Origin of the sequence: Corynebacterium heidelbergense (assembly GCF_028609845.1) — a bacterium.
Lineage (GTDB): Bacteria > Actinomycetota > Actinomycetes > Mycobacteriales > Mycobacteriaceae > Corynebacterium > Corynebacterium heidelbergense.
In genome coordinates, this window is sequence record NZ_CP063191.1 from 1 (window position 1) to 57,671 (window position 57,671).

Sequence of the window (57,671 nt, forward strand, 5' to 3'; positions counted from 1 at the left end):
ATGAACGAGAACGCTTCGTCCGACCCTGCCGCGGAGTTTCCCTCCCTCTGGTACGACATTGTCACTCGGTGGACCACCGGTAACGACCCGGCTTTCCCAGCGATATCCGCTGGTCGTAGGGGAGTAGTGCGGCAGCTTCGGCCGGTTACGCTGGTGGGATCTATCGCGGTGTTCACTGTCCCTACCCCTTGGGCTAAGAGCGAAGTGGAGGACCACCTCGCCATGCCAATCCAGAACGTCCTTCACCAGGAGCTGGGCCAGCCCATCAGCATCTCGGTGTCCGTCCAGGCCAACCCATCCGAGCCACAGCGATCGGCGCAGGATTTCACCAACCCCTCCGGTAGCTCCAATCCCTCCGAGTACGCGAACTCCAGCAACCCCCGTGACCCCCGCGACTCTCGTGATCTCCGTGGTTCCGGCCCCGGTACCCACACGGGCCCAGAGCAGTTCTCGCAGCCAACCCCAGATGCGGATGCTGCCGCCCAACACGCCAGCTACTACGAGGCGCGCCGTGGGGATGACGTCGAACCCTCCCCAACCCCGCCAGCCTGGCAACACCTGGCGAACCCCACCACGGCCAGCAGCAGGCCCGGTACTGATTCGACACATTCCCCGGCTCGCCGTGTCATCCGTACCCCCGGTACCCAGGAACCGGTCCGCGACGACGAGACCATGCTGAACCGGAAGTACACCTTCGATTCTTTTGTCATCGGCAGTTCCAACCAGTTCGCCCATGCCGCCTGCTGCGCAGTCGCCGAGGCCCCGGCACGTGCGTACAACCCCCTGTTCATCTGGGGCGAGTCAGGTTTGGGGAAGACGCACCTGCTCCACGCGATCGGCCACTACGCCCGGGAGCTGCAGCCCAACATGCGGGTCCAGTACGTCTCTAGCGAGGAGCTGACGAACAACTTCATCAACTCCATCGCCTCCAACACCCGCGAAGCCTTCAAGCGCCGCTACCGCAATCTGGACATGCTCATTGTGGATGACATCCAGTTTCTCCAGGGCAAAGAATCCACGCAGGAAGAGTTCTTCCACACCTTCAACGCCCTGCACCAGGCCAACAAGCAGATCGTGCTGAGCTCGGATCGGCCCCCGCGCCAGTTAACCACCTTGGAGGATCGGCTGCGCACCCGTTTCGAGGGGGGCCTCATCACGGATGTGCAAACCCCGGACTTGGATACCCGAATCGCCATCCTGACGAAGAAAGCTCATCTGGAGAACAAGGTCCTGCCAGAGGATGTAGCCACCTTTATCGCCACCCGCTACGAGACCTCCATCCGGGAACTGGAAGGTGCTCTCATCCGCGTGACCGCCTACTGCTCGCTGAGCCGCGTACCGGTCAGCGTGGAGGCTGCCGAGGTGGCGCTGCGCAACAACATGCCCACGGGCGGGGATGTTGTCATCTCCGCGCAGAACATCATCGAGACGGTGGCGGATTACTACACGCTCACCACCGAGGAGCTGCTGGGGAAGGGGCGAAGCCGAAAAGTGGCCCATGCCCGACAGGTCGCGATTTACCTTTGCCGGGAGCTAACCGATCTTTCGCTGCCGAAGCTGGGGGTAGAGTTCGGCGGGCGCGACCACTCGACCGTCCTCTACGCGGAACGGCGCATCCGCGAGTCCCTCAACGAAGATCGCAAGACTTTCGATGACGTCCAGCACCTCACGCAGAAGGTCAAGTCCCACTCGTAACTGCCGCCGGCCCATCCACTCGGAACTTGTGCGCGCAAATCCGGCGGGCGTGCGCTACCCCCGGGTTCGCCAGCTTTCCACCGTTGTCCACAGGAGATCCGGGGATAACTCACCTCATCTGTGGACAACTAGCCGGTCCATGAGCACCGACGAGCACAGTTATCCACATTTCCACAGGCTTTTCCACAGATGTAATTACAAAAGTGTTCTTCCGGGGGACCCACCCGCCGGGCCCACCTAAACTACACCTCAACCTCACCTTTAAGCCCAGGTTTGGGGAAAACCCACCCAAATCAGCGGACAAACCGGTGGATACGATGTGGACAACGCAATCCACGGCAACCTTCTCCCCAACCCCGCCCACTTATGCACAAGCGCCTCCACTGCCCGCCCACATCCCCCGCGGCACCCGGCACCTGCCAGAACGCCGGGTTTTCCACAGCTTGCACAACCCCTACTACCACTACTGTTCTTCCCCTAGGAGAAAAATAAACAGCACTAGGGCCTTTGGGATAAGGTGGATCATCGTCTACGAGGCACATCGCTCACCCCATCCCACGGCCGCGGACAAGGAGAACAACGCTCGCATGGACCAGACAGTCAGTTTCACGGTGCCGAAGGATGACCTCGCCTCGGCCCTTGCCTGGGTTGCTCGGTCCCTGCCGTCCAAGCCCACCCAGCCGATCCTGCGGGGTGTTCTTATTGACGCCACCGACAGCGGCCTGGTCTTAAGTGGCTTCGATCGGGAAGTATCCACGCGCGTGAAGATCAACGCGGAGGTCATGGAGACGGGCAGCCTCCTCGTCGCCGGCAAGTTGGCCTCCGACATTGTGGGATCCCTGCCCAACAAGCCGATCACCATGGAATACCAGGGATCCAAGGTCCTACTGACCTGCGGCTCCTCCCGGTTCGAACTTCCCCCGATGACCATCGAGGATTACCCGCCGCTGCCGGACCTGCCGGAGGTCACCGGCACCATCGACCCCCACCTGTTCCAGGAGGCCATCGGCCAAGTGGCCATCGCGGCGGGTAAGGATGACACGCTGCCCATGCTTACGGGCATCCGCATGGAAATCGACGGGGACAATGTGGTCCTCGCCGCCACCGATCGTTTCCGTCTGGCCGTGCGCACCTTCACATGGAACCCCTCCACCGCCGATGCCCAAGCTGAGCTGCTCATCCCGGCCCGCACGCTGGCAGATACAGCCCGCTCCATGGGCGTTCACGGTTCCGAACCGGTCTCCATCGCCGTGGGGGCCAGCGGCAACATCGGTCGGGAGGGCCTGCTTGGCATTTCCACCGAATCCCGGCACACCACCACCCGCCTGCTGGACGCGGACTTCCCGAAGTTCCGTCCGCTACTGCCTAAGACCCATACCTCTATGGCCTCCGTTGCCATCGAACCGCTGCAGGATGCCATCCGCCGCGTCTCCCTCGTGGCAGATCGCAATTCCCAGATCCGGATGAACTTCGAGCCCGGCGTTCTCACCCTGTCAGCGGGCGGCAGCGATGTCGGATCCGCCGAAGAACAGCTCGACTGCGGTTTCGCCGGGGAACCCCTAACCATCGCGTTTAACCCGACCTACCTCAAGGAAGGCCTCGCGGCGGTCCACTCCCAGCGAGTGGTGTTCGGGTTCACCCAGCCTTCCCGGCCCGCCATCCTTATCCCGGAACAGCCGGACCTTCCGGAAAGCGACGAGGAGGGAAACTTCCCCACTCCCGCTACGGAGTTCACGTACCTACTCATGCCCGTCCGTCTCCCGGGTTAACCGGGTTTCGACTCGACACAGCTTGCGACGTCTCCCGTGTACGTTCGTCACCTGCAGCTCACGGACTTTCGCTCCTGGCCAAACCTGGAGCTGGACCTCACGCCGGGGGTCACCGTGTTCTCCGGGCCCAACGGACATGGGAAGACGAACGTGGTGGAGGCGCTCGGGTACCTGGCGTCCCTAAGCTCCCACCGCGTCAACAGGGACGCCGCACTCGTGCGCGAAGGCCAGGACGTCGCCTCCGTCAGCGCGACCGCCGTGAACAACGGCCGGGAACTCACCGCTCACATCGCCATCAAGGCCCGCGGCGCCAATCGGGCTCACATCAACCGCACCGCGTTGAAGAGCGCCAGGGATGTTTTAGGCATTGTGCGTACCACCCTGTTCTCGCCGGAGGACCTCGCCCTCGTGCGAGGCGAGCCGGAACAACGGCGGCTCTTTCTGGACCAGATCATGGTGGCGCGCTATCCCCGCCTGGCCGGGATCCGCGCGGATTACGATAAGGCCCTGAAACAGCGCAACGCCCTGCTGCGAAACAATGCCGCTGAACTGCGGTTTCACGCGGAGTCCGGCATCGACCCGGAGGGTGCCAGCGCCATCGCGACCCTCGACGTGTGGGATGGGCAGCTCGCCTATCTCGGCGCGCAGCTCATGAGCGCCCGGGTGCAGATCGTGCACGACCTCAGCTCGCATGTCCTGGCCACGTATCAGCGCCTCGCGCCGGAATCCCGCCCGGCGCACCTGGCCTACACGTCCACGGTGGACGAGGAACTCGCACAGCTCGGGATCGAACTGGGCCGCAGCCACCCGGGGGAACCGACCGCCGTGCTCAGCCCGGATATCGCGGAAGCCGTCCTGCTGGAGGCCTTCTCCGCCCGCCGAGACCAGGAGATCGTGCGCGGAACCACGCTGCTCGGGCCCCACCGGGATGACGTGATCCTGCGGTTGGGCTCCCAGCCGGCGAAGGGTTATGCCAGCCACGGGGAATCTTGGTCCTACGCCTTGTCCCTGCGCCTGGCAGCGTTTTTCATGCAGCGCGGGGACGGCACGGAGCCTGTCGTTATCCTGGATGATGTCTTCGCGGAGCTAGACCGCTCCCGGCGGCAACGGCTAGTAGAGCTAGTCCAGGAGGCCGAACAGGTGCTCATCACCGCTGCGGTCGACGAGGACATCCCCGCCGAACTGCGCCACGTCGCCACCCTTCACACCGTCGAGGCCCGCGAGACCCCGGATGGCCGCATATCGTTGGTGGATTCCGCCGATGACAAACCAGGGGGAAGAGGTGAGGTCCAGTGACCGATGCGGTCGAACCTGCGGGTAGCGGGATTGGGGACGCCACCTATATCAGCGATCCAATACTGCGCGCCGCCAGCGCCCTACGTTTTGCCGGCGGGAAGGGACCAGCACTCCCGCCACAGCCAACGCCCGCGGCCCAGACGGGAGGAGGGGCGCTACCGGCATCCGAAGTTTCCCGCGGTGCTCGCGCCGCTGGTGGAAGTCCTGGGCGCCTACGGGCTCGGGCGGGCGTACGCCGGTATCGGCGTACCCGACTGGATGGCCGGGAGGACCGCAGTTACCGTGACCCGGCCCCCGCCGGGTCGGTATTAAGTCGGGAAATTCGCCGCCACGGCTGGCAGCACAACATCGCCGCCGGTCGGCTGGTCCAGGACTGGTCCAGCATCGTCGGCCCGGAGGTCGCGGCACATACTCATGTCCTCGCCTATCACGAGGAGCAACGGGAGCTCATCGTGCAGTGCGATTCGACCCCGTGGGCCACCCAGTTGCGCTACATGGCGCCGATGGTGCTGGCAAGTATTGCGGAGACCGTGGGTTCCGGTGTGGTGGAACACCTGCAGATCAACAACCCCAACTACGGGCCGAAGAGCACCGGCCGGTTGCGGTGGCAGGGCCGCGGTAAGCGGGATGACTGGGGCTGATTCGGTACCCCGGATGGGGCCCAGGGCAGGGTAGACTAGTGGGGTTCATCGGCCGACCTATGCGGGCGGCCAACCTGGGACGCGAAGGAGTATGACCCACAGTGGGTGCACAAGAGCTCAAGAACAACTACGGCGCAGAGTCCATCACCATCCTCGAGGGACTGGAGGCCGTACGTAAGCGCCCCGGTATGTACATCGGCTCCACGGGGGAACGGGGCCTGCACCACCTCATCTGGGAGGTTGTGGACAACTCGGTGGACGAGGCCATGGCCGGTTATGCCACGGAGGTCAACGTCACCTTGCTGGAGGACGGCGGGGTGGAAGTGGTCGACAACGGCCGCGGCATTCCGGTGGAGAAGCACCCCTCTGGCCCGCCGACCGTGCAGGTCGTTATGACCCAGCTCCACGCCGGTGGCAAGTTCGATTCGGACTCGTACGCGGTTTCCGGCGGCCTGCACGGGGTGGGTATCTCCGTGGTGAACGCCCTGTCCACCCGGGTGGAGACGGAGATTAAGCGCGATGGGTACTTGTGGCGCCAGGTGTTCGTGGCGTCCATCCCCGAAGAGCTCGAGCGCGTCAAGAAGGCACGCGGCACCGGGACGAAACAGCGCTTCTGGGCAGACCCCGAAATCTTCGAAACAACCACCTACGACTTCGATACGGTGGCCCGCCGCCTGCAGGAGATGGCCTTCCTCAACAAGGGGCTGACCATCACGCTAACGGATCTGCGCCCGAACGCCTTCGAAAAGGACGAGCTGGAGGAAGTCGGCGCCAACGAGGAGGCCGCCACCCCCAAGTCTGCGGAGGAAAAGGCCGCCGAGCAGGAGCGGAAGAAGGGCCCGAAGGAGGTCACGTACCACTACCCCAACGGGTTGAAGGACTACGTGAACCACATCAACCGGCGTAAGACCCCAATCCACCCCACGATCGTGGACCTGGAGGCCAAGGGCACCGACCACGAGGTGGAGATCGCCCTCCAGTGGAACAACTCCTACAACCAGTCGGTGCACACCTTCGCCAACACCATCAACACCATTGAGGGTGGAACCCACGAAGAAGGATTCCGTGCGGCCCTAACCTCCCTGATGAACCGCTACGCACGGGATCACAAGCTGCTCAAGGAAAAGGATGCGAAGCTCAGCGGCGAGGACGTCCGAGAGGGCCTGGCCGCCGTGATCTCCGTGCGCGTGGGGGACCCCCAGTTCGAGGGCCAGACGAAGACCAAGCTGGGCAACACCGAGATCAAGGGGTTCGTGCAGCGGGCGGTCAACGAGCACCTTTCCGATTGGCTGGATGCCAACCCCGCCGAGGCGAAGGCCATCGTGAACAAGGCCGTGTCCAGTGCCCAGGCACGGGCGGCGGCGCGGCGGGCCCGGGACCTCGTGCGCCGGAAGTCCGCATCCGATCTGGGTGGCCTGCCCGGAAAGCTGGCTGACTGCCGCTCGAAGGATCCGAAGAAGTCCGAGCTGTACATCGTGGAGGGCGATTCCGCCGGTGGCTCCGCGAAGTCCGGGCGGGACTCCATGTTCCAGGCGATCCTGCCCCTGCGCGGCAAGATCCTCAACGTGGAGAAGGCCCGCATGGACAAGGTGTTGAAGAACGCTGAGGTGCAGGCCATCATCACGGCACTTGGCACCGGTATCCACGATGAGTTCGATATCTCCAAGCTGCGCTACCACAAGATCGTGCTCATGGCGGACGCGGACGTAGACGGTCAGCACATCGCGACGCTGCTGCTCACGCTGCTATTCCGGTTCATGCGGCCCCTCGTGGAGGAGGGCCACGTCTACCTGGCCCAACCGCCGCTGTACAAGTTGAAGTGGGCCAAGGGGGAGCCGGGCTTCGCCTTCACGGACCGCGAGCGGGATGCCCAGCTCAAGGAGGGGCTGGAGCAGAACCGGAAGATCAACAAGGACGACGGGATCCAGCGCTACAAGGGGTTGGGTGAGATGAATGCCAAGGAGCTGTGGGAGACCACGATGGATCCGGCGACCCGAACCCTGCGCCTGGTGACCCTGGAGGACGCGGCCGCCGCCGACGAGCTGTTCAGCATCCTCATGGGCGATGACGTGGTCGCCCGCCGGAGCTTTATCACCCGCAACGCCAGGGACGTGCGCTTCCTCGACGTCTAGGGCTGCACGCCTAGACTTCCTCCGCCCGCCGCGCCACGCTTAGGGGATCCTGCCACAGTCGATGCAGGGCAACCGCGGTCGCGGCCCGGTGCACCGGGCCCCGAGGGGCGATCTCCAGGGTCACTTCCGGGTGATCGGCTTCGAGGATCCCGCGAATGCGGGTGGCGGCCAGGGGATCGGCGGTGAAGGCTTCCCCGGCGAGCACGACCCGATGGGGGTCCAGGGTGTCCAAGGCACTGGAGAGCCCTTCGGCCAGCAACCGGGCGCGGGCGTCCAACAGTTCGCGCGCTGCGGGCTTGGTAGAGCGGGCCAGGTCAGCGACACTTTGTGCGGACAGCCCGCGATGGCGGGCCGCGGAGAGAATGCTGCTCGCGCTAAGCGGGTGGGCCCCCACTGGGCAGGTTCCGGCGAACAGGCTGCCCCGCCCCAGGGTGTCATACACGATGGGGCTGGATCCGGTCTTCGGCCGGTGGACAGTGCCCCCCATCATCCAGGCGTGGCTGATGAGCTCCCGGGCGTAGCAATACAGGGTCGAGGCACAGGGTGGCGCTGCCGCCGTGATCGGATCCGTGCAGGTCAGCAGATCGCATCCGGCCAAGGCCTGCACGCCGCCGCTGATGCCCACATCCTTGTGCAGGTAGGACCGCAACAGCGGCAGGGCGGGTTGTTCCTCCCAGCCATAAGCGCTGGAGGTGACGGTGCCATCGGGGCGCACGGCGGCGGAGAAGGCGACGCCCGCGCCAGCGATGCGCGTGCCGGGTGGCGCCAGGGATCGCAGGGAGTGGCCGATAGCTTCCAGGGTGTCCGCGGCCGGGGTACTGGAGACATCGAAGTTCACCTGCCGCTGGGCCAGGACCGTTCCGGTGGGATCCACGGCCAACAGCAGGGTGGAGCGAGCCCCGATATGCGCACCGAGCGCGACGAGGCCGGGGTTGTGCGGGATGAGGGTGGCGGTGCGTCTGCCGCCCCGAGATCCGGGCGTGGTTGCGGACGGTAAGGATGGGGGTAGGTGCTTGTCCTGGACGACCAGGCCGGCCTCGATGAGCGCGGTGACGAGTCGCGTGACGCTCGGCTGAGATAGACCGAGCTGTCTTTGTAGGAGCGCTCGGGTGACCGTCGGCGGTGCTATCGCGGCATCGGCGGGGTCCGGTCGCGCCGCCCGAATCAGTTGGAAGCAGCGGGCTGTGGGATCGGTCGGCAGGGCAAACGCTATGGTCACGACGCGAAACGGCCCCCTGGTAAAAACTCGGTGGGGTGCATCGGGTTTAGGCTGCAAAGATTCACCATGAATCGAACACTAGCACCTACCTAGACAGAATGGTCTACTGAACGCCATGACCACTGCACTCTCCACGACCTCCTCCCCGTCCACTGCGGGGGCTTCAGCTTCGGACCAGCGGGACCTCGTCTTGCACTGGTACCTCCCGACGTATGGAGATTCCCGCGGTGTGATGAGCGGCGGGCACGGATCTGGCCTATCCCACGGCGAGCGTCCGGCGACGCTCGACTACATGGCCCAGTTGTGCCAGGCTGCGGAGGCCAACGGGTTCGAGTCCGTTCTCATCCCCACGGGGCAGTGGTGCCAGGAGGGGTGGGTCGTCGCGTCGGCGATGGCGGCGCGGACCAGCAGAGTGAAGTTCCTCGTCGCCGTGCGCCCCGGGCTCGTCGCCGCACCCCTGCTGGCCCAGCAGGTACAGACCCTCCAGGACCTGTCCGGCGGGCGGGTCGCGGTGAACGTCGTGATCGGCGGGGAGGACTTGGAGCAGCGCACCTTTGGGGACTTCACCACGAAGCAACAGCGGTACGAGCGGGCCGACGAGGTTCTCGCCGCGGCACAGCACCTGTGGAGCAGCGATGAGCCGCTAACGGTCTCCGGCGACTATGTGCAGGTGGAAGGGGCCCAGTTGGCCCAGCGCCCCGCAGTACAGCCCCCGATCTTCTTCGGCGGTTCCTCCCCGATAGGCATCGAGGTCGCCGGACGCCGGGCCGATGTGTACCTGACCTGGGGGGAAACCCCGGATAAGGTGGCGGCGAAGCTGGACCGCGTGCGCCACGCGGCGGCGGAGGCTGGGCGGGAAGACATTGACTTCGGCATTCGTCTGCACGTCATTGCTCGGCCCACGGAGGAGGAAGCGTGGGGGGAGGCCCAGCGCCTGCTGGATGGCATTGACCCGGCAAAGGTGGCCAGGGTCCAGGCCCGCTTGGCCACATCGCAATCTGAAGGCCAGCGCCTGCAATCGGAACTCCACGGACGGGGGGCCGGCTTCCACACCGGAACCCCGGCCCGGGACTTGGAGGTCGCCCCCAACCTCTGGGCGGGTATCGGCCTGGTCCGCGGAGGAGCAGGCACATCCCTCATCGGTAGCTACGAGCAGGTCGCTCAGCGCCTGGCCGAGTACCGGGCCATCGGCATCCGCCACGTCATCCTCTCCGGTTATCCCCACCTGGAGGAGACCTGGCACGTCGGGGAGGGCCTGGTGCCCCAGTTGCAGCGGGCCGGCATCGACGTTCGCCACCACACCACGCGCTGAGGGGCCGCGCCACTACCCGAAACACCCTTACCCACAACACTTTGGATGGTGATTTCTCTATGACAACCGCACTCGGAACCGATTTACGCAAAGCCTTGGCGGCCGTACCCACGCCCATCGCCGCCGTCGCCGCCGAGGTGGATGGTGCCCCGGTGGGCATGATCGTGGGTTCCTTTGTGGGGCTTAGCCTGGATCCGGGCCTGGTGAGCTTCAGCCTGCAGAAAACCTCCACGACGTGGCCGCAGCTCCGGGCCGCAGAGCGGCTGGGTATCTCCATTCTGACCTCCGACCACAGCCATCAGGTACGCCAACTCGCTGGCCCCGCCGAGCACCGCTTCGCCGGGGTGAATTACCGCACTGAGGGGGACGCCATCGTGCTGGACGGCGCCACCACCGGGCTCGTCGGCCGCCTGGTCAGCGAGTTTTCCGCCGGCGATCATAACGTCGCCATCGTGGAAGTGGAGCAGGCCCACCACAAGCCCCACCCCCAACCGCTGGTCTATCACGGCCGATCCATCGCCCCCCTGAGCCGCTAGCCCAGTGAAACCCCGAGCCGCTAGCTCAGTGCGAGAAGCCCGCGAGTTTTGCAGCGGAAAGCGGCGAACCGGCCGCGATGGGGTGCGCGGCGGGGTTATCCTACTGTCCTGCACACCTGTCTCAGCGCGCGATATCCGCCCTGCTGGTTCCCATGAAATCCGAGGACCGTAATGCCCCAGCTCGTGCCCGTGCCCATGCCGGATAGTTCCCGCTCACCCATTCGGCTTTGGGACGCCACCACCACAGCGCCCGCTGAACCTGCGCCCGGGGAGCCAGCCGCGCCCCCGTCGCGGCCGCTGATCATGATCTGGCCGGGCTGGGGCATGGGCGCGCGCTACTACGATCCCATCGCCACCGAGCTGGCGGGCCGGGGATCTCCGGTCGCCATCGGGGAGCTGCGGGGCCAGGGCGGTAGCACGGCTGTACCGAGCCGCACGCATCGTTGGGGCTATCACCACATGGCCAGCGAGGACTACCCTCTGAGCATCCGGGCAGCGAAGCGGGAACTGGGTTTGCCCGTGGATTACCCCACGATCCTGCTGTGCCACTCCATGGGCGGGCAAATCGGCTTTCTCTTTCTCTCCCGGCCGGAGGCGGCAGAGCTGGGCGTCATCGGGTTGATGGGTGTCGGCTCTGGCACCCCGTGCTACCGGGGTTTTACGGGCTGGGCCCGGTGGAGGTTATTCATCGGGTCCTACCTCATGCGCGCTGTGGCTGTTGGCGTCGGATATCAACCGAACGGCCCTCTGGACGTGGCCGGATACGGGAGACAATCGGGTGACCACGTGATTGAGTGGACCCATTATGTGCACAACAATGATCTCTCGGTTTTGCGCCACAGCGATCGGGACTACGTGGCGGCCCAGCGAGAGGTGCGCATACCCGTGCTGCTCACCCGTTGCAGCAACGACGATGATTGCCCCTTGGAGTCCGCGCGGAACCTCGCCCAGGCGCTGCCCAATGCGGCAGTGGAGGTAGAGGAGATTGCCGAGCCCCTGGGGCACAACCGCTGGGCGCGGGAACCAGATGTCGTCGCCACTCGCTGTGCCCAGTTCGAGGGGGAGTGCCTGCGGGACGCGACGTAGTCCCTGGCAAGTCTTTGAGGAGCTCGTTAGTCCTGCAGGAGAACGTCGGAGTCCACGTTAATGTCCTCGTACGTCTTCTCCTGGCCATCCTCCTCCAGGATGATGGAGCAGGTGGAGGGCTCCTTGTTGGCATAACCACGGAACACGCCGGTGACGGGCTCGCCCTGCAGGATCAGCTTGATGGTGCGGCCCTCGAGGCCGTCGAGGTTATCGATGCGCTTGTTGTCCATACCGGCGACTTTACCCAAATGCACCACGGGGGTAACTGCACTCGGCGTGCAGGGCGGGGGGAATGGTGAGACCTCGCCGCTTTTTGGCCCAGGAGCTGGGAATTTCGGATCCCGGGCAAAGCCCGCAGCGGTGCTAAAATAGCTCAGTCAACCTGAACAGAAAGGCCAACGGACTGCTGTGAGCGACGATACCAACGGCGGAGATACCTCCTACGACCGGGTAAAGCCCATCGATCTGCAAGAAGAGATGCAGTCGAGCTACATCGACTACGCGATGAGCGTGATCGTCGGGCGAGCGCTCCCCGAAGTCCGGGACGGGCTCAAGCCCGTGCACCGGCGCATCCTCTACGCCATGTTCGACAATGGCTTCCGCCCGGAGCGGTCCTACGTAAAGTCCTCCCGCCCCGTGGCGGAGACCATGGGTAACTACCACCCGCACGGGGACTCGGCGATCTACGACACCCTCGTGCGCATGGCCCAGCCCTGGTCCATGCGCTACCCGCTGGTGGACGGGCAGGGCAACTTCGGCTCCCGCGGCAACGACGGCGCAGCGGCCATGCGCTACACGGAGTGCCGGTTGACCCCCCTGGCCATGGAGATGGTCCGGGACATCCGGGAAAACACCGTGGAGTTCCAGCCGAACTACGACGGGAAAACCCGCGAGCCCGTTGTTTTGCCCTCGCGTGTGCCGAACCTGCTGATGAACGGGTCCGGCGGTATCGCCGTGGGCATGGCGACGAACATCCCGCCGCACAACTTGAACGAGCTGGCAGAGGCGATCTACTGGCTGCTGGATCACCCCGAGGCTGAGGAGGATGAGGCCCTCGAAGCCTGCATGGCTCGGGTAAAGGGGCCGGATTTCCCCACCGCCGGGCTTATCGTCGGGGACAAGGGGATTCAGGACACGTACCGCACGGGCCGTGGCTCCATCCGCATGCGGGGGGTCACCACCATTGAGGAAACGGCTGGGCGACAGACCATCGTCATCACCGAGGTTCCCTACCAGGTCAACCCGGACAACCTGGTGGCGAGCATCGCCGAGCAGGTGCGTGACGGGAAGATAAGCGGCATCTCCAAGATCGAAGATGAATCCTCCGACCGCGTGGGCATGCGCATTGTTGTCACGCTGAAGCGCGATGCCGTGCCGCGCGTGGTGCTCAACAATCTCTACAAGCACTCGCAGCTTCAGACGAGCTTCGGTGCGAACATGCTCTCCATTGTGGAGGGCGTGCCCCGCACCCTGCGGCTAGACCAGATTCTTAGCTACTACGTCACGCACCAGATGGATGTCATCGTCCGGCGTACCCAGTTCCGGCTGGACGAGGCGGAAAAGCGCGCCCACATCCTCCGTGGCCTGGTGAAGGCACTGGACGCGTTGGACGAGGTCATCGCGCTCATTCGCCGTTCTGCGACGGTGGACGTGGCCCGGGAGGGGTTGATCGAGCTGCTGGACATCGACGAGATCCAGGCGGATGCGATCCTGGCGATGCAACTTCGTCGCCTCGCTGCGCTTGAGCGCCAGAAGATCGTCGATGAGCTGGCCGAGCTGGAGGAGATCATCGCCGACCTTAAGGAGATCCTCGACAGCCCGCAGCGGCAGCGCGAGATCATCAAGGAAGAGCTCGCGGAGATCGTTAAGAAGTACGGCGATGAGCGCCGCACTCAGATCGTCGCGGCCAGCGGGGACGTCAACGAGGAAGACCTCATTGCCCGGGAGAACGTGGTCATCACCATCACCTCCACGGGTTACGCCAAGCGCACCAAAGTGGATGCCTACCGTTCACAACGCCGCGGCGGCAAGGGCGTGCGGGGCGCCGAGCTGAAGCAGGACGATGTTGTCCGGCACTTCTTCGTCTGCTCGACGCACGACATCATCATGTTCTTCACAAATTTCGGTCGGGTGTATCGCCTGCGGGCCTTCGAGCTGCCGGAGGCCACCCGTACCGCCCGGGGCCAGCATGTTGCCAACCTGCTGGAGTTCCAGCCAGGGGAACAGATTGCGCAGGTCATCCAGATCCAGTCCTTTGAGGACGCCCCCTACCTGGTGCTGGCCACAGCGCACGGCAGGGTGAAGAAGTCCTACCTGACGGACTACGACACGGCCCGTTCCGGCGGGCTTATCGCCATCAATCTCAACGAGGGGGACCGGCTGATCGGCGCGCAGCTGTGTAAGGGCGATGACGATCTGCTGCTCGTCTCTGAAGAGGGCCAGGCGATGCGCTTCACCGCCAACGACGAGACCCTGCGCCCCATGGGCCGGGCAACGGCCGGGGTGAAGGGCATGCGCTTCCGCCAGGAGGACCAGTTGCTGGCGCTCACCGTGGTGAAGGAGGGTTCCTGCCTGTTCGTGGCAACCAGCGGCGGTTATGGCAAGCGCACTCCAATGGAGGAGTACCCGGCTAAGGGCCGCGGCGGCCTGGGCGTGGTCACCTTCAAGTACGACAAGAAGCGCGGCAAGCTCATCGGCGCGTTGACCGTCAGCGAGGACGACGAGATCCTGGCCATCACTTCCGCTGGCGGCGTGATCCGCACGCAGGTCCGGCAGGTGCGCCAGACCTCTCGCGCGACGATGGGGGTGCGCCTGGTGGACCTCGCCAAGGGCGTGGAGCTGCTTGCCGTGGACAAGAATTTGGAGGAGGAAGCCGAAGAAACCGCCGCGGCCTTGGAGGAGAGTTAGGCCCGCGCGCCGGGGTATGCTCCTCTCACAAGCGAGCCGCGAACCAGATCCCGCGACACGAGTTAGGTGAAAGACCATGGCTAATTCCCCCGGAGGGTTTAGCGAGCAGGGCATGAGCGAGGCCCGTATCCCGGACGCGCAGGGCAATCTGCGGGGTCCAGGTGAGCAGCCGGCGCAGTACGCCGCCGGAGCTGCAGGGTTTGACGCGTTTGCTCAACAGTCCGCCACGCCTGCGTCGGAGGTAGGCAGCGCGGAACATGTCAGCTCGGAGCATTGTGCTGTGGGGAACAGCGGTTCGGAGCACAGCGGTTCGGAATATAGCGCTGCGCAGCCGACGGGGGAACCGGTAGAGACCTCGGCGGGGAACGCTGCTGGGTCGGTGGACTACGAGGAGGGCTACGGAGAGGAATCGGCGGTGTACGAGGCGCAGGCCGAGGATTCCCGCAGCATGCGGGCGATGTCCCGCATCATCCCCGGGTGGAACATCATTGGCGAGGTCGGGGAAAACGGGACCACTCGCACCCTGACGAGGATCGATCCGAAGAGCGCTTTCAAGCTGGCGGCGATGTTCAGTGTGGCTCTGTTCCTGGTGTGGCTAGTGGCCATGCTCATCGTGTGGTTCTTGCTGGTGATCACCGGGATCTGGGGCAAGGCCAATGGAATGCTGGGGGACATCTCTGGGGGCAGCGTGATCGGGACGGGGATGTACTTCGGCGTTGTCGTGGGATGGGGGCTACTGGAAATTGTGGTGGTTACCCTATTGGCTCCGGTGATGGCTGCCGTTTACAACGCCTGTGCCTCCCTGGTCGGTGGGTTGCGGGTCACCTTCGACCGGTGAGCCGGCCCTAGTCGCCGGTGGGCCCAAAACACGGCCTTCACCTGGCGGTTTACGGGTGCTGGGGGACGATTTGGTGAATGGCAGGGCCACTGGGTAAGCTTCATTCCTGTTCCACGGGCCTATAGCTCAGGCGGTTAGAGCGCTTCGCTGATAACGAAGAGGTCGGAGGTTCAAGTCCTCCTAGGCCCACCATTCGAAGACCTCGAATGATCTTCTTGGGGCATTAGCTCAATTGGTAGAGCATCTGCTTTGCAAGCAGAAGGTCAGGAGTTCGATTCTCCTATGCTCCACAGCACAAACCCCCCGGCCCAGTGGTCGGGGGTTTTGCGTTGGCTTATCACGATAAGCTCACTGCAACACCGTGCTTCTGATCGCGATGCCTCCGGGGGCCTATCCGCGGGCGACGTTGAAGCCTGGGACGTCGCCTATAGCGACTCCATAGGTCGTGGAATTGTCGCCGGACGGTCCGCCTTGGACGATTCCCACAACCCGTCCGTCAGGGGTGATCATGGCTCCGCCGGAATCTCCGCGGGCCGTGCTCATGTTGGTCACGAACACGGGGATCTTGGCGCTAGTTTGATGGTGGACCTTGGTGATCTTCCCGCAGGATCGGCCGCTGCGGTTTTGGGCGCAAACCTCCAACGCTTCCTTCGGGGCTGCGGTCCCGCGCACCGGTAGGTTCTCGATGCGGTATTCGCGATTGTTCCATACGGAGTAGAGGCCAATTCCCGGTTGTGCCCCCTTATCGTTGCGCGGTGGGACGGTGACAATTGCCCAGTCCTGCCCGGAGCCATCGGAGGGCCATTTCCCGGTGAGGAAAGTGCCGTAGAGGTTCGAGTCCGAATCGCCCAGCAGGATGGGTTTCTTGAGGTCGAGGGCCTGTGGTTCCTTGGGGTCGAAGCAGTGGCCGGAGGTCACGAAGGCGGTTTTACGCTGGTAGGTCCCACCGGGGCCCAGCATGCAGACGTTGGCCAGTTGTGCCCCTGCCGAGACCACGCTGGTTCCAGCCGCTGCGGTCGGGGTGGTGCTGATTACTGCCAGCGCGGCGAGGCCAACTGCCGCTGCGGCAGTGCGTTTTCTCATCGACGGATTTCCTTTCTGATAGGCGTGAAGGTCGACAACGAGTGCTACCCGGCAATGGGGCTGCAACTGTGCAGACCTTGCTGGTTGGCGCTGAAAATAGCGGGTATGGGCTGCCCCCGTCGATAAAAGGTGATGAAAGCCATAGTTCGACCGGTAAACGTACGCAGAGCCCGGTTGCCCTGCAGGGCCGGCCCCCGGAGAATAGGCTGGCTGTGTGTTCCCACGGGGACGAAGCGACCCCCCGTTCCCTTTCACGTGCAGAAAGGCGTCGTTGTCATGGTGGCCGTCGGTGCGCTTATTGGAGGAATCGATCTGATTCTGGTCGGCGGTCTGCTCTATGGGATAGCGGGTCAGTTGGAGAACGGGAAGTTTTCCCGCAACAACGCGATCGGCATCCGCACCAAGCAGACCAAGCTCAGCGATTCGGGGTGGGCAGCCGGGCACAAAAAGGCCGCACCGATTCAGCGACGGGTTGGTTTCGTCGGTGTGGTCCTGGGAATTCTTATGGTGGTCCTAGCATTTGTGGCGCGGAACCTCACGGCCCTCAACGTGGTGGTGGGCGTGGCCTCCTATGTGTGGCTGATCCTGGGCATCATCTGGGTTGCAGTCGCTGCGGATCGTGCGGCCGGGGAGGCCAACCGCGCGGCGGCCGGGGCAGAGCAACTCGGTTGACCATATTTGACCAAACGGTCTAGTATTCAAGTCATGGGCAGGAACCGCACTTTCGACACCGCCGAGGTCCTTGCATCCGCTCGGGTCGCCTTCGAGCGCTCGGGGTACCACGGAACCTCTATTGGCGACCTTCTTTCGGCCACGGGAATTCAACGCGCCAGCCTTTATCAGGCCTTTGGTAGCAAACGGGGCGTATTTCTCGCCGCGCTGAAAGCGGAACCAACGATGGACCTTCTCCTGGTGGCTCTCATGGATCTCGCGGCGGAGGATCCCGAAGTGCGCTCCGTCTGCCGGGATGCCCTCGCGGATGCTGAAGATCTTGTCCAGGTATTGGGCCGTCAGTTGTTGCTGCGGTCCGGGCTGCGTTGACCACCGTCGGCCCCGCTGACCACCGTCAACGTCGCTAACCACCGTCAACCTCGCCGCACCCCCCTTCCGGGTGCGAGAAAGGCTGCACCGCCATGCCTCATCCGACCACCACCATTTGCCAAGGAAAAGCCAACACTCTACACATCGACGGGGACAACCTCGTCATCACTCCCCGCGGCATGAACAAACTGTGGGGTTTCCGCACCGCGCTGAGCATTCCTCTTCGCCACATCCGCGGCGCCACAGCCGACGATTCCATCGCCGCCGACAAACGTGGCCTGCGGGCCCCGGGATTGTCGATCCCCGGGAAATACGTCGGGACTTTCCACCGCGATGGCGAGAAAATGTACTGGAATGTTCACCGCGGCGAGCAGACCCTTGTCCTGCAGCTCAGGGAAGAGCGATTCGACCGTATCGTTCTGTCTATTCCGGACGCCAAAAGCACCGAGCGCCGTCTCAACGCCGCGCTAAATCCTGCAGTTGAAGCGTAACCAGTGGTGCGATTCTCGCTAGACTCTAGGGAAAGTTCCCCTCGCGGGGGACCGTCCCAGTTGAAAGCGAGAATTCATGCGCGTCGTCGTCACAGGCGCATCCGGCAACGCGGGCACGGGAGTGCTCCGAGCACTGGCCGAGACCCCGGGAGTTACCTCGGTCCTGGGTATCGCCCGCCGCCTGCCGGATCCCACCGTCCATCCCTACTCCACCTGTGAATGGGCCAGCGTCGATATCGGCGCCCAGAACAGCCCGACAGCCGCACGTACCGCACTGGAACAGGCCTTTTCCGGTGCTGACGCGGTCATTCACCTGGCCTGGTTGATTCAACCCAACCGGGACCGGGATCTACTGCGGCGCGTCAACGTGGAGGGCGCGAAAACCGTCGCCCAGGCCGCTGCAGCGGCGGGCGTGAAACAGCTCGTCGTCGCCAGTTCGGTGGGGGCTTACTCCCCGGATGCGGAATCCCCCAGCACGAAACTGCCGAACACAAACGCCTCGCACACAAACCCCCCGTCGGACACCGATCATGGCATCGGGCCCAACGCTCAACCCTTCCCCCTGCGCGACGAAACATGGCCCACCCGGGGCATCCGCTCCTCCCACTACAGCACCGACAAGGCCGACGTGGAGAGCTTCCTGGACGCCTTCGAGGCCGCGCATCCGGGCATCATTGTCACCCGCATCCGCCCCGCTCTCATCTTCCAATCGGACGCGGGGGCGGAAATTCAACGCTACTTCCTGGGCAGCCTTTTCCCCGTGCAGGCCCTGCGGGCGGTACGCCTGCCCATCTTGCCGCTGCCCGCGAACCTCCATGTCCAGACCGTGCACAGCAACGATGTGGGCCGCGCCTACGCCGCCGCCGTCGCGCATCGGGCCGGGGGTGCTTTCAATATTTGTGCGGACGCCATCCTCACCCCGCGCGATTTGGCGAAAACGCTGAGTTACGGGCGCTTTTTCCGGGTACCGGCCAAGGCCGTGAGGGCCCTGGTGGCTCTGGCCTACCGGGGCCATCTCAACCCCACAGATCCCGGTTGGTTGGACATGGCACTGGGGGCCCCGATGATGAGCAACGCCAAAGCCAAAATGGAGCTGGGCTGGTCCCCTCAACACGAAGCTCTGGGCACACTGCGGGAACTCGTGGATGGCATGATCGCCGGGCGCGGGGCCCAGTCCCCGGTGCTCCGTCGGCGCTAGGCCCTGCGGAGCTATGCCCGTCTGAACCCTCAAGATCTCCGAAGCACCGCTTCCCCACCAACGTAGAAACGAGAAAACCGCCCCATGAAGGCTCTCACATGGCAAGGCAAGCGCAAGGTCAGCGTGGAAACCGTGCCGGACCCCACACTCCAGCAGGACACGGACGCGATCATCGAGGTCACTTCCACCGCTGTCTGCGGCTCTGACCTGCACCTCTACGAACTCCTGGGGCCCTTCATGAGCCCGGGGGACATCATTGGCCATGAGCCGATGGGCCGCGTCGTGGAAGCGGGAAGCGCCACCAACCTCAAGGAGGGGGATCGCGTTGTCATCCCCTTCACCATCTGCTGCGGGTCCTGCTGGATGTGCCGGCGCCAGCTTTACAGCCAGTGCGAGGCCACGCAGGTGACGGAGCAGGGCTCCGGCGCCAAGCTATTCGGCTACTCCAAACTGTACGGCTCCGTCCCGGGCGGACAGGCTGAGTACCTGCGCGTTCCCTATGCCAACTTCGGACCGATCCGCATCGGGGAGGAGCTGCCCGATCACCGCTACCTCTTTCTCAGCGACATCCTGCCCACAGCCTGGCAGGGCGTGCAGTTCACCCAACTGGGGAAGGGCGATAGCCTCGCCGTCTTCGGACTGGGCCCGGTCGGGCAATTCGCGGCCCGTATCGGGGTGCACTTGGGCATGCGAGTGTTCGGCATCGACCCGGTTCCCGAACGCCGCGCCATGGCCGCCCGACACGGCGTGGAGGTGTTCACCGACGGGGACGACACGATCCAGGAGATCAAGGATGCCACCCAGGGCCGCGGCCCGGATGGGGCCGTGGACGCAGTTGGGATGGAGGCCCACGGCTCCCCGCTGGGCCATGCTGCCCACCAGGCCGTGGGGCTCCTGCCGGATCCCCTCGCGGCGAAGATGATGAAGACCACCGGGGTGGACCGACTCGCAGCCCTTCACGGCGCAGTGGATTTGGTGCGCCGGGGCGGGACGATCTCTATCAGCGGGGTGTACGGCGGAGAGGCTAGCCCCATGCCGCTGATGACGATGTTTGACAAGCAGTTGCAGTTCCGGATGGGACAGTGCAACGTGAAGCGGTGGATCGACGATCTATTGCCGTTGGTGGAGGATCCCGCCGACCCGCTAGGGGTAGAGGACTTGGTGACCCACCGGGTTCCCCTGGCCCAGGCACCGGAGGCCTACGAGATGTTCCAGAAGAAGACAGACGGCTGCATCAAGGTAGTCCTGGACCCGCAGGCCAAGTAGGAACAGGTAGGAAACAGCGCCCGGCTACAAGCGCGACGCCGCCGTCAACCCCGCGCCGAGGCCCACGGCCACGGCCGCGAGGGTGAACGCGGTGCCCACGGACTGCCCGATCACCACAGCCACCAGCGCGGGTCCAGCCACCTGGCCCAGGGAGTACCACGTGGTCAGCCGTGCCGCCGCCCCGGGCATGCCGCTATTGGCGCCGGTGGCGATGCTTAGCATGGTCACCCCCATGAAGGTCCCGCCAAAGAGGAACGCCGCGATCACTAGGCCCGGGATGGAGTGCCCAAACACTGCCGCCACGGCACCGATGAATTGCAGGAGGTAGCAGGCGAGAAGGGCGTGGCGTCGCCCAAAACGATCCGCGATCCGGGACCACAGAACCGGTGACGGAATGGCCGCCACCCCGGCAATGATCCACGTCAGTGCCGCCGCCGTCGGCCCAAACACCGGGCCAGCCAGCACCACCAGGTAGGTACCGATGATGATGTAGCCGAACCCCTCGAAGAAGTACCCGGTGCTGAGCAGGCGGCTGCGGTTGGCCGGCGGTGGGGTTGGTGCGCCGTCTGCGCTCTTATCTGCGTCGTTATCTGTGCTGGCGTCCGCGTTGCTTGTGGACGCCTTTTCCGCGGCGCGCTCAGGACCTTCCGCGCGGGCTGGCCAGCTCCACGCCGCAATGCTGAATACCGCGCTGATGGCCGCAGCGACCAGCCACAATCCTTGCCAACCGACGGCGTTGCCCAGCAGCCACACAGCAAGGCCGGATACGGTGATGCCGGTACCCACACCCCCGTACACCAGGCCCGCTGAGGCCGGCCGCTTGAGCACACCGCCCAACACCTGGGTGATACACACGAAGATGAGGGCGGAGGCAAAACCCGCCGCCGTGCGCACGAGCATTTGCCACGGCACGGCGGGCGAGACGACGACAGCGGCCAACAACGCGGTGGAGGCGACCAAGCTGATGCGGTAGGTCACGGGGTGGGGCCGCAGCCATCCGCGCGCCATAACTGCAGATCCCAGCAGATAACCGACGTAATTCGCCGTCGCGGTCCAGGCGGAATCTGAGGAGGTCCAGTGCAGGGCCGCGATCATGAGGGGCAGCACGGGCGTGTAGAAGAACCGCCCGATGCCCATGGCCACCGCCAACCCCAGCGTGCCCTGCAACCCCCGGGGCTCGACATTCAATTTTCCGTTCGATCGCTGGGTGCTGGTTGTCCTGGTGGACACGGCTCGCGCCTCCTAGCTCTATTGCGGGGTTCGGTTACTTGGTCAGCGCTTCCGGGAGCAGCTCCATCGTCTTGGCCTTGGCGAAGCCGAAGACCTGGGAGGGTTCGATCTCCCCGGGCACGGAGACCTCGTTCGGGTTCGTAATGACCTCCACCAGGGCGGGCTTGGGGGAGTTCACCGCGCGGCGCAGGGCATCCTCTAGCTCCCGGGCGTCCTCCACGCGGACGGACTCGTAGCCCATCGCGGTGCCCAGCTCGGCGAAGTTGGGGTTATCCAGGTCCGTACCGTACTCCGGTAGGCCGACCTGCTCCTGCTCCAGCTTGACCATGCCGAGCTTGGAGTTGTTGAACACCACCACCGTGATGGGAAGGTCATAGGTCACGGCGGTACGCAGGTCCCCAACGAGCATCATCAGGCCACCATCGCCGGCGAAGGCCACGACCTGGCGCTTCGGGTCCAGCGCCTGGGCGCCCAGGGCCATGGGCATGGCGTTGGCCATGGAGCCCAGGTTGTAGGAACCAATGAGGTGGCGCTGCCCGGTCATCGGCAGCAGGCGGGCCGGCCACACGGTGGACATACCGGTGTCGCTGGTGAAGATCGTGTCCTGCGCGCACACCTTGTCCAGGGCGCGGGCCACGGCCTCCGGGCGGATCTTGTGGTCCGGGTTGTCCCCGAGGGAGCGCAGCTTGCCCAGTAGGGACCGGTTGAAGTCCGGCTGGGCTAGCTGGCCCTGGCCCTCGAGCCATTTCTCGTACTTCTCCTTGAGCTCTTCGGCCCACTTGGTGTTCTTCTTCAGCTTGTCCTTTTTGGGCAGGCTGTCCAGCAGTGCCCGCAGTGTCGGCTTACTGTGGCCCACCAGCGCCACGTTGACCTGGGTGCGTCGGCCGATGTGTTCTGCGTTGGCATCCAACTGAATGACCGTCTTGCCCTCGGGGATCCACTCCCGGTAGGGGAAGTCCGTGCCGATGAGGAAGAGCACGTCGCACTCGTTCATGGCCTTCACGGCGGCGGGGTTACCAATCAGCCCGCTTTGCCCCACCTGCCAGGGGTTAGTGTCCTCCATCCCCGTCTTGCCCTTGAGGGTGAGGACCTGGGGTGCCCCAAGTCGCTCGGAGAGTTCCATGACCTCCGCGCGGGCTTCCCGGGCCCCGCAGCCGACGAGCAGTGTCACTTTGCTTTCGCCGCTGAGCGCTGTGGTGGCGGCGTCGATAGAAGAGGGGCCGGGAATGGAATCGCCGGGGGCGGGGGCAAAGCGCGGGGGACGCACCTCATCCGGCAGCTTTTCGCCGCTGATGTCGGCGGGCACGGACAGCACTGCCACACCTCGGCGGGCGATGGCGGTGTTGACGGCCTGCTCGAAGAGGTGTGGCATCTGGTCCGGCGTGTTCACGGTCGCGGTGAATTCGGCGACGTCGCTAAAGACCACGTCGTTGTTGACCTCCTGGAAGAACTCCGTGCCGATGGAGGCGGAGGGCACCTGACCGACGATGGCGAGCACCGGGGCGTGGGACTTCTTCGCGTCGTACAACCCGTTAAGCAGGTGAATCGCGCCGGGGCCGACGGTGCCCATGCACACGGCGAGCTCCCCGGTAAGTTGGGCCTGGGCGGAGGCGGCGAAGGCCCCGGCCTCTTCGTGCCGCACGCCGTACCACTGCACGCGGTCTTCGCGGCGGATGGCGTCCACGATGGGGTTGAGGGCATCGCCGACCACGCCCCAGATGCTTTTCACGCCATTGTTGGCCAGGGCCTCGACGATCAATTCGCCTACGTTTTTACTCATGGTGACACTCCTCGGTGTTCGTGTTGGTGTGGGTGCTTTTGGGTGTTGCCTGCAGTGGGTTTGGGCCGCAGTGGCCCGGTGGGTGGCCGAGGCTAGCGGCGGGGCCGTGCATCCGGGGTGCCAGGCCGGAAGGTTTGCGCGCTGGCGTGATTCCAGTAGTCACCCCAGGTACCGGTGGGGTTGTCCAATAGTTCTCCCTCCCTGAGCCAGGGGTAGAGCTCCGCGTAGGTCTTCGTCTCCGTTGCGCTGATGACCTTGCGCAGCAGGTGGGGGGACAAGTCGGAAGGGTGCTCCACGCCCATGGAGGCCATGAGGCGCTCGGCCTCCTTCACGGTGCCCGCGTGGTAGTTGCGGACCCGCTCTGCTTTTTCGTCGACATCGATGGCCCGCTGCCGCCACCCGCTCTGCGTCGCCACGCCCACCGGGCACTTCCCCGTGTTGCATTTCTGGGCCTGGATACACCCGGCGGCCATCATCATGGGACGCGCTGCGAAGGTCATGTCGGCGCCCTGAATCATGCGGCGCACGATGTCGTTGCCCCCGGCGATCTTGCCGGCCGCACCGATGGCGATGTCATCGCGCAAGCCCGAGCCCACCAGGGCGTTGTGAACGGTCATGAGGCCATCGGTCAGCCGCATGCCCACGTGATCCTCGAACTCCACGGGGGCCGCGCCCGTGCCGCCCTCAGCGCCGTCCACGGTGATGAAATCCGGCGCGGTGCCCACTTCCAGGATGGCTTTGCAGATGGACAGGATGTCCGTCCTAGCACCGACACACAACTTGAAGCCCACCGGTTTCCCGCCGGATAGCTCCCGGAGCTCCGCGAGGAACTCAATGAACTCGATGGGGGTAGAGAACTCCTTATGAGCAGCGGGGGATACGCAGTCCTCGCCGCGGGGGACCCCGCGGATGTCCGCGATCTCGGCGGTGATCTTCGCTGCGGGCAGTACGCCGCCGATACCCGGCTTGGCCCCTTGGGACAGCTTGATGGCCACCATCTTCACGTTGTCCAGCTGGGCCTTTTCTTTAAACAACCCCCGGTCTAAGCGGCCGTCCTTGGTGCGGGAGGAGAAGTAACCGGAACCGAGCTCCCAGATGAGGTCCGCCTCGTATTCGAGGTGGTATTTGGTCAGGCCGCCCTCGCCCGTGTCCTGCGCAAAGCCCCCCATGGCCGCTCCCTTGTTCATGGCCCGCACGGCGTTGGCCGAAAGGGCGCCGAAGCTCATGGCGCTGATATTGAAGCGAGAGATGTCGTAGGGCTGGGTGCAGTCCGGGCCGCCGATGTGGGCACGGAAGGGCAGGGAGAGTTCATTGAGGGGGTGGGCCGAGTGGACCAGGGATTCATACCCGAAGCCTTCGATATCCCGTTCCGTACCGAACGCAGCCTCCGAACTGTCCTTCTTCGCCCGCCGGTAAATCATGGAGCGGGTGCTGCGGTCGAAGGGCCGACCGTCGTCGTCGCGCTCGATGAAGTACTGCTGAACCTCGGGTCGGATCGTTTCAGCAAGAAAGCGCAGGTGGCCGGCGACGGGGTAGTTGCGCAGGATGGCGTGGCGTTTTTGGGTGAGATCCCGGGCGGCGAGGCCCGCGGCTGCCGCAGCGGCAGCAGCGGCGGCGGTTGTGACAAGTCTCATGGGTGACTACACCTTCGAATGCAAGCGGGGGGGGGGCGCCCTGTGCTCCCTCATTGCAGATCAATCGTAATCTTCCCAGCGGGCTAGTGTGGCGAAGCTCAACTCCGCACCATCAGTGCCCGGACATCCGCGTTGTCAACAATCCGCTTGCCGAAGGGGAAGCAGGTCACGGGAATGAGCTTGATATTCGCCCACGCCAGCGGCAGGCCAATCACCGTCACGGCCTGCCCGAACGCGGTCACGACATGCCCGATGGCCAGCCACAGACCGGCGACGAGGAACCAGATCACGTTGCCCACGGCGCTCAGGCCAGTCGGGTCCTCCACGCGGACGACCTCCCGGCCGAAAGGCCAGAGCACGAAGTTGGCGATGCGGAAGCTGGCCAAACCGAAGGGGATGGTCACGATAAAGATGCAGGCCACGGCGCCAAAGACGACATAAGCCAGGAAGAGCCAAAGTCCGGCGGTGAGGAGCCAGGCGATGTTCAGCAAGAGCAGTAGAGGCTTCATGCCACACACCCTATACCCGGCGGGGGACAGGGGCAGGGCTACAAGTGTGGGCCCTGGGTCGGTATGTCCACTCCCGCCTGTCAATCGACTGTTGCCTGGAGGGCCTCGAGTAGGGGGCGGGCTTTGACCAGCGTTTCCTCCCATTCCTCGCCCGGATTCGAGTCCGCCACGACGGCGCCACCGACGCCGAACGAGGTGCTGGTGGCGTCCGAAACAATGGTCCGGATGGTGATGGAAAGATCCGCGGCGCCATCGAACCCAAACCACCCAATTGCTCCGCTATAGAACCCGCGGGCGCGGTCCTCGAGCTCCTCGATGATCTCCATCGTGCGCACTTTCGGCGCCCCCGTCATCGAGCCGCCCGGGAAGCAGGCCGAGAGGCAATCCACGGCAGAGCGGCCCTCCCGCAGCCGCCCCCGGATTGTGCTCACCATTTGATGGACGTGGCTGAAGCTCTCTATCCCAAACAGCACAGGCACGTGCACGCTGCCGATTTCGCACACCCGACTCAGATCATTGCGCAGCAGGTCCACGATCATGAGGTTTTCCGCCCTGTCCTTCGGGCTGTTGTGCAGCTCGCGGCGGATTTTTCTATCGGACGCCACCTCCACCCCGCGCGGGCGGGTGCCTTTGATCGGTTTGGCCTCCACCTCGCCTGTGGCGCTGACCTGTAGGAATCGCTCCGGGGAGGCGCTGAGGATGGCGAGCGGACCGTGGGCGTGGGTCCCCTGGGCGTGTCGGATGTAGGCGCCGTAGGGGACGGGGCTTATCGCGCGCAGGCGACGGTACGTCTGCCAGGGATCCGGAAGGGCGGGGCCGGTGGCGGTGTTGGTCAGGCAGATCTCGTAGCTCTCGCCGGCGGCGATGAAGGCCTGGCATTTCCGAACGGCGGCCATGTAGTGGGCCTTGGGCTTGTCGAAGCGGTAGGGGGTGGTGGGGGTAGGGGTAGGAGAAAGGGCGGGTGAGTCGGTGGGGTGAGGCGCACCTGCGATAATCTGCAGCGCCTGTTCCGTGTGGGCGAACCATTTGTGCTGCTCGCGGCGGCGAGAGTCCGACTCTGCTGCGGGGCAGAGGGCCAGCAGGATGGTCTCGCCGCGTGCGTGGTCAACAACGACAGCGCGATCGGCGAGGATGACGAGCGCATCGGGGTGGGGGCTTTTTCTACTGCGGTGATTCGGGCCGCGGGGGACGCCGGTCGCCTCGTGCTTTAACTCGTATCCGAGGGCGCAGATCACTCCCAGGCTGAATTCGCAGGGGAGGTCTTCGGGGATATCTACGGGCTGGGCGAGGAACTGACGGATCGTCTCTGCGGCGGTAGCTGAGGGTTGCCAGACGTCGTGCTCGATCACTTGGGCCAGCGGGCCGGAGGTATCCCCAAGAACGGAATACCGGGCAGCCTGGGCTGGTGGGCGGATGGAGGTATCCAGCCAGAAGGCCGTGGGGGAGTTGGCGAAGAGGGCACCGAAGATTGCCTCGGCGGGGGGTTCGGCGGGAAGGCGGCGCCATTCTAGGCGGAGGCGGTCTGCGCCGCAGGGGGGAACTGGCTGCAGCGTGTCTGTGGCTGGGGCGGGAAAAGCGGTGGGCGGGTGGGGGGTCACAGGGTGTGTGTCTTTCAACTCCCGAAAAGGGTCCCCCCACCTTTCCCTGGGAAGTTGGAGTGCGCAGGGGAGGTGGGGGGATTTTGGGGGGGTCCGACCGGGGGGGGGTGGGACCAGCGGCCGGAGTGGGGTGTCCCGGAAGGACTACAGGCGGTGGCGGCCGCCCTCGTCGGTTTCGCCGGCCTTCGGGGCCTGGGGCTTCGGAGCACCCGGGGCCTTCGGCGCAGCGTTGCCCTGCGGCTTCTTGGGGGCACCGGCGGAGGGTGCGGCGGGTGCGGAGGGGGCCGGGGTCTTCACCGGCTTGGTGGCACCGGCGGTCGGCTCCTGCGCCGTGGCCCCGCTGGCCTGGGGGGCCTTCGGTGCACCGTTAGCCGCGGCGGGCTTGTCCGGGGCGGGGACACCTGCGGAGGGGCCGGCCTGCTTGGAAAGCTTGGCCTCTTCCTTCGCGGCGGCCTCGGCCTCGGCGGTCTTCTTGTCAGCGGCCTGCTTGGCTTCGACGGCTTTGTCCTCGGCTTTGTCCTTGGCTTCGGCGGCCTTGTCCTCAGCCTGATCCTTGGCCTCGGCGGCGGCACCCTTGACCTGGTCCGCAGTCTCCTTGGCCTTTAGCTCGGCCTCGGCAGCTACGTTCTTCGCGGCTTCCTTGACTTCCTGGGCCTTAGCCTTGGCAGCATTGCCCGTGGTGTTCTGCTTGGAGTAGTCCTCCACCCGCGGGGACTGCTGCGAGGCGCTCTTCTTCTTGCCCAAGATGGCGTAGGCAGCACCACCTGCGGCGAGCAAGGCCAGCAGGATGGAGGCCCAACCCCAGCCGCCGGACTTCTGCTGGCGCTTGAGCTTCTTGTTAGCGGCCTTCTCGGCCCGCTTCTGCAGTACCTGGCGGTTCTTCGCCGTGGCCTTCGCACGCCTCTTCGCGGCCTTAGAAAGCTGCTTGTTCTTCTTGCGCGCATCCTTCTTCAGGCTCTTGGCATTGGCCTTCGCGTCCTTCTTCAGCGACGCTGCATTCTTGCGCGCTGCCTTCTTGGCGTCCTTTGCATTGGACTCCAGGGAGCTCTTTGCGGCTTCCAGGCCGGCCTTGTTAGCGGCCGCTGCGGTGGTCAGTGCCCCCGCGACGGTGCCCACCAGAGCAGAGCTCTTATCGGAAGCTGCGGAGGCGACGTCCTTGGCTTGGTCCGCACCGGTTTCGAAGCGCTCCTTGGCCTGGGCCTGCAGTTCTGCGCCAATCTTGCGTGCGCTATCGGCATCGAAGCCGTGCTTCTTGGCGAACTTCCGGTTCTGCTTGACCAGCTTCTTGGCCTTCTTCTGCATCTTGGAGGTGCGCTTGTCTGTCTTGCGGCTGGCCTTGGCCGCGCGCTTGCGCAGGTCCTTCTTGGCCTTGTCCACGTCGAAATCGTCCAGCATGTCTGCTGCCTGTTCCTTCCTATCGTTGAGGGCATCTCCGGCCTGATCGCCGATCTTTGAACCCGCCTTGGCGGCCAATCCAGCCACAGCGCCGGCCTTCAACCCGCGCTTCACACCACGGGCGGTGTCTTCGCTGTGATCCTTGCGCTCACCGGGGGCATCGAGGTCCTGCCACGTGTCCTTACCGAAAGCGTACTGGGTGGCGGGAGTTTCCCCGGTTTCGTAAGACTTCGTTTCGCCGTAGGCCGCATGGGCGCCCCGTGCCTTCTTCAGTGCCTTAGCGGCTCCGTCTTCCTTCACCATCAACTCCGCAACGGCTGCCACGTGCGCGGGCGAGTTTGCGAACATCTCCCGGCGTTCTTCGTCGGTGGCAACGGACTTGCGCAGGGTGGATAGCGCGTCGAAATCCCGCTGCGCCTTTTCCTCCTGGCGGTTCTTCAACATGGATTTCGCCTGCTTAGCGGCAGACAGCACCATCCTGATGGTGGTGGGATTCATGGGTTACTCCGGCTCCTTTAGTCGTGGTGTCAGCTCCTGGGAGGCGGGGCGGATCTTCTCCGGCGCGAATCGTCCAGGACACGCATCCATACTAGGCAAAGCAGGGAACATGCGGCTGCGAAAAGTGTTCGCCCGCACGGGCAGATGGGGGTGATTGCGTACACTTGGCCGCGTGAGTAACAAAACGGCAACCGCAATTCTGCACACCAACCACGGCGATATCGCCATCGACCTGTTCGGCAACCACGCCCCGGCAACGGTGGACAACTTCGTCGGCCTGGCCAAGGGCACCAAAGAGTACAGCCAGGCGAACGCGTCCGGCACCAATGAAGGACCCTTCTACGACGGTGCCATCTTTCACCGCATCATCGACGGCTTCATGATCCAGGGCGGGGACCCGACGGGTACCGGCCGAGGGGGCCCGGGCTACCAATTCGCCGACGAGTTCCACCCGGAGCTTCAGTTTGACCGCCCCTTCCTGCTGGCTATGGCCAACGCCGGCCCGGGCACGAATGGTTCCCAGTTCTTCATCACCACCACCGCAACCCCGCACCTGAACAACCGCCACACCATCTTCGGGGAGGTCACGGACCCGGAGTCTCAGAAGGTGGTCGCGAAGATCTCCCGCGTGCGCACCGGGCGGATGGACCGGCCGGTGGAGGACGTGGTGATCAACTCCATCGAGATCCAGGAGTAGGCCTCCAGCCGCGCCACCTACCGCCGTACCGCACCGGTATAGCGTGGTGAGCATGTCTGCTTACCAGCCCTTCCCACGCCGCCTCAAGTGGAGCGATGCCCCGCTGACGGGTGGCGTGATTGCTGTGAGCTGCGGCGTCTACCTCCTCATGGCCGTTCAGGCCGCGCAGCGCGAGGGCCTGTCCGCCGCCATCACAGACCCCCTGCAAGACCCGCAGAACCTGGGCTGGAAGCTCATGCTCATGGGCGGGTACATCAAGGCCTACGACGAGGGGTGGCGGGTACTCACGGCCGCCGTTGTGCACCTCAACCTCACCCACCTGGTGCTCAACTGCATTTTCCTGGCGCTCTTCGGCCGTCCGCTGGAGCGAAACCTCGGCAGCGCCGTGATGGCCGGGCTGGCGCTGACGTCTGCCGCTGGGGGTGCGGGGGCCAGCTTGCTCATGCACCCGGAGGCGCCGATGGGCGGGGCATCAACGATCGCCTACGGCATGATGGCTCTGCTGCTGGGGTTGCAGTGGACCCACCGGGACCAGTTGGGGGCAACGCTCGTTCTGGTCGTCCTCAATTTCGGTTTCACGCTGACCACGCCCGGTATTTCCCTGTGGGGCCACGTGGGCGGATTTGTTGCTGGTCTGGCGGTGTTTGCCGTGGTTCGATCCGCTGGGAATCGACGACACCAAGCCGCGCGCCGCTGTTTAGCTCTCGGGGTGGTGAGCGTGCTCGCGGCCGGGGCCTATGGGGTGTTCGGCTTGGGGGCTACTTCCATCCCATTGTCATGAGCAGGCCAATGATGAACAGGCCAAACCCGATGAGGTAGTTCCAGGGACCGAGGGCAACCATGAAGGGGATCGAGGGGCCCGCGATGTAGTTCACGACCAGCCAGGCCAGGCCCACGATCCAGAAGGCGATCATGAGGGCGATGTACCACCGGGGGGTGCCGGTGGCATTGAGTTTCACCGGGGTACGGTTTGTTGGGGTGGAGCTGGGCTTGCTGCTAGCAGCGGTGGCCCCGGTGTTGACCTTTGCCTTTGGCACTACGTTTACCTCCTGCGCTGTTCGCCCGAGTGCGCTGAGTGCCCCGGCGGCGGATGTGCTGTGGGGAGGATTCTAGCAGCTCCGGGCGCTATGGACCGTCGCTGGTGGCCGGTACACTCGGTGGCTATGCGCATCCTCGTGGTCGATAACTTCGACAGCTTTGTATATAACCTGGTCCAGTATGTCGGTCAGTTGGGTTTGGCGGGGGAGAACTGCGTGGTCTGGCGCAACAATGCGCCAGAGCTGGGGGAGAACCCGGAAGAAGTTGAGCGGGCGGTGGGGGAGTTCGACGCGGTACTGCTGTCCCCGGGGCCCGGGGAGCCCGCGCACGCCGGGTGCACGATGGAGATCGTGCGAGCATGCGCGGCCCGGCGGATCCCGCTGTTTGGCGTGTGCCTTGGGCACCAGGCGATCGGCCACCATTTTGGGGGCAGCGTGGTTCGCGCCCAGGAACTGTTCCACGGCAAGACATCGCCGGTGGCACACGATGGCTCCGGGGTCATGCGGGGCATTCCCAGCCCCTGTGTCGTCACCCGCTACCACTCCCTGACGGTGGATCCGGCAACGTTGCCGGAGGAGTTGGTGGTCACCGGCCGGGTCGAGTCCGGGATGATCATGTCCATGCGGCACCGGGATTTGCCGATACACAGCGTGCAGTTCCACCCGGAGTCGGTGATGACGCAGTACGGCCACCGGATGCTGGCCAATTGGCTGGCGGAGGCGGGGTACGCCGTTCCGGAGGCCGTGCTGGCCGAGGTGGAGCGGGCCCAGCTCGAGCTGACCGGTAGCCTGCAGGCCACGGTGGATTCCAGCTAGCTAGGGCAGAAGCGAGAAGACGTTTGCTTTGACCTCGATGGAGGCATCCCGGCGGATGGACTCCCCGGCCCGCGGGGTCTGCGCCACAACGCGGTCCAGCTGGCCTAGGTCAGGGGTGTTTGCATTCGTGCGGGTCAATTGGCCCGGGGATCCGCGCCATCCCGCGCGCTGCAGTTCCCCGTACACGTCGTTGTAGTTCTTGCCCACAAGGTTGGGCATGGTGAACATGTTCCCGCGGGAGACCTCGAGGCGAATCTCCGTGCCCCTCGGCTGCTGGGTGCCCTGCTGCGCGGCTTGGAGGACGCGCCCCTCTGGTTCGGCAGAATCCACTTGTACGACGTTGACACTAAAGCCCGCGGCTTCCAGGTTGGACCGAGCGTTATCTAGGGTCTGCCCCGTGACCACGGGCACCCGAATATTCTCCGGGCCGGTGGACACGGTGATCATGACCTGTGTGCCGCGGGAGACCTGCGACCCTTGTGCCGGGGCCTGGGTGATGACCTGCCCGGCGGGAATGGTGGAGTTGGGTTCCTCCTGTACGCGCTGGTTAAGCCCCAGACCAGCAGCTTGAAGGGCATTGGCAGCCTGCTCCGTGGTCATGCCGCTGAGATCGGGTACTTCCGTGATCTCCTTGCCGGAGGAGATTAGGAGCGTCACCCGAGTATTAGAGGGGACGGAGGAACCAACGGCCGGTTCCGTGCCGATGGAGTTGCCCCGGGGGATGGACTCGTGAGCGCGCTCTGTAACGTCGAACTCCAAGCCTGCGTTGCGCATCCGCTTCTCGGCTTCAGCACGGGGCAGGTTCTCTACGTTGGGAATACTGACCTGCTGGTTGGGGGTTGCGTCTTGGCCGTTGCCGAACACTTCATAGGCGCCAAAAGCCACCCCGCCTAGCAGAAGAAGGGCAACGAGGGACCACAAAATGCTAGCCAACCTGCTACGCCGGGGCCGGGGGGCAGCGCGGTGGTCGCCGCGCTGGGCGGGGCGATTGTTCTGCGCCTCACCCTGCTCTGGCGGCGTGGCCACGTACCCGCCTTGGGGTTTACGCTCGCCCTCATCGGATGGCTCGGCGTAGTGGCCCCGCCCGTGCGGGGCCCGCTGCCCGGCCGGGTTGGGGATAGCCGCGGCTGCCGGGGCGTAGGGCCCGGGTGCACCATCCCCAGCTCCTCGGCGAGGACTGGACTCGAACACTTCGGTGCGCGGTTCGGTATACGCCTGCGCCACGAGGGGGAGCTGAGCGTCCGCTAGACGGCGGAGGTCCGTGGATAGTTGCGCCGCGTCGTCGTAGCGATCGGCCGGGTTCTTGGCCATCGCGTGCATGATGATGGAGTCGAGGGAGAGCGCCTCTCGATCCGCTAGGTGCATGCCGGGTATCTGCGAGGGGCGCGGCGGCTCGTCTTGAACATGTTGGAAGGCCACGGAAAACGGGGATTCCCCTTCGAATGGCGGCCGACCTGTTACCAGCTCGTAAAACACGCAGCCGGTGGCGTAGATATCCGAGCGGGAATCCGCGGACTTGCCGCGTGCCTGCTCGGGGGAGAGGTATTGGGCAGTCCCGATCACCGCTGCCGTCTGGGTCATGGCCGCAGACGAATCCGACAGCGCCCGCGCAATGCCGAAGTCCATCACCTTCACCGCGCCGGTATTGGTGATCATGATGTTCGCGGGTTTGATATCGCGGTGAATGATCCCCGCTTCGTGCGAGAAGTGCAGGGCGTCTGCCACCCGGGAGATCACCGAGGCCGCATCGGCGAGGTTCATCTTCCCGTAGTCCTGGACGATGTCCCGCAGGGTCTCCCCGCGGACGCGTTCCATGACGATGTAGGGCACGCTGCCTTCGGCAGGGTCGGTCTGTCCCGTGTCGTACACGGCGACTATCGCGGGGTGGTTGAGTTTCGCGGCGTTCTGCGCCTCGCGCCGGAACCGTTCGAGGAAGGAGGTGTCCCGCGCCAGATCGGGGCGCATCATCTTCACTGCCACATCGCGGCCGAGGAGCTCGTCTGTCGCTGCGTAGACATCAGACATGCCACCGGTGCCGATCTTGGCCCCCAGGCGGTAGCGTCCGCCCAGGGTGGTACCGTCACGGTCCACGTCTGGCCCCTTTCTGCAATCTCGGGAAAATACTTCTGCGGCCTACGCAGAGCAAGTGACCCATTAAGCCACAATAGTCACGAGCTAGACAAGGCAGGGTGCTAAGCCCGGCCGCCCTGCGTCGCCGGGGTAGTACCGCCACCCCCGGCTATCGCGGAGGCACCGGGCGCACCTCCACCAGCCCCGTTGGCGGTATTCCCGGTGCCTGAACCCCGGCCCGTGCCCGCGCCGCCCTGGCCGCCGCCAGTGCCACCGGCACCGGTTCCAGGCCGGTCGCCCTGGCCCGTGCCCGCGCCGCCCTGGCCGCCGCCAGTGCCACCGGCACCGGTTCCCGGCCGACCGCCCTGGCCTTGCGTAGAGTTGTTGCCCGCGCCGCCAGTGCCATTTCCGCCGTTGCCGGCGCCGTTGCCTCCGCCGCCGCCGTTGCCGTTGGAGTTCCCATTGCCGCCCAGCCCCGGTAGGCCGGGGATCTCCGGCAGGCGGGGCCGGTCGGGCGCGGTGGTAGCGCCATTGGGGGTGTTCGGGTTGTCCTGGCCGTTGTCATTCCCGGCGCCGCCTTGGTCCGCGCCGCCGGGTAGCTGGGGACGCCAACCACCCGACCCCGAGCCACTGCCCGACCCAGCGCCATTACCGCCCGTTTCCTGCGGGGTGGTGGGTACTTCGCTCGTCACGGTGGTGGTCTGCCCGTCCGGGGAGGGCTTGGTGGACCCCCCAAAGGAAAGGTAGGCCACGAGGGCCACCGCAAATAGGGAGACCAGGACGAGCACGATCCACAAGGCCGAGGAGGAGCCCGACCGGCGCGGCAGTGTGGGGGCTGCTGCCTGGGCCGCCGCAGCAACCGGCGGTCGGCCCGGTTGCGGGTGCTGGACCGCCCGGCCCGGCGGGCAATGGGCAAATTGCGCGGCGCGTGGATCTGGCGCTGGGGTGGGTTGGCGTCCAGAAGAATTGGGGGGCATGCCCAACTGCGGCGGCACGACCGGAACGGCGGGTCCCTGACGCGGCGGAACAGCGGTGCCCTGGCCCGTAGCCACCTGCGCCAACTCCTCCGTGTGGGGTTGATCCCCGATATCGATCGCCGGCACCAAGTGGGGCCGCGGTGGGCGTTGGCCGCGGGAGACGAAGACGGTGGCCTGGGCCAGTTCCTCCCCATCGGCGAACCGGCGGGAGGGATCCTTGCGCAGGCAGATACCGATCAGTTCCCGCATCGGTCCGGACACGCTCTGCGGCAGGGGTTGCGGTGCTTCGCTGATGTGCTTGATGGCTACGGATACGGAGGAATCCCCACTGAAGGGGCGGTGTCCCGCGAGGATCTCGTAACCCACCACGCCCAGCGAGTAGATGTCGGAGGCTGGGCCCACCCGCAGGCCCTGGGCTTGCTCGGGGGAAACATACTGGGCGGTTCCCACCACCATGCCCGTGCGCGTCAACGGCACGGCCTCGGCGGCCTTGGCAATGCCAAAGTCCGTCACCTTCACCACGCCCTGGGGGGTAATGAGCAGATTCGCGGGCTTGATGTCACGGTGGACCATCCCGGCCTCGTGAATCGCGTGCAGCCCCTTGGCGGTCTGCGCCATCACGTCGAGCGAAAGGGCCTCCGGTAGTACCTGTTCCCGGCGCAGAACGTCCGCCAGCGTCTCGCCGCGGACGTATTCCATGACGATGAAGCAGAACACCGCGCCGTTTTCGCGGACCTCGCCGTAGTCGTACGTGGTCACCACGTTTTCGGAACGCAGCGCCTCCGCGGCCTCGGACTCGTTGCGGAACCTGGCCCGAAACTCCGGGTTTTCCGTGTACTCCGGCTTGAGGATCTTCACCGCCACGTCGCGGTCGGCCTCGTGGTCGAAGGCCAACCAGACGGTGGACATGCCGCCCCGGCCGATGATCCAACTGAGCTCGTAGCGGGGGCCCAGCAGGTGCTGGGTGCGGTCGATGTCCGTCCGGTCCGGCTGGTCCGGGTCCACGATGGGTTCTGGGTGCTTGGGTTCCATCATGCTCACCGTCCCGATCCCGTGGCGGCGATTGCGCCGACGGCGGAGTTGATGACGGCGCGGCCGATGGGGCCGGCCACGGAGTTACCCGTGGCCTCCTGGCCCAGGTCGCCACCGTTTTCCACGAGCACAGCCACGGCTACGTCGGCCTCCGTGGAGAAGGCGATGTACCAGGTGTGCGGCTTGGAGCTGCGGCTGTCCTCGCCGTGCTCCGCGGTGCCCGTCTTGCTGGCGATGTTGCTCTGCCCGTTGGCCCACTTTTCGGCAGCGAGCATGAGCTCCTTTTCCTGGTCGGCGACCTCCTTGGAAATCGCCCGGTCCGCGACCTTCGGGGTGTAGGTGCGCAAGGGCTTGAGATCCGCGCCGGTGATCTGGTGGATGAGGTGGGGCTGCATCCGCACGCCGCCGTTGGCAATTGTCGCCGCATTGATGGCGTTTTGCAGCGGGGTGAGGGCGACGTCGCGCTGCCCAATCGCGGACTGACCCAGCGCCGCGCCGTCGGGCAGGTCCCCGAGGCGGGAGGTTTCCACCGGCAGCCCGAGCTGGGGATAGTCCCCGCCGATGCCGAAAGCGTTCGCCGTCTTGCGGAACACGTCCGCGCCGTTCTTCGTGGCGAGTTGAACGAAGGGGGCGTTGCAGGAGCGGCGGAAGGCCTCGTAGAGGGTGGTTTGGGAGCCGGAGCCGCAGGTTTCGCCGTTGTAGTTCTCCAGGGTGGTCGCCGTGTCCGGCAGAGTGATCTTGTTGGCTGCGGTGACCGGGGTGTTCTTGTTATCGCCGCTCTGCAGCGCGGCGGCGGTGGTGATGACCTTGAACGTGGAGCCCGGGGGCTGGGTTTGCTGCGTGGCCCGGTCCAGGAGGGGGGCATTGCTGTCTTGGGACAGGGCGTTGAAGGCCGCGGCGGAGGCATCCGGGTCCGGGGAGGCGATGGCCGAGGGGTCGAAAGAGGGCGTGGAGGCCATAGCTAGAACATCGCCGGTGGAGGGCCGGATCGCTACAACCGAGCCGGAGTAACCTTTGCTGCTCAGCTCGTTGAATGCCGTCTCCTGCACCGCGGGCAGGAGGGTGAGCTCAACATTGGCCCCCTGGGTGGGCTTGCCGGTGAGGTTGTCCCAGGTCCGCTTCGCGAATAGCGAGTCATCCTCGCCTGTGAGGATGGAGTTCTGGGATTGCTCGATGCCCGCCGCGCCGAAGCGGTCGGAGGCATAGCCCACGACGGAACCGAAGGCCTGCGGGTTGTAGGGGTAGCGCCGGTCGTACATGCCTTCCGCATCCGCGACGGATTCGGCCAGCACCTGGCCCCCGGCGGAAATTTGCCCGCGCGGCCGGTGCTTCATCTCGAGGAATTGGCGGTTGTTCAGGGGGTTTTCGGCCAGGGACTTTGTTTGAAAGGCCTGGATGTAGGTGAGGTTGGCGATGAGCGCGACGATGAGGAGGAAGCTGAACAGGGTGACGGCACGGATGGACTTGTTCATCGTTGCTTCTCCTTTCGTCGCGTCTTTCGGGATACGTGGGCGGCCGCGGCGGGGTCTGCTTGGGCCGCGTCCCCCGCACCCGGTCCGGCGGCTGGGGCCTCCGCTGCGGCAGCCGATGCGGCGGAGGGGTCAGGGGGGCTGACCAGCGGTGATCGGGCCGAGTTGGAGATCCGCAGGATCAGCGCAAGCAGGATATAGTTCGCCAGCAGGGAAGACCCGCCGTGCGCGAGGAAGGGCGTGGTTAGACCGGTCATGGGCAGCAGCCGGGACACGCCACCGGTGACCACGAACACCTGAACCGCGATGGTGAGGGCCAGGCCGGCGCAGACGAGCTTGCCGTAGGAGTCCCGGGCCAGCATCGCGGCGGTGAAGCCGCGCGAGACGAGGATGGCGTAGAGCACGAGGATGGCGGCCAGGCCGATGAGGCCAAGCTCCTCGCCGATGGCCGCGAGGATGAAGTCCGAGTGAGCGACGGGCACCTGCTGGGGATATCCTTTGCCCAGGCCGCGGCCGGTAACTCCCCCGAAGCTCATACCGAACAGGGCCTGCGAGAGTTGATAGCCATTGCCGTCGTAGTGGGCCACGGGGTCTAGGAAATTGGAGACGCGGTCTTGGATCTTGGCGGAGATGTTATAGACGCCAATTGCCCCGATCGCGGCCAAACCGAAGCCGATGAGAAGCCAGCTTGCCCGGCCGGTGGCGATGTAGAGCATCCCCAGCACGGTGGCGAACAGCAGTAGGGCGGGGCCGAAGTCGTTCTGGGCGGCGGAGATAAACAGCGCCAGGCCCCAAACCAGTAGCAGCGGCCCGAGATCCCGCAGTCGGGGGAATTGCAGCCCGAGCACGCGCTTGCCCGCCACGGTGAAGAGGCGGCGCTTGTTGACCAGCAGGGTGGCGAAGAACAGCAGTAGGAGGATCTTCGCGAACTCCCCCGGCTGGATGGAGAACGGCCCGATGGAGATCCAGACGTTGGCGTCCGCGTTCAAGCTGGTGGGCCACACGATGGGCAGCGCGGACAGCACAAGCCCCACGAATCCCAGCAGGTAGGAGTAGTTCTGCAGTCGGCGGTGGTCGCGGACGATCACGAGGACTGCAACCATGAGGCCCACGCCGATGACTGTCCACATGATCTGCGAGTTGGCTAGGGAAGCCCCCGTGGACAGGTCCAACCGGTAGATCATGACTAACCCGATGCCGTTGAGTATCGCAGCGATGGGCAGGATGACTTGATCGGCGTGCGGGGCCACCCAGCACAGCACGAGGTGGGCGACGAGGAAGATGACCGCAAACCCACCCACGAGGTAGAAGATGCTGGTCTTGATCTCGTGGCCTTGGGCGAGCTCCAGGGCCACGATGGCCACGAGGAGCAACAGGGCCGCGATGAGCAGCAGGCCCGCCTCGGTGCGTCGGCTAAACAGCTTCATCGGTTGCTCACCTCCCGGCAGGACACTCCCGGGGTGGTCAGATCTTCCGGCGCGGAAGCCTCGGGGGTCTTCGCGTCGGCGGGTTCTGCGGCGGCAGAGGGTGCGTTGTTCTCCGGTGCAGGGGCGCCGGGTGTACTCGGTGCGGCGGAGGGATTGGCGGGTTGCCCGCCACCGGGGGTGCTCCCCGGCTTGTCGGCCGCTGGTTCCCGGGTCACGCATACGGGCAAAGTCTGTGCGGCCAGCCGGTGGAGTTGCCCCACCACATCCTCGAAGGAGGCCTCCGGCATGGATTCCAGCAGGGAGCGGGCGGAGGGCTTGAGGTCTGTGGTGCTAAACCGGTGGCAATTGTCAGAGGATTGTGGGTCGATCAGTTGCAGCTTCGCGTTCTTATCCAGGCAGACTTCGTGGTCCGGTCGGTTGAGTGCCAGGCCCAGTACGGAGGTGTCGAAGCCCTTGCGGATAGCGATCTGCTCGCTGTTGCGGGCAAGGAAGTAGCTGGATTGGTAGCGCTGGTACCCCAGGAAACCCCCGATAATAAGGGCCAGGATAACGAGCAGCGCGAAGCCGCCAAGCAGCAACCGGCCGCGGGACTTCCGCTTGGACCGCCCCGTCGAGCCGCCCTCTAGGTCCTCATCGGCCGGCGGTTCCCCCGTTGCGGAATTCCGCCCCGGTCCGGCGGGGCGGCTTTTGCGGGCACGGCCCGTTGCGGAGCCGCCTGCAGCTCCGGCAGCCTCGGCAGTTCCGGCAACTCTGCCGGCGGTCGCGGCGGCGGCGTTCGCCCCTGTTGCCCGCTCATCGCTGCCTGTGCCGGAGTCGTGCCCGGGGGCCTGGACCACGTCGAAGCCATCGGTGGTGGCATCCGGGTCCACCCGGCCGGAGCCGCGCTGCGGTGCGCCTTCCGGGCGCGAGGGGCTGGCCATCGCGGGGCCCGCCGCGGAAGCGCTAGGGGTAGAGGTGGCGTCCTCACCCTGACTGGGCTCGGAGACCCCCTGCTCATCCTCGCCTTCGTCTTCCTCCTGGCCCACAATCGGCGAGACGGGCCGTGGGTCCTGTGTGTGTCGCAGGGAGGAGCCCAGCGCCGCCGCACGGGAGGCCGCGGAGTTCGGGCGGGGGAACTCGGCGGCGTCCGGGGCCACGGCTCCGGCGAGAACAGCGGCAGCGGGTAACTGCACGTTCTTATCCAGGGGAATCCCGCGCTCGTCGGTGGCCACCACGTCGGCGACAATCACCGTGACATTATCCGGTCCGCCGCTGCGCAGGGCCATCTCCACGAGGCGCCGGGAGACGTGCTCCGGGGTGCCTTCGGCGAGCACTTCCTCGATCGTCGAGAAGCTCACCGGGTCCGAGAGGCCATCGGAGCACAGCATGAAGCGGTCCCCGGCCTTGATCCGCACGGTGGTGAGCGTCGGCGTCACCGGCCGCCCGGTGAGGGCCTTAAGGATGAGGGAGCGTTGGGGGTGGGAGCTGACGTCGGCGGCGTCCAGCCGACCCTCGTCGACGAGGGACTGGACGAATGTGTCGTCCTTCGTGACCTGCTTCAGCGTGCCGCCGCGGACCCGGTAGGCCCGGGAGTCCCCGACGTGGCACACGGCTGCTTCGCTTCCCCGGAACAACAGGGCAGTGAGAGTGCAGCCCATGCCCTCTAGCTGGGGGTTCTCGTCGACGTGAGCTGCGATGTCCCGGTTTCCCTGGTCCGCTGCGGCGGCCAGGAGGGTGACGGGGCGGTCGGTCTGTTGGGGGTCGTCCAGCAGGGGCGAGTCAAGGGGTCGAAACGCGTCGATAAGGAATTGGGACGCCACCTCACCGGCCGCGTGTCCACCCATCCCATCGGCAAGGGCAAGCAGGCGCGGGCCGGCGTAGGCGGAGTCCTCGTTATTTCCCCGCACCAGGCCCCGGTCCGAGCAGGCAGCGAAGTTTAGCGCCAGGTAGGTCCCGCTCATGCGTCCATCCTCAGGTGGGTTTGGCCGATCCGAATCTCGGACCCGGCTGCCAGCTGCTCCGGCTGGTCCAGGCGTTGATTGCCGATCCAGGTCCCGTTGCGGGAGTCGAGGTCCTCCACGTACCACTCCGGGCCGCGCCGGATGAGGCGGGCGTGGGTTCCGGAGGCGAAGTCGTCGTCAACGACGAGGGTGCAGTTGGGGGAGCGGCCGATGAGGATTTCGGAATATCCTTCAAAGTCGAGTTGAGTTCCGGCCAGCGGCCCGGAGATGACGGTGAGGGCTTGGGGCGCGCGGCTGCGGCGCAGGCCCCGGGAGCCCCCCGCCGCTGCGGCGGTGGGGCCGAGGGCAGCACCGGATGCGTATGGACTCATACCGGCCGCGGCCATACCGGCGGAGGCGCGCCGGGCGTCCTTGTTGAGGCCGCGAATTGCCATCCAGATGAAGAACCACAGGACGACCAGCAGGCCCACCTTGGCCACCAGCAGCAGCGTGGTTTGCACAGTCCTCAACTCCTTGGGGTTTTGGGCACCGAAGGTGTGTTCACCTGGGGTTCTGATAGGGCCGCTACCTGGCCTTTTCTGCACTCCGGGCGCAACCGTTGGCAGTGCGTGGGGGAGGGAAGCGGCGGCATTTTAGCGGACGTGAACAGCCTAGTGTAACGGTGTCGAGACTCCTAGAGGAACTGCACCTCGATCTCGGAGTGACCGAGGGAAATCACATCTCCGTCGGCCAGGAGCCAGTTTTCGATGGGCATGTCGTTGACGGTGGTTCCGTTGGTGGATTGCAGGTCGGTGAGGACGGCGTCGTAACCGTCCCACTGAATTTCGGCGTGTTGTCGGGACACCCCGGTATCTGGGATGCGGAGGTCCACCCCGCTGCCCCGGCCGATAAGGTTCATGCCTCGCTGGAGCCGGTAGGTGCGGTTGCTGCCGTCCCGCAACAACAGGGTAACCGTGGGTTGCGGGGAGTCCACCGGGGCGCTATCCGGTACTGCGGGGTCTTGCCTTGCGGGGTTAGGCGGCTCGGGGTTGGGTGATTCGGAGTTTGATGGTTCGGAGTTCGGTGCGCCGCGCTCTGGTGGCTCGGGGTTTGGTTCAGCCGCATTGGGTGCTGCCGAGCTGCCATAAGCGTCTTCACCGGGGTGGCGGTCGCGTTGAGGTCCGGGATTGACGAGTGCAGCGAGCGATGGGTTGTTGGCGTCCTGAGACGATGCCGGGACGGCGGCCACCGAGGGTGAGGAGACCGACTGGCCGGGATCGGAGGAGGCAGAATTTTCTTCTGGGCCATCTGGCCGGTGCTGGTTCGCAGACCAGCTGTAAGGGTTGGGTGCGCCGGGATTTTGGGTGCCGCCCGGGGAGTGGCGGAAGTCCTGCGCCGAGGGTGCGTAGGAGGCACCGGTATCACCCGGGTTGTGATTCACGGGATAGTTCTCCGCCGGGTAACCCCATTGGGCATTCTGGGCATCTGATTGGGGTGTGGGCTGGGCGCCCGGCTGCGAACGCGGGTCCTGCGGCGGGCGCTGGGGGCGGTCGAAGTGGCAATCGCTTTTCAACTGGCCGGAGTGCAGCGAGCGTTCCGCGATGATCTCGATCGCAATGGGCCCGTTGGTACGCCAACCCTGGTTGCGGATAAACCGCGTCAGCTTGTCGGCCAGGAACTCCGCGAGGTCCGGACGCTTTTCTATCAAACTGAGGTGATCGTGCTCCGAGACGAATACACCGTAAAAACTGGGTGCCAGCGCTTCCCCGTCGGAGTTCACCATAACGGAGCTTTCGGCCTGCTGCTTGAGCAGATCGTCAATCTCCGCTGGGACCACTTCGCCCCCGAAAACGCGCGCGAAGCCGTTGTCCAGCCCACGTTGCAGCGAGCTGTCCAACTTTCGGAACTTGCCGAACAGGTCCATAAACCACCAAATCAAAGCCTCGGGAACGAAGGAGCGCCGTGGCGCATTTTCTGCTCCAGTATAGGGCCGCGGGGAATGCCGGCAGTTACCTCCTGAGGCGCGGTCCCCGTGGCTCTACAGAGTTACGCCCAGGGCCGGGGGCGCAACGGCGGAAGCATTGAAGACCCGTGGGCCGGGACGAGGGGTGATAGTTCGTTGGGGTTATCGTCGAGTGGCTCGGCCGGTCGAAATGACGACCCTGGAGCGGGGTGGCTGAAGCAGCGACGATCTGCCCTTTTGGAGGTACCGCGCGTGCCGTGCTAACGTTTTGGCTCGTCGCACCCGGGTGGCAGCAGTGCCCGCAAGTGTGACTACAACAGTAGAGATGTTGGAGCCACGGGCGAGTGGCGGAATGGCAGACGCGCTGGCTTCAGGTGCCAGTGTCCTTTTAGGACGTGGGGGTTCAAGTCCCCCTTCGCCCACCAAGCGGAATTTTCCAAACTGCGGGACCGGAGGTCACGGACTCAATAAGAGTTCGCGGCCTCCGGTCTTTCTGTTTCCCAAGGTGGTCGTTGCGCGAGCAATTAGATTTGGGCCGCGAGGGCGCTGGCCTGCAGCAACGCAGCGGAGCCTTGAACCTGCTGTAGATGGGCGCGGCTGCCCACTGATCGACTAGAAGCGGTGCTTCAGCCGGGTCGGCTCATCGTCTTGACCAGCGCAGTTGACTATATAGGTGATAGGTGGGCTGAAGGTTCGGTTCGCACGGTGGGGTGGGGGGTGCACTTGCAAATCTGCCTGGACCAGCGGGCTGAGGCGACGCTGCAAAGAAAGGCCGCGAAAGTTGGTGCGTGGTGGGCTCACCCAAACGTTTGTAGGAGTTCGAGAGCGACGTGCCAACGAGAGTCGGATAACGTTGCTGCGTAGTGGGTCCGTACTAACGTTTGGTGGGTGGCTGCCGTGGCGCCGCCGGTGGCACACTCCGGCCTAGTTCTGTCCGGGGTCTGGCTTAGCGTGCCACCAGCGGGTCGTCGGTAGGCATAGCTTAGGACGCAGATTTGCCAAGTAGGTTCTACGGCTACCGTGATGGTGACTGGGGCGCTAGACCGGCAACGACCGCGGAGAAGCACCAGCGGGCGGATCCCAGCATCTGTTTAGTGATAGCAAGCAATCTATCTGACTACGGATGTTGATCGGAAGAACGTGAAACCAGAAGACTACGAAAGCACCGATTTTGGAGAAGTCTGCATCGAAGCTGGAGTTAAAAACCCGTTTCACCTCTAGCTGCCCAAGCCGTTGCCCAGGGAGCTTGAGTACTCCAGCGAATTGGTAAGAGAACTTACGCGAGCTTCTTCCGCTTTGGGGCATTTGAAAGGGTTAAATGTTCTAATTTCTGACCCCAGGGTCCTCATTGGACCATATATCAAAAGGGAAGCGCTTGCTAGCTCGCGTATCGAGGGAACCCAAGCTTCACTGTCAGACGTGTTTGAGTCCGAAGTGTCGGAGGACGAAGTGTCCGATGATATTAAGGAGGTACAACGCTATCTCGATGCAAGTAAGTTAGCGTTTGAACTGCGCGAAAAGTTACCAATGACGCAACGGCTCTTGCTCAAGGTCCATAGAGTCCTGATGGAAGGAGTCCGTGGAGAGGAGAGGCAGCCCGGGAAGCTCAGAACCAGTCCCGTGTGGATCGGCGCATCCGGTGATACGCCCTCGACAGCACCCTTTGTTCCCCCATTACCGCAGTATCTCGGAGATCTCTTAACCGACTGGGAGAAATTCGTTAACGACGACGGCCAAAGATTACCGACGGTCATCCAGGCGGCGCTGATGCATTATCAATTCGAGACGATTCACCCATTTCTTGACGGCAATGGCCGCATAGGGCGTCTCTTGATCAATCTACTTCTTAGGGAGAGAAATGAACTGGAACACCCACTTCTATACCTCTTTCACTACTTTGAAACGCATCGGGCAGAGTACTACAACGCTTTACAGGGCGTGAGAGAGAAGGGGGACATCGAGAACTGGCTCAAATTCTTCTGCCGTGCTGTTTCGGAACAGGCAGACGACGCTGTTTTCCGGCCGATAAAAATGGTAGAACTAATCGAGGCTTATCGCGCACAGGCGGCAAGCGCCCGGTCAAACCTCCCTAGGCTGATAGACATTATCTCCATCAACCCAATCGTGACTGTGAGGTCGGTTGCTAAAGCACTTGGCATTACAGAACAGGGGGCCAGGAACATCCTTCGAACCGATGCCTCTAGTGAATTCGCATGGATAGATCGTAGTGGTACATCTGGACGGGGTGGTCGCGAGCGTTGGGTCGCAAGGGATTTCCTGGAAAGCATGGAGGGCCCAATGACGTATCTCGAATGATCCGACTCTAGGCTCACCTTCGTCCGTACGTGATAAAAACCCCTTTGGGGAAAAATGCTTTGAGTTCGTGTCCGAAACGCCCGTGGCTCGAAGACCACTTAAGCTACTGCTTCTCGTGACATGTGCGGAATTGGGGCCGCGACTAGCAACTCAGCCCCTTGCACAGGATCAGTCCGCATCCGTCGCGTCGCCGACCGGCTGCACCTCGGAGTCAGTGGGAGGAGTCACAGGTCCGACTACCGGCCAATTGACCCCTAGCCACACCGATCACGCTCCGATATCGACCGGCACTCCCATGCTCCGGTGCTGGCAACGGAGGAGGGCTTAGTTGGTGCCGATACCGAAGAACCCCCGTGGAGGGGCCGCGCCAAGAGCGCTGCGGTGATTTTCTCTAGGCCAACAAATCCCGAGGCTCAGCCCCGGTATGGCTTCTCCGACGCGCACCCGAACCCCGTGGGTGCAAGCATTACCGATCTCGAGAGCGGGAGGCAGATCTGCGCCGAGCTGGACCGGGCGATCGTCACGGTGTTCTTGGCAGGCGCATCGGTCTGCAACGCAGTAGGCGAACGGGCGGAGGGTGAGCGGGGGTAGCAAGTTTCCTTCCACCCCCAGCGCCCACCCGCGGGCTGTGTAAGCTTCCCATTGCACACCTTCCCTCCAGCTCGCACCAAGTCTAAAGAGAGGTCGCATGAAGCGTTTTGCATCTGTCGCCGCCTTGGCGCTCACGGCAGTAGATTACTGCCCTGCTGCCTAGGCCGAAGAAGACCCAATCAGGTTGTCGTCCATAGGGGTCAAGGAGCCTGAATTGACCCCTGGACAAGCCGCAGTCCTCCCAAAAAAGGAAAAGGCGCCGGGGTGGCGGTTGTACTCGGTCAGTCTCAGAATGACTTTCGATCAAAAGCTAGGCGCCTTACTTCTAACTGTATTGAGGCCAAACAGGAAGAGCTGATGGTCCAGGACTACATCAAGGCCCGTAGTTTTGAACCCACCCAAGTAAGGGTTGGGATCCCTTGCGGGGATGATGGAGAGTGTAAGTCGGCTGCGGCGGGGACCAGGACTAGTATCGGAACGATTGTGCCTCCCCTCCAGCCCATCGATGCTCTTCGCTTGTATTAGTAAAGGAGTCAAGCCATGAACAGCGTTCGTAGAAGGGTCTCCATGGGGCTGCTCACGGCGGCGGTGACGACGGCTGTCTTCACGCCGCAGGCCGGGGCGCTCGGACAGGATGACCAACGGGTCAAAGATGAACTGGGAACCTATACTGTGAAATGCGAGGTCCATCAGAAATCCGCAGGAGATCCGGTCGTTGGATTTGTTTACGGAAACAGTTCTAAGAGCGGTGAAGACGCCGAGCAGAGCTCGGGTGATTTCGTGAGTCTTTTCGGCCCGGATTATACAAAACGGCACTGTGAGACCCAACTGCGATACACACCTCTGGGTGCCTACAACGTCGATGGCCGACCGAAGGAGTAGATGAGTTATGTACATCGGGACAGAACCGTGGTGTTTCTTCACCGATTTTGTGTGTGCCTACAATGATCTACAGCAAGCGAAGGTGCGGCACATGGGGGCTATAGACGGGGTTCGGCACCTTTACTTCACCGAAGACGCCGACAACCGCACCGAGTTTTCTGAGATTGTTCTCTGTTCGGAGCAGGCTCTTCATCAAGGCCATAATCAGCCCTTTTTCGACGAGATGTTTTCTCGCATAGTTGACACGAATGAGGATGTGAGCTGGGATGACAAGGGCGCATATGCAAACTTCTGCTTTATGGCTGTCATCAATATACCGGCGCTGAACCAGTACCGGAAAGAAAAGCACATCGAAAAGCTGGCCAGTATGCTAGCCCTCGAGTTTGAGGACCCGGAGGACCCGAAACCGGTCAGATTTCCGTCGAAAACCCGAGCTATTCGTGTCAGCAAGGATGCCCGGGAAATCCCAGGCTGCTCCTACCAGTAGTCTGAGGTGTGACCGCGCCCGGTGAGGCCAACGGTCCAACCGAGAATTTCCCTCCCGACCGGCAACTCAATCCCGCAAGGGAGCCATCGTTTTCGCGCCGTCCATCTGAGCCCGGAACGAGACGCCCATGAGGAGTCGATGTCACTGTTGTTAAGGACTTGAACGAGCCCAGGCTGGTCCGGGCGATGGTAGCCGAGTTCCTTTTGACCTTCCGTTCAGCCAAGCTCTTACTGAACGTGTGGGAGACGAACCGGGGTCAACGGTTGTTTTCCCGCCCCTGGCACCGCGCAGACTCCCGTGATAACTCTCCATTGTACACTTCCCATCGAAAATAGCCAGGCCAAGTCGACGTATACCCCTGCGTGTGCCTGAGATACTGATGTCCGACCGATGGAGTATATAAGTCATGTATATCGAGACCGAACCGTGGTGTTTCATCACCGAATTCGTGTGTTCCTATAACGAACTGCAAGATGCGAAGCTTCGGCATAGAATGTCCGTAGACGGCATTCGGCACCTGTTCTTTACCGAAGACGCCGACAACCGTTCTGAGCTTTCTGAGATTGTCTTCTGCTCTGAGCAGGCTCTCCACCAAGGGCACAATCAGCCCTTCTTCGATGAGATGTTTTCGCTCATTGTCGACACAAATGAGAATGTGAGCTGGGATGATAAGGGTGCATACGGAAGCTTTTGCTTTATGGCTGTCATCAACATTCCGGCGCTGAACCAGTACCGAAAAGAAAAGCACATCGAAAAGATGGCCTATATGCTATCCCTCGAGTTTGAGGACCCGGAGGACCCGAAACCCCGCAGGGCTCCGTCGAGAACCCGAGCTATACGTGTGAGCAAGGATGCCCGGGAAATCGAAGGCTGCTCCTATTAGTAGTTAGATAGCGAGGCGAGAAGACCGCGGTTAACGCTGCGGTGCCACATCCCGACGGCACAAACGCGTTCGCCGCCCCCAGGCAGTCCACAACGGGTCCACCGAGAGCGTATCCGATGAGCATCGCAGCTGAGTTCGTCGAACCCATTGTGGAGAATGCCTTTCGCCGGACATCTGCCGGTACCGCTGAGGACACGATCAACCGCAGGGCACTGACTTGCCCCGAGTTGCATACGCCAGCAACGAACAGAAGGGCGATGTATGTCGGCAGGTTCCGCCCGAAGCCCACGGCCAGCAGAGCCAACCCCATGACAATACCGCCAGTGGTGAGAACCCTCGCAGCGTGCTGGCGGCCGAGTCGAGAGGCCGCCCTAGCCCCGAGTAGCCTACCGACCAGAAACGCTTGGGTCAGGATAGCGAAGGTTATCCCTCCGGCCCGAAGGGTGTCTAGTGCGAAGAAGACCAGCGCCACGTTGTAGATCGATGTGAAAATGATCGCGGCCCAAATTATCTGGAACGCGCGCCGCGATGCAGGATCTTGGAGAAGCAACCTTGGCGCCTGGGTTATCTTCGAGACGAAGCTCTGCTGTCCGCCATGTTCGGACGCCGCGGGCCTTCCCTCCGGGCAAAGACGGCAAGACAACATCCCATTATCACTGCCGCTGCCATCTCGGAGGAAACGGCTAACCTCAGTCCGCCGATCTAGAAGAGAACACCGCCGATTCCCGGTCCGATTAAGCCGCCTAGTAACCGGGCGGTGTCCAGACGCACATAGCCCTTTGCCTCCGCATGCTCTCCTGAATCGGGACCGATCAGACTGACGAGGTGATAAATCGACGGGCACATGATCCCCGCAGTGATCGAACCAATTACAGTACAAACCAGCAACACAGGAAAACTAGGCAGAATAAGGATCAGCGCTAGTGAGGCGAGATCCACAACGGATGCAAATAGCGCAACTCGGCGTGGCGACCATCCGTCAAGGATGGGTACCGTTAATGGGACTAGCGCGATGTTTGCAATCGCGTTACACAGCAAGATACTCGACACCGCTGCAGCGCCATGGCCGTGACGAGCCGCAAACACGGAAACCGCCACCGTTGTCATGGCGCCGGTTAAAGAGGCTACGAAGTAAGCCAGTATTAGCGGCGAGGTCGCCGGGCGACGTCGCTTAATCAACCTTCTTGCACCCAATGATCCATCAAAGTGTTTCTGTGATCGGCTCCGAAACTCGGAAGAGCCGTGCACCGGCAGCGTCCCAGGGCCGTCCCCGGGGCGGCAGGTCGGGTTAGCCCCCGTCCACCGTTCCCGGCCCCTACCCCCTACCCCCTACTCCGCTTCGGCCGGCTTAAACGTCACTGCGGTGCCGCTGGCGGAGACCATCACCATGTTTCCCTGGCCCAGGGTGAGGTAGTCGATGTCCACCCCCACAATCCCCTGAGCACCGAGCTGCATGGCCCGCTCCACCATTTCTCCCAGCGCGGTTTCTCGAGCCTGCAGGATTTCGCTTTCGTAGGAGCCGGAGCGTCCGCCGACGATGTTGCGGAAGCCCGCTCCGATATCCTTCAGGGCATTGATACCCGCGACGGTTTCGCCCGCTACCACGCGGATGTACTGGTCGATTTGCAGTCCCTGGACTTCGGGGGTGGTTGTCACAATCATGGGGGTTCATCCTTTCTGCGCCGTGTCTGTCCGGTAGCAGGTGGCGCCCCACGTCCCGCCGCCCTCTGGCGAGGATGAACCGCCACGTGCGGATTTAGACTTTATCCGGGGCCAACCTCCTCCGCTGACCAAACGGCTTTACGTCCAGTTGCGGACCTTCGCAAAAACCTCCGGCCACCGCCGTTCTAGGCGCTTCCCGGCAAGCTGCCTGCCCAAGAAAAACCCGCCGATACCCAACCCCAGGTTGAGCACCGCCCCGGCCCAGAACAGCCCGCCACCGGCGTTCATCATGACGATCCCTGGGATCATCGGCACCCACACGCCGACAAGTACCAGCAGCATCGTCACGAATGCGCCGCTGGAGTAACCGCTGCGGTCCTTCATGGGGTTTGTGCCCGGCCGAGCCGTGGGGAATGGATTCGCCACGCTGAGATAGGCCCCCAAACCTAGCCCCCCAAGCAGGCCCGCCACGCACGTCACGGCCAGCAGCATCCAGGTGCCGTCAAAGCCCGCCATCGCTCCGAGCACGGCAAGGTATGCCATGAGGAAGGGGGCGCTGACCGTCGCGGATACTGCCATTCTTGCGGTCACCATCGTTCGCCCGCGCACTCCAGCGGCGATGTGTACCCAGTTCCCCGGCCCGTCGTAGCCGTAGTCGTTGCACATGTTCAGCGCCCCGGTGGTTGCCAGCAGGAATGCCCCGAACATTTGGTTGCCGACAATCCCGCCGCCGGCACTCTCGCCGCCGCCCTGGAAGACCCCCGTGAGCAGGAAAAACACGGCCAGCAGTGGCATGGTGAAGATCGTGTAGAGGAACCGCGTGTCCCGCCGCCAGTAGCGAAGCGCCCGGGAGTACAGCGCCCCGCCGACGGTATTCTGCGTCCACGGCACCAGCAGCTTTCCAGTGCCCCGGGTAGTTCGGTTGCTCTCGCTTGTCTCGGCCACTTTTTTCATTGCGGACGCCAAGCCCGAGCGCCACGTCACCCACCCCACCCAGATAGTTCCGGCGGCAATAACTAGCTGGGCGGCGCCATACAGCCACTGCCCGTAGGCGAGGGACACTCCCATACCCCCGGCTGCGCCCAGTGGGGTCCAGCCGAGGACGGTGCCGAGCCGCGCGAGGGAATTGGCGTCCACACCCATATTGATCAGGACGTTGAATCCCAGAATGAGGACGATGAACGCAAAAGATCCGACGAGGGCCAAGCGTTCTTTGAGCGTCCGGGTGCCAACGGAGGATCCGAGGCTGGCTATCGCCTCACCGCCGACAATCGTGACAAGAAGTGCCAGGACCACGGCCACGGCCCACCCGGCGATCGCAACGGCCAAGGGGGCGGGGAGGGCGCCTCGGTCGGCGGCGGAAATGAGTGCTGCCGTGCCGAAAGCGAAGGTGATCAGCGAGTTCACCACCGCCAGGATGCCGCGGGTCTGCAACACAGCGGCCCACATCAACCCGGGAGTGATGCTGCGTATGGATAGCGGCAGCGTGACGATTCGGCCGGGCTCCAACTGGTTTTCCCCGCTGGGGTACATGACTGTGATGAGCCAGTACATCAGCGTGCCGGCGGTGAGGGTCAACCCCATGGCCCGGAAATCGGCCCGGCTTGCAGCGTCGATGATGAAGCCGCCCAGGCCCAGGCATCCGAGCAGGCCGTAGATCACCACGAAGATGGCGAAGAAGACTTGGCTGGGATTCTTGCGGAAACTACGCCGCCACAGGACCCGATGCAGGCGCAGCAGTGTGCCGGTGGTGGCCCCGGTGGCAGGGGCTTGCCGAGCGGGGGCGGGTTGCTGGATGGGGGCGCTCATCGGCGGGCCTCCCCGAGCCAGCCGAGGGAGTCGGCATCCAGGGATCGGCCACCCACGAGCTGCACGAACAGGTCCGAGAGGGATTGCTGTCCCCGCACCTCGTCGATCTGGCCGCTGGCCAGCACCTGCCCCCGGGCAATGACGGCCACGTGATCGCAGATCCCCTGCACAAGCTCCATCACGTGGGAGCTCATCACCACCGTGCCCCCGGCAGCCACGTAGTTGTGCAGGATCTGGCGGATGACCTGTCCGGAAACGGGGTCCACCGCCTCGAAGGGTTCGTCCAGGATGAGGATTTCCGGACGGTGCAGCAGCGCGCCAGCCAGCAGAATCTTCTTGGTCATGCCGGCGGAGTAATCGACGATGTATTTGTCCTGCGCCTCCGCCAGGTCCAGCGCGCCGAGCAGGTCCTTGCTGCGCTTGTCCACCACGCTGGCGTCCATCCCCCGCAGCAGCCCCAGGTACTCGAGGTACTCCCGTCCGGAGAGCCTGTCGAACACGGGTAGGCCGTCGGCCAGCAGGCCATAGGCCGCCTTGGCGGCGAGGACCTCGGCGCCATCGGGTTCTGGGTGCTGGCCCGTGCCGGCGGCCCAGATGTCGTGGCCGCAGACAACGGCGGTGCCCGCGTCCGGTCGCAGCAGGCCGGTGGCCATCATGATTGTGGTGGTTTTGCCCGCCCCGTTGGGGCCCACCAGACCGTAGAAACTACCCCGCGGGATGTCCAGGGAGAGGTTGTGCACCGCCGGTGAGCCCTCGAAGGCCTTGGCGAGGCCCCGCAGGGCGAGGGCGGGCTGGCGTGGGTCCTGAGCGATGGGTGCGATGTGCGCTGGGGTCCTGGCGTCCATAAGAACTGAGATTTGCACAGGCCCCCTGGGCGCGCAACAGCAGACCTGATTTCGATCGAGGGTGGGCTAGGCTTCTACGCCCTGCTGACCAGGCCGATGGTGTTGATGGTTCTCTCTGGCCCGGAGATCGTGAAGCTGTTGGACCCGGATGAGCAGCGCAATACTTGATCGGCAGGTTTGGCACAGGTGACTGCGCCGATAGTGACCTGCTGGCCGGTTTCCAATGCTGGCTGGGAGGGAGAGAGCACCTCGAAGACGGTATACCGCAGGCCCTGCGAATTCAGGGTGATGCCATTGGGACGGCTCTCATGAAAGGCTTCCCCGCTCACCCCAGGTACTGAGGGGTCAGCCTTGCCGCTGCAGGTAGTTCCGCTGTCGTTAGCTCCGCAAACCACCACCTTGTTGCCGCCCCAAGCGGCCTTGAACTCGTATAGGGAGCTGCCCCGCCGAAACGATTCCGGGGAGACCGCCTGCAGCGTCGCCGTTGCCGCCGAGCCCGCGTCCGATTGCGGCGAGCCACCCTGGTTCCCGCCGGGGGAGGGGTTGGTTGATTCCATTGCGGACGCCGATGCCCCCGCGCCGGCTGAGGCAGACGAGGACGAGACCGCGCTGCTTTGGTTGGAGAACGCGGCGGTGCTCGCTTCGCCTGGGGTGTCGTCACCGTTGCACGCGATCAGACCGAAGCTGAGGGTTCCCAGGCTCAATGCGGTGCCGAAGATGACGATCGCGGGTTGGCAGCGCGGCCGCGGCAGTGTGGAAGCGGCGGAAGTGGGCACGGAGGCATTGTGTTCGGTCATACCGCGAACCTAGGCAGGCTTCGGCCCCCGGAGCTTTAGTTCTAGGGAACTGTCCCCAACGCAAAACCTTCTCACGGCCTGAAATTGTGACGTGTATAACGGTGGCCATGGCTACCTTTGCACTCGAAAACCCAAACACCGGGCAAACGGAAAAGACGTTTGACCGCATCGACGATTCCGATCGCGATGCCATCCTGGACCGCGCCACCGAGGCCTACCAGCCCTGGCGCACCACGGACATCGCCACCCGCGCCGAGGTCCTGCGGAAGGTTGCGGATCTCTACGACGAGCGCGCCGACGAGCTGGCCGACCACATCGGCCGCGAGATGGGCAAGCTGCTGCGCTGGGGCAAGGCGGAGCTGCAGATCGTCTCCGGCATCTACCGCTACTACGCCGAGCACGCCTACGAACTGCTGGCCCCGGAGGAGCTGCCCGCCCAGGGTGCCATCCGCAGCTACGTTGAGAAGGAACCGATCGGCGTTCTCCTTGGCGTGATGCCGTGGAACTTCCCCTACTACCAGGTGGCTCGCTGGGCCGCCCCCAACCTGCTGCTGGGCAACACCCTCGTGCTTAAGCACGCCTCCATTTGCCCGCTGTCCTCCCAGGCCTGCCAGGATCTGCTGGAGGAGGCGGGTCTGCCCAAGGGTGTCTTCCAGAACATCTACGCATCCGGTTCCCAGATGGATGCTTTCATTGCCGACAAGCGGGTGGCCGGGGTTTCCCTCACCGGTTCGGAGGGTGCCGGGTCCGCCGTCGCATCGACCGCCGGTGAGCACTACAAGAAGTCCCTACTCGAGCTCGGCGGTAATGATCCTTTCCTGATTCTTGACGACGCCAACCTAGACAGCGTTTTGGAACAATTCGTCAAGATCCGGATGTACAACACCGGCCAGGCCTGCAACGCCCCTAAGCGGCTGATCGTTCAGCGCAGCTTCTACGACCGCACCGTCGAGCTATTGGAGCAGAAGATCTCCGCCCTGACTGTGGGCACCTACGATGACGAGAGCGCGGACGTGGGTCCGCTGAGCTCCATCGGCGCGCGGGACGACATCGTCGAGCGCCTGGAAAAGGCCACCGCAGCCGGGGAAGCCACCGTCCGTGTGGGCGGCAAGGCCCTGGACCGGGACGGCGCCTACATGGAACCGACGCTGCTCACCGACGTAGACCCGAGCGCAGATGTGGGCTGCAATGAGATTTTCGGCCCCGTCGCCATCGTCTACCCGGCCGACAGCGTGGAAGAGGCTGTGAGCATCGCCAACAACTCGGACTACGGCCTGTCCAGCTCCGTGTGGAGCACCGACCTGGACAAGGCCCACGAGGTGGCCCGTCAGCTCGAGGACGGCATGACCTTCGTCAACGAGCACTCCGTCACCGCGCCGGGCCTGCCCTTCGGCGGGGTGGGACGCTCCGGCTACGGCCGCGAACTCGGCCGCTGGGGTGTTGGCGAGTTCGTCAACGAGCACCTCTACCGGGTGCGTCCCCAGGACGGCGGCGGGAACTCCCCGGCCTAACCCGTCTGCGCGGGCTGGTCACCGGAGCTGGGGTTAGCACTGGGTCCACCGTTCGGTCCGTCCGGTCCCCGATCGCCCTCCTGGGCTTCGTGCTGCTGGTGCATCTCATCCATGGCCTGGGTGACCTTGGAAACATCGATGCCCAGGGCATCGGCAAGCTCCTGGTCCATCTGCTTCTTCTTCGCCTCCATCTCCTCCTTGGAGGGCTTCTGATGCGGCTGGCCGGGCTGGCCCTGCTCCGCGCCGGGCTTGGGCTTGTCGTCCTGGTGTTTCTGCCGGACGGTCTCCAAAGCGTTGTGTAGCTTGTCCTGGCTCACCCCCAACTTCTGGGCCAGGGCGGCCTCGTCGAGCTTCGGGCCGTGATGCCCATGGCCGCCGCGGTGGCCCCCGTGGGGCTTGCCCGGTTTGTCCGGCTTGCCACCCTGATCCGCCCCGGGCTGGGGTTGGTCCTTCTGGGCGTCGGGAGCACCCGGCTGAGCTTCCCGCTGGATTGCCGTCTGGCTCCCGGTCTGTTCCGCCGACGGGTTCCCGGAAGCGTGGGCCAAGCCAGCTCCGGCGGACAGAGCCACTGCCGTTATGCCCCCGGCCAGAGCCAACTTTTGGGGCCATTTCACGTTGCGCATGTTCCTAGTCTCCTTAGGTCTCGATTGCGCGGACAATGTGAACCCGACGACGCTCGAGAAACCCAGAGGGAAGGGGGTGGAGGGCAGCGCGATGAGCCTGTCTCTTTTACCGCCCGGCCCTCCGGCTATTCGGTGGAGCGATGTGACCGTCGGGGCCACTGAAGAGACAAGGTAACGATGCACTGTTGCTGCAGCATGAACCTATCCGGGCAGGTCAGTAGGGATTTATTCGAGGGCTTCTGCCCCCTACACGGGGAGGGTGTGGGGGCGCCCTGTTTAAGACGTCCCCAGCACATTTGATTCCTCTCGCCGGCCTGGTAAAGGGCGGTAGGCCGACCCCAAGGGGGCCAACCAAGCGCTGTCAGGGGCTCCCGAAACTCCCTAGACACCCAGGTCAGTACCTAGAACTGGCCACAATTGGACGGGGCCGGAACATTATTGAACCGGTCGATCAGGTAACCATACGAGGTCGGAAGCTGCTCGATAAGGGGGAGGGCGTGGTTAACCGCCGATTTCGGCAGGATCGGTGGTATCTCGCTGGCGACAAACTGCACCGCGGAGCCCGTAGAACAATAGTCGGCGGCCATTTGCCGGGCTTGACCAAATGGAATGGTGTCGTCGGCCCGTCCATTGATCACCAGCATCGGGGCGTTGAGCTTTCGCTTACCTAGAATCTGCGCGTCCACAATCGCCCGCAGGTCGGGGAGACGATCGAGGAGCTCGTTGAACGATTCACCGGTCTTCGTCAGTGTTCGAGTGTCGGTGAAACCGTAGGCACCGACCGTGTCGACGATGCAGCGATCCTCTGTTTCCTCCAGGAAACGCTTACCCTTTTCGTTGAATTCCTGGTCCACCAAGTAGGCCAACTGAGGTTCCCGCTCGAGTTCTCCGTTGAGTACATAACCGAGTACACCCGCGATGGCGTTGCCGTCCACGGCCTTGGCAACCTCGTACAGGTTGGACGGCGGGGCACCGGCGTAAGTGCCCTTGAGGTTGATGTCCGGGGCATATTCCTCGGCGTACTCGGCGGCTGCAGCAGTAGCGCCCCCGCCTTGGGAGTAACCGTAGAACCCCACAGGGGAATCCGCAGGCAGCTTCAGCGCGGCCAGTCCGGCGCGGGCGGCATCTAGGGTGGCGTGTGCTTCGTCTCGCGTGTTGACGTAGGTGTGGGCGCCGGGGGTGCCGAGCCCGATGAGGTCCGTGGCCACCACGCGGATGCCCATTGCGCTGGCCAGATACATAAAGGGCAGTTCGTAGTCCAGGCCCACGGACAGGTTGTTCGGGTTCGCTGCGGCAAACAGAGCGGCTTCCCGGGAGGGGGCGCACACATCCGCAGCGCCGCGGGTGCCCGGGGCGAAGACGATGGTGGGGGTGGGACCCTTGCCGCGCCATGAGGTCACCGGCTCGATAGTGAAACCGCTGACGGCGACGGGGTCGCCCTTTTCCGTGGTAGAGCTGTACAAAATCTTCTGGGCCGAGCCCGCCCCGCCGTTGGCGAAGGGGTTGAGCAGCTGCGGTGCGGGCTCCGTGCGAATTAGGGAACCGGGCTTGGTGGGAAGGTTGGCGGGGGGAAGGTAGAAGGGGTCGTTGGGGTTGTACACCCCCGGTAGCGTCTCGGGCAGCGCAAAGCCAGGGTTGAAAGGCACGGTCTGGCCGAGGACCGTAGATCCGGCAAGGCCCGGGTCCGCTGGGCTGACGGCGCCGGGGGGAGTTGCCGGGGTGGCCTCGGGCTGTGCAGCGGCCGGGGCAGCGAGGAGGGCGGAGACGCCAGCTTGAATGGCAAGGGCGCTGGCCACAGCGGTGATGGCGGCGCCGACTCGGGAGGGCTTTAGAGTTCGCATGACGGTGAATGTAGTGCTTTTCCCAACAAAGCATGAAGGTTTTGACAAACTAAATGCGCGATTCTTCAGATGCTCTGCGGAACGCCATTGTGAGTCGGTCAGGACCCCACGTTAAAGAGGTAGGAACTACCGTCGTGGGCCGTGTAAAAGGTGCACGTGATCCGCAAACCGAGGGCTTGTAGGGCACCATACTTATAGCCGAATAACTAAGGGACTGCCGTTTCGTCCGTATCATGGCGGCCATGACAACAGCTCGGCCCACGCAGGTAGGGTTTCTCGACACTCTTGGTAATACCCCCCTAGTACGGCTGGATAAGGTAAACCCCTCCGACGCCGTCACGCTTTGGGGGAAGCTGGAGCAATTCAACCCAGGCGGCAGTGCCAAGGACCGGACCGCTGCTGCTCTGGTGGAGGCCGCAGTGGCCAACGGCACCCTGAGCGAGGGCGCCACCCTCGTCGAATCGAGTTCCGGCAACCTGGGAATCGCCCTGGCCCGCCAGGCCCTAGTCAACGGTTGGGGCTTTCGTTGCGTGGTGGACCCGCGGGTCAACCGTGCAACCGTGGCGATGATGGAGGCACTGGGGGCCACGGTGGAGTTCGTTACCGAGCCAGACCCGGAGACAGGGGACTGGCTGGTAGCGCGCCGCAAGAAAGTTCGGGATTTGGTGGATTCCATCCCGGGTGCGGTGAACCTGGACCAGTACTCCAACCCGGCTGCCCGCCGCGCGCACTCGGAGGGCACGATGCGGGAGATCGTGCGGGACTTGGGCCGAGCCCCGGACTGGCTCTTCGTGGCGGTGAGCACGACCGGCACCATCGGCGGCTGCGCGGACTATGCGGAGGCCATCGGGGCGGATACCCGC

Annotated in this window: 48 protein-coding genes, 3 tRNA genes and 1 pseudogene (1 of these 52 running past the window's edge); 27 read left to right on the plus strand and 25 right to left on the minus strand. The window is 64.2% G+C overall.

Features of this window, described 5'->3' with window-relative positions; all coding sequences use genetic code 11:
• From dnaA to gyrB, 5 genes are all read left to right on the plus strand, one after another.
• Positions 1 to 1,695, plus strand: a complete 1,695-nt coding sequence (gene dnaA / locus CHEID_RS00005; protein WP_112768999.1) for a chromosomal replication initiator protein DnaA — start codon at positions 1 to 3, stop codon at positions 1,693 to 1,695.
• 587 nt (positions 1,696 to 2,282) lie between these two features.
• Positions 2,283 to 3,464, plus strand: coding sequence for a DNA polymerase III subunit beta (gene dnaN, locus CHEID_RS00010; RefSeq protein WP_112768998.1), 1,182 nt, complete (start codon positions 2,283 to 2,285; stop codon positions 3,462 to 3,464).
• A gap of 36 nt (positions 3,465 to 3,500) precedes the next feature.
• The gene (gene recF / locus CHEID_RS00015) at positions 3,501 to 4,760 is read left to right on the plus strand and encodes a DNA replication/repair protein RecF (protein WP_112768997.1); all 1,260 of its coding nucleotides are present in this window, start codon (positions 3,501 to 3,503) and stop codon (positions 4,758 to 4,760) included.
• A complete protein-coding gene (locus tag CHEID_RS00020) occupies positions 4,757 to 5,401 on the plus strand; it encodes a DciA family protein (protein WP_112768996.1) in 645 nt (214 codons plus the stop codon). The genes recF and CHEID_RS00020 overlap by 4 nt, the downstream gene beginning before the upstream one ends.
• 101 nt (positions 5,402 to 5,502) lie before the next feature.
• Positions 5,503 to 7,533 carry a DNA topoisomerase (ATP-hydrolyzing) subunit B gene (gene gyrB, locus CHEID_RS00025; protein ID WP_112768995.1) on the plus strand — a complete coding sequence of 677 codons (2,031 nt, stop codon included), beginning with the start codon at positions 5,503 to 5,505 and terminating at the stop codon, positions 7,531 to 7,533.
• A 10-nt stretch (positions 7,534 to 7,543) separates the two neighbouring features.
• Here the strand turns inward: gyrB and CHEID_RS00030 are convergent, their stop codons facing one another.
• The gene (locus tag CHEID_RS00030; protein WP_146743824.1) at positions 7,544 to 8,752 is read right to left on the minus strand and encodes an ROK family protein; all 1,209 of its coding nucleotides are present in this window, start codon (positions 8,750 to 8,752) and stop codon (positions 7,544 to 7,546) included.
• A 115-nt stretch (positions 8,753 to 8,867) separates the two neighbouring features.
• Here CHEID_RS00030 and CHEID_RS00035 point away from each other — a divergent pair, with 115 nt between their 5' ends.
• The 3 genes from CHEID_RS00035 to CHEID_RS00045 all read left to right on the plus strand — a co-directional run bounded on the left by CHEID_RS00035 (position 8,868) and on the right by CHEID_RS00045 (position 11,686).
• Positions 8,868 to 10,064: an LLM class flavin-dependent oxidoreductase gene (locus CHEID_RS00035; RefSeq protein ID WP_112768993.1), complete on the plus strand. Its 1,197-nt coding sequence runs from the start codon at positions 8,868 to 8,870 to the stop codon at positions 10,062 to 10,064.
• 59 nt (positions 10,065 to 10,123) lie between these two features.
• Positions 10,124 to 10,600: a flavin reductase family protein gene (locus CHEID_RS00040; protein WP_112768992.1), complete on the plus strand. Its 477-nt coding sequence runs from the start codon at positions 10,124 to 10,126 to the stop codon at positions 10,598 to 10,600.
• 171 nt (positions 10,601 to 10,771) lie between these two features.
• On the plus strand, positions 10,772 to 11,686 hold the full coding sequence (locus tag CHEID_RS00045) for an alpha/beta fold hydrolase (protein ID WP_238599251.1): 915 nt from the start codon (positions 10,772 to 10,774) through the stop codon (positions 11,684 to 11,686).
• Between the two features lie 26 nt (positions 11,687 to 11,712).
• Here the strand turns inward: CHEID_RS00045 and CHEID_RS00050 are convergent, their stop codons facing one another.
• Positions 11,713 to 11,916, minus strand: a complete 204-nt coding sequence (locus CHEID_RS00050) for a hypothetical protein (protein WP_112768991.1) — start codon at positions 11,914 to 11,916, stop codon at positions 11,713 to 11,715.
• 178 nt (positions 11,917 to 12,094) lie between these two features.
• Between CHEID_RS00050 and gyrA the strand changes: the two genes are divergently transcribed.
• The 4 genes from gyrA to CHEID_RS00070 all read left to right on the plus strand — a co-directional run bounded on the left by gyrA (position 12,095) and on the right by CHEID_RS00070 (position 15,721).
• On the plus strand, positions 12,095 to 14,593 hold the full coding sequence (gene gyrA, locus CHEID_RS00055; protein ID WP_112768990.1) for a DNA gyrase subunit A: 2,499 nt from the start codon (positions 12,095 to 12,097) through the stop codon (positions 14,591 to 14,593).
• A gap of 76 nt (positions 14,594 to 14,669) precedes the next feature.
• Positions 14,670 to 15,431, plus strand: a complete 762-nt coding sequence (locus tag CHEID_RS00060; protein WP_112768989.1) for a DUF3566 domain-containing protein — start codon at positions 14,670 to 14,672, stop codon at positions 15,429 to 15,431.
• 115 nt (positions 15,432 to 15,546) lie between these two features.
• Positions 15,547 to 15,623 (plus strand) — tRNA-Ile (locus CHEID_RS00065).
• 25 nt (positions 15,624 to 15,648) lie between these two features.
• Positions 15,649 to 15,721, plus strand: a tRNA-Ala gene (locus CHEID_RS00070).
• Positions 15,722 to 15,821: 100 nt separating this feature from the next.
• Here CHEID_RS00070 and CHEID_RS00075 read toward each other — a convergent pair.
• Entirely contained in the window at positions 15,822 to 16,514 is a 693-nt protein-coding gene (locus CHEID_RS00075; RefSeq protein ID WP_112768988.1) for a trypsin-like peptidase domain-containing protein, read from the minus strand.
• A 255-nt stretch (positions 16,515 to 16,769) separates the two neighbouring features.
• On the opposite strand from CHEID_RS00075, the gene CHEID_RS00080 reads away from it, so the two are divergent.
• The 5 genes from CHEID_RS00080 (at position 16,770) to CHEID_RS00100 (ending at position 20,510) form a co-directional block, all read left to right on the plus strand.
• A complete protein-coding gene (locus CHEID_RS00080) occupies positions 16,770 to 17,186 on the plus strand; it encodes an SdpI family protein (RefSeq protein ID WP_181645874.1) in 417 nt (138 codons plus the stop codon).
• A gap of 33 nt (positions 17,187 to 17,219) precedes the next feature.
• Positions 17,220 to 17,555, plus strand: a complete 336-nt coding sequence (locus tag CHEID_RS00085; RefSeq protein WP_112768986.1) for a helix-turn-helix domain-containing protein — start codon at positions 17,220 to 17,222, stop codon at positions 17,553 to 17,555.
• Between the two features lie 92 nt (positions 17,556 to 17,647).
• A complete protein-coding gene (locus CHEID_RS00090; RefSeq protein ID WP_112768985.1) occupies positions 17,648 to 18,046 on the plus strand; it encodes a PH domain-containing protein in 399 nt (132 codons plus the stop codon).
• A 76-nt stretch (positions 18,047 to 18,122) separates the two neighbouring features.
• A complete protein-coding gene (locus CHEID_RS00095) occupies positions 18,123 to 19,244 on the plus strand; it encodes an NAD-dependent epimerase/dehydratase family protein (RefSeq protein ID WP_112768984.1) in 1,122 nt (373 codons plus the stop codon).
• 84 nt (positions 19,245 to 19,328) lie between these two features.
• Positions 19,329 to 20,510: a zinc-dependent alcohol dehydrogenase gene (locus CHEID_RS00100; protein WP_112768983.1), complete on the plus strand. Its 1,182-nt coding sequence runs from the start codon at positions 19,329 to 19,331 to the stop codon at positions 20,508 to 20,510.
• A 24-nt stretch (positions 20,511 to 20,534) separates the two neighbouring features.
• Here CHEID_RS00100 and CHEID_RS00105 read toward each other — a convergent pair whose 3' ends face one another.
• The 6 genes from CHEID_RS00105 to CHEID_RS00130 all read right to left on the minus strand — a co-directional run bounded on the left by CHEID_RS00105 (position 20,535) and on the right by CHEID_RS00130 (position 29,154).
• On the minus strand, positions 20,535 to 21,740 hold the full coding sequence (locus CHEID_RS00105) for a YbfB/YjiJ family MFS transporter (RefSeq protein WP_238599250.1): 1,206 nt from the start codon (positions 21,738 to 21,740) through the stop codon (positions 20,535 to 20,537).
• A 34-nt stretch (positions 21,741 to 21,774) separates the two neighbouring features.
• Positions 21,775 to 23,520, minus strand: a complete 1,746-nt coding sequence (locus CHEID_RS00110; protein ID WP_112768981.1) for a thiamine pyrophosphate-dependent enzyme — start codon at positions 23,518 to 23,520, stop codon at positions 21,775 to 21,777.
• Between the two features lie 92 nt (positions 23,521 to 23,612).
• The gene (locus CHEID_RS00115) at positions 23,613 to 25,154 is read right to left on the minus strand and encodes an FMN-binding glutamate synthase family protein (RefSeq protein ID WP_112768980.1); all 1,542 of its coding nucleotides are present in this window, start codon (positions 25,152 to 25,154) and stop codon (positions 23,613 to 23,615) included.
• Between the two features lie 98 nt (positions 25,155 to 25,252).
• Entirely contained in the window at positions 25,253 to 25,663 is a 411-nt protein-coding gene (locus tag CHEID_RS00120; RefSeq protein WP_112768979.1) for a YccF domain-containing protein, read from the minus strand.
• Positions 25,664 to 25,743: 80 nt separating this feature from the next.
• Positions 25,744 to 27,261, minus strand: coding sequence for an aminodeoxychorismate synthase component I (gene pabB, locus CHEID_RS00125; RefSeq protein WP_273661146.1), 1,518 nt, complete (start codon positions 27,259 to 27,261; stop codon positions 25,744 to 25,746).
• Positions 27,262 to 27,405: 144 nt separating this feature from the next.
• Complete coding sequence (locus CHEID_RS00130; RefSeq protein ID WP_273661147.1) at positions 27,406 to 29,154, minus strand: hypothetical protein; 1,749 nt, start codon at positions 29,152 to 29,154, stop codon at positions 27,406 to 27,408.
• 172 nt (positions 29,155 to 29,326) lie between these two features.
• Here CHEID_RS00130 and CHEID_RS00135 point away from each other — a divergent pair, with 172 nt between their 5' ends.
• Complete coding sequence (locus tag CHEID_RS00135; protein ID WP_112769588.1) at positions 29,327 to 29,851, plus strand: peptidylprolyl isomerase; 525 nt, start codon at positions 29,327 to 29,329, stop codon at positions 29,849 to 29,851.
• Between the two features lie 52 nt (positions 29,852 to 29,903).
• A complete protein-coding gene (locus CHEID_RS00140; RefSeq protein ID WP_112769587.1) occupies positions 29,904 to 30,632 on the plus strand; it encodes a rhomboid family intramembrane serine protease in 729 nt (242 codons plus the stop codon).
• On the opposite strand, the gene crgA is transcribed toward CHEID_RS00140, so the two are convergent.
• Entirely contained in the window at positions 30,610 to 30,888 is a 279-nt protein-coding gene (gene crgA, locus CHEID_RS00145) for a cell division protein CrgA (protein ID WP_112769586.1), read from the minus strand. The two genes, CHEID_RS00140 and crgA, sit on opposite strands and share 23 nt — an antisense overlap.
• A gap of 126 nt (positions 30,889 to 31,014) precedes the next feature.
• Here crgA and CHEID_RS00150 point away from each other — a divergent pair, with 126 nt between their 5' ends.
• The gene (locus CHEID_RS00150; RefSeq protein ID WP_112769591.1) at positions 31,015 to 31,704 is read left to right on the plus strand and encodes an aminodeoxychorismate/anthranilate synthase component II; all 690 of its coding nucleotides are present in this window, start codon (positions 31,015 to 31,017) and stop codon (positions 31,702 to 31,704) included.
• Here the strand turns inward: CHEID_RS00150 and pknB are convergent, their stop codons facing one another.
• The 7 genes and pseudogenes from pknB to CHEID_RS00185 all read right to left on the minus strand — a co-directional run bounded on the left by pknB (position 31,705) and on the right by CHEID_RS00185 (position 42,522).
• Positions 31,705 to 33,795 carry a Stk1 family PASTA domain-containing Ser/Thr kinase gene (gene pknB / locus CHEID_RS00155; RefSeq protein WP_112769585.1) on the minus strand — a complete coding sequence of 697 codons (2,091 nt, stop codon included), beginning with the start codon at positions 33,793 to 33,795 and terminating at the stop codon, positions 31,705 to 31,707.
• A 101-nt stretch (positions 33,796 to 33,896) separates the two neighbouring features.
• Complete coding sequence (locus CHEID_RS00160) at positions 33,897 to 35,783, minus strand: serine/threonine-protein kinase (RefSeq protein ID WP_420536408.1); 1,887 nt, start codon at positions 35,781 to 35,783, stop codon at positions 33,897 to 33,899.
• A gap of 5 nt (positions 35,784 to 35,788) precedes the next feature.
• Positions 35,789 to 37,255 (minus strand): penicillin-binding transpeptidase domain-containing protein, encoded by a 1,467-nt coding sequence (locus tag CHEID_RS00165; protein WP_273661150.1) that lies wholly within the window; start codon positions 37,253 to 37,255, stop codon positions 35,789 to 35,791.
• The gene (locus tag CHEID_RS00170) at positions 37,252 to 38,679 is read right to left on the minus strand and encodes an FtsW/RodA/SpoVE family cell cycle protein (protein WP_112769583.1); all 1,428 of its coding nucleotides are present in this window, start codon (positions 38,677 to 38,679) and stop codon (positions 37,252 to 37,254) included. The genes CHEID_RS00165 and CHEID_RS00170 overlap by 4 nt, the downstream gene beginning before the upstream one ends.
• A 959-nt stretch (positions 38,680 to 39,638) precedes the next feature.
• Positions 39,639 to 40,619 (minus strand): annotated as a pseudogene (locus tag CHEID_RS10610) (PP2C family protein-serine/threonine phosphatase); the annotation flags it as partial.
• Positions 40,616 to 41,119: an FHA domain-containing protein FhaB/FipA gene (locus tag CHEID_RS00180; RefSeq protein WP_112769581.1), complete on the minus strand. Its 504-nt coding sequence runs from the start codon at positions 41,117 to 41,119 to the stop codon at positions 40,616 to 40,618. The gene CHEID_RS00180 and the pseudogene CHEID_RS10610, both read right to left, overlap by 4 nt.
• Positions 41,120 to 41,292: 173 nt before the next feature.
• Entirely contained in the window at positions 41,293 to 42,522 is a 1,230-nt protein-coding gene (locus tag CHEID_RS00185; RefSeq protein WP_112769590.1) for a DUF3662 and FHA domain-containing protein, read from the minus strand.
• 377 nt (positions 42,523 to 42,899) lie between these two features.
• On the opposite strand from CHEID_RS00185, the gene CHEID_RS00190 reads away from it, so the two are divergent.
• The 5 genes from CHEID_RS00190 (at position 42,900) to CHEID_RS00210 (ending at position 47,720) form a co-directional block, all read left to right on the plus strand.
• Positions 42,900 to 42,986, plus strand: a tRNA-Leu gene (locus CHEID_RS00190).
• 838 nt (positions 42,987 to 43,824) lie between these two features.
• Positions 43,825 to 44,877 carry a Fic family protein gene (locus CHEID_RS00195; protein ID WP_273661545.1) on the plus strand — a complete coding sequence of 351 codons (1,053 nt, stop codon included), beginning with the start codon at positions 43,825 to 43,827 and terminating at the stop codon, positions 44,875 to 44,877.
• Between the two features lie 1,131 nt (positions 44,878 to 46,008).
• Positions 46,009 to 46,350, plus strand: coding sequence for a hypothetical protein (locus CHEID_RS00200; protein WP_146743856.1), 342 nt, complete (start codon positions 46,009 to 46,011; stop codon positions 46,348 to 46,350).
• 7 nt (positions 46,351 to 46,357) lie between these two features.
• Entirely contained in the window at positions 46,358 to 46,837 is a 480-nt protein-coding gene (locus CHEID_RS00205) for a hypothetical protein (RefSeq protein ID WP_112769577.1), read from the plus strand.
• A 406-nt stretch (positions 46,838 to 47,243) separates the two neighbouring features.
• The gene (locus tag CHEID_RS00210) at positions 47,244 to 47,720 is read left to right on the plus strand and encodes a hypothetical protein (protein ID WP_112769576.1); all 477 of its coding nucleotides are present in this window, start codon (positions 47,244 to 47,246) and stop codon (positions 47,718 to 47,720) included.
• Here CHEID_RS00210 and CHEID_RS10500 read toward each other — a convergent pair.
• From CHEID_RS10500 to CHEID_RS00230, 6 genes are all read right to left on the minus strand, one after another.
• Entirely contained in the window at positions 47,671 to 48,366 is a 696-nt protein-coding gene (locus tag CHEID_RS10500; protein ID WP_112769575.1) for an MFS transporter, read from the minus strand. The two genes, CHEID_RS00210 and CHEID_RS10500, sit on opposite strands and share 50 nt — an antisense overlap.
• Positions 48,367 to 48,422: 56 nt before the next feature.
• Positions 48,423 to 48,968: an MFS transporter gene (locus tag CHEID_RS10505; protein WP_274520024.1), complete on the minus strand. Its 546-nt coding sequence runs from the start codon at positions 48,966 to 48,968 to the stop codon at positions 48,423 to 48,425.
• An 81-nt stretch (positions 48,969 to 49,049) separates the two neighbouring features.
• Positions 49,050 to 49,382: a YbjQ family protein gene (locus tag CHEID_RS00215; protein WP_112769454.1), complete on the minus strand. Its 333-nt coding sequence runs from the start codon at positions 49,380 to 49,382 to the stop codon at positions 49,050 to 49,052.
• Positions 49,383 to 49,520: 138 nt separating this feature from the next.
• Positions 49,521 to 51,191 carry a hypothetical protein gene (locus CHEID_RS00220; RefSeq protein ID WP_273661153.1) on the minus strand — a complete coding sequence of 557 codons (1,671 nt, stop codon included), beginning with the start codon at positions 51,189 to 51,191 and terminating at the stop codon, positions 49,521 to 49,523.
• The gene (locus CHEID_RS00225) at positions 51,188 to 52,036 is read right to left on the minus strand and encodes an ABC transporter ATP-binding protein (RefSeq protein WP_112769456.1); all 849 of its coding nucleotides are present in this window, start codon (positions 52,034 to 52,036) and stop codon (positions 51,188 to 51,190) included. Before CHEID_RS00225 ends, CHEID_RS00220 begins: the two co-directional genes overlap by 4 nt.
• A gap of 74 nt (positions 52,037 to 52,110) precedes the next feature.
• A complete protein-coding gene (locus CHEID_RS00230) occupies positions 52,111 to 52,833 on the minus strand; it encodes a hypothetical protein (protein ID WP_112769457.1) in 723 nt (240 codons plus the stop codon).
• A 107-nt stretch (positions 52,834 to 52,940) separates the two neighbouring features.
• Between CHEID_RS00230 and CHEID_RS00235 the strand changes: the two genes are divergently transcribed.
• Positions 52,941 to 54,344, plus strand: a complete 1,404-nt coding sequence (locus CHEID_RS00235; protein ID WP_112769458.1) for an NAD-dependent succinate-semialdehyde dehydrogenase — start codon at positions 52,941 to 52,943, stop codon at positions 54,342 to 54,344.
• On the opposite strand, the gene CHEID_RS00240 is transcribed toward CHEID_RS00235, so the two are convergent.
• A complete protein-coding gene (locus CHEID_RS00240; protein ID WP_112769459.1) occupies positions 54,341 to 54,967 on the minus strand; it encodes a hypothetical protein in 627 nt (208 codons plus the stop codon). The genes CHEID_RS00235 and CHEID_RS00240 overlap by 4 nt on opposite strands.
• Before the next feature lie 401 nt (positions 54,968 to 55,368).
• A complete protein-coding gene (locus CHEID_RS00245; RefSeq protein ID WP_112769460.1) occupies positions 55,369 to 56,808 on the minus strand; it encodes a lipase family protein in 1,440 nt (479 codons plus the stop codon).
• Between the two features lie 242 nt (positions 56,809 to 57,050).
• Between CHEID_RS00245 and CHEID_RS00250 the strand changes: the two genes are divergently transcribed.
• Positions 57,051 to 57,671, plus strand: the 5' portion of a protein-coding gene (locus CHEID_RS00250; protein WP_238599314.1) for a pyridoxal-phosphate dependent enzyme. Its footprint extends 423 nt past the window's final position; only the first 621 of its 1,044 coding nucleotides appear in the window; the start codon lies at positions 57,051 to 57,053; its stop codon lies off the right edge, out of view.

Excerpts from the sequence above, each read along its gene's own strand:
- CHEID_RS00215 (WP_112769454.1), bottom strand. The coding sequence starts at position 49,382 with ATGATTGTGACAACCACCCCCGAAGTCCAGGGACTGCAAATCGACCAG.
- CHEID_RS00085 (WP_112768986.1), top strand. The coding sequence starts at position 17,220 with ATGGGCAGGAACCGCACTTTCGACACCGCCGAGGTCCTTGCATCCGCT.
- CHEID_RS00230 (WP_112769457.1), bottom strand. The coding sequence starts at position 52,833 with ATGACCGAACACAATGCCTCCGTGCCCACTTCCGCCGCTTCCACACTG.
- CHEID_RS00140 (WP_112769587.1), top strand. The coding sequence starts at position 29,904 with ATGTCTGCTTACCAGCCCTTCCCACGCCGCCTCAAGTGGAGCGATGCC.
- CHEID_RS00240 (WP_112769459.1), bottom strand. The coding sequence starts at position 54,967 with ATGCGCAACGTGAAATGGCCCCAAAAGTTGGCTCTGGCCGGGGGCATA.
- CHEID_RS00245 (WP_112769460.1), bottom strand. The coding sequence starts at position 56,808 with ATGCGAACTCTAAAGCCCTCCCGAGTCGGCGCCGCCATCACCGCTGTG.
- CHEID_RS00185 (WP_112769590.1), bottom strand. The coding sequence starts at position 42,522 with ATGGACCTGTTCGGCAAGTTCCGAAAGTTGGACAGCTCGCTGCAACGT.
- CHEID_RS00060 (WP_112768989.1), top strand. The coding sequence starts at position 14,670 with ATGGCTAATTCCCCCGGAGGGTTTAGCGAGCAGGGCATGAGCGAGGCC.
- CHEID_RS00050 (WP_112768991.1), bottom strand. The coding sequence starts at position 11,916 with ATGGACAACAAGCGCATCGATAACCTCGACGGCCTCGAGGGCCGCACC.
- CHEID_RS00235 (WP_112769458.1), top strand. The coding sequence starts at position 52,941 with ATGGCTACCTTTGCACTCGAAAACCCAAACACCGGGCAAACGGAAAAG.
- dnaA (WP_112768999.1), top strand. The coding sequence starts at position 1 with ATGAACGAGAACGCTTCGTCCGACCCTGCCGCGGAGTTTCCCTCCCTC.
- CHEID_RS00040 (WP_112768992.1), top strand. The coding sequence starts at position 10,124 with ATGACAACCGCACTCGGAACCGATTTACGCAAAGCCTTGGCGGCCGTA.
- CHEID_RS00150 (WP_112769591.1), top strand. The coding sequence starts at position 31,015 with ATGCGCATCCTCGTGGTCGATAACTTCGACAGCTTTGTATATAACCTG.
- dnaN (WP_112768998.1), top strand. The coding sequence starts at position 2,283 with ATGGACCAGACAGTCAGTTTCACGGTGCCGAAGGATGACCTCGCCTCG.
- CHEID_RS00165 (WP_273661150.1), bottom strand. The coding sequence starts at position 37,255 with ATGAACAAGTCCATCCGTGCCGTCACCCTGTTCAGCTTCCTCCTCATC.
- CHEID_RS00120 (WP_112768979.1), bottom strand. The coding sequence starts at position 25,663 with ATGAAGCCTCTACTGCTCTTGCTGAACATCGCCTGGCTCCTCACCGCC.
- CHEID_RS00090 (WP_112768985.1), top strand. The coding sequence starts at position 17,648 with ATGCCTCATCCGACCACCACCATTTGCCAAGGAAAAGCCAACACTCTA.
- CHEID_RS00035 (WP_112768993.1), top strand. The coding sequence starts at position 8,868 with ATGACCACTGCACTCTCCACGACCTCCTCCCCGTCCACTGCGGGGGCT.
- CHEID_RS00205 (WP_112769577.1), top strand. The coding sequence starts at position 46,358 with ATGTACATCGGGACAGAACCGTGGTGTTTCTTCACCGATTTTGTGTGT.
- CHEID_RS00130 (WP_273661147.1), bottom strand. The coding sequence starts at position 29,154 with ATGAATCCCACCACCATCAGGATGGTGCTGTCTGCCGCTAAGCAGGCG.
- CHEID_RS00210 (WP_112769576.1), top strand. The coding sequence starts at position 47,244 with ATGTATATCGAGACCGAACCGTGGTGTTTCATCACCGAATTCGTGTGT.
- CHEID_RS00110 (WP_112768981.1), bottom strand. The coding sequence starts at position 23,520 with ATGAGTAAAAACGTAGGCGAATTGATCGTCGAGGCCCTGGCCAACAAT.
- CHEID_RS00170 (WP_112769583.1), bottom strand. The coding sequence starts at position 38,679 with ATGAAGCTGTTTAGCCGACGCACCGAGGCGGGCCTGCTGCTCATCGCG.
- CHEID_RS10500 (WP_112769575.1), bottom strand. The coding sequence starts at position 48,366 with ATGTTGTCTTGCCGTCTTTGCCCGGAGGGAAGGCCCGCGGCGTCCGAA.
- CHEID_RS00045 (WP_238599251.1), top strand. The coding sequence starts at position 10,772 with ATGCCCCAGCTCGTGCCCGTGCCCATGCCGGATAGTTCCCGCTCACCC.
- CHEID_RS00220 (WP_273661153.1), bottom strand. The coding sequence starts at position 51,191 with ATGAGCGCCCCCATCCAGCAACCCGCCCCCGCTCGGCAAGCCCCTGCC.
- CHEID_RS00100 (WP_112768983.1), top strand. The coding sequence starts at position 19,329 with ATGAAGGCTCTCACATGGCAAGGCAAGCGCAAGGTCAGCGTGGAAACC.
- CHEID_RS00115 (WP_112768980.1), bottom strand. The coding sequence starts at position 25,154 with ATGAGACTTGTCACAACCGCCGCCGCTGCTGCCGCTGCGGCAGCCGCG.
- CHEID_RS00095 (WP_112768984.1), top strand. The coding sequence starts at position 18,123 with ATGCGCGTCGTCGTCACAGGCGCATCCGGCAACGCGGGCACGGGAGTG.
- CHEID_RS00075 (WP_112768988.1), bottom strand. The coding sequence starts at position 16,514 with ATGAGAAAACGCACTGCCGCAGCGGCAGTTGGCCTCGCCGCGCTGGCA.
- CHEID_RS00200 (WP_146743856.1), top strand. The coding sequence starts at position 46,009 with ATGAACAGCGTTCGTAGAAGGGTCTCCATGGGGCTGCTCACGGCGGCG.
- CHEID_RS00160 (WP_420536408.1), bottom strand. The coding sequence starts at position 35,783 with ATGGAACCCAAGCACCCAGAACCCATCGTGGACCCGGACCAGCCGGAC.
- CHEID_RS00225 (WP_112769456.1), bottom strand. The coding sequence starts at position 52,036 with ATGGACGCCAGGACCCCAGCGCACATCGCACCCATCGCTCAGGACCCA.